Genomic DNA, 44,753 nt, shown 5'->3' with positions numbered 1-44,753 from the left:
ACCAGACAGACAATCCAAAAACCCCCGGGCCAAAAGGTCCGGGGGTTTTTGCGTTCCAATGCCACGAAAATGGTCAGACCACGTCGCGTCGTGCTGATGGCAGCCACAGGCCGAGAGACCGGTGTCCGCAAGACCGTCTCCCGATCCGGGGGAGGGGGCGCGCGCCGTGTCCTCCCGATGCCTCAGGTGTCTACGGCGTCTCGTTGCTCCCGCCCCCAAGCAGACGCGCCGGGTCGAGCAAGGGCGTGATCAGCGGATTGGGAAAGCGCCGCTTGACCGTCACGGCGTAAAAGGATTCGATCATGCCCGGCAGGGCGTCAAAGGCCACAAGGCTTCCCATCTCCAGCTCGCCCTTCACCACGATCGGCGGCAAAACCGCCAGCCCAACCCCCTCCCGCGCCAAAAGACGCATCATCGCCATGTCGTCAACCTCCGCTGCAATCTGGGGCCGCACGCCGAGCCGGTCGACCAGCGCCTCGAACTGCGAACGGACGCTGCTTTCCGCCGTCGGCAGGATCACCGGATGCCGCCCGAGCAGCTCGACCAGCGAGGCGGTCTTCGTTCCGAAGGCGGGCCTTCCCACGAGGCTGACGCGCTGCTGATAGACATGCTGCGCCACGAAGGGCGTGATGGCATCGGCCATCGGAGCCTGGTTGAGAAGCACGATATCGAGATTGAGAGCCTCGAGCGCGCCGAGAAGCGCGCTGGTGCTGCCCGAGCGCAGGATCATGTCGACATCCGTGCGTCCGAGGAGCGGACGAAGGAATTCGAGCTGGAAGTTGCGCGACAGCGTCGCCAGGGCACCGATGCGGATTGCGCGGCGCGCCGTGCCGGCATCCTTGAGCGTTTCCAGCAGTTCCTCGCCGGTCGCAAAGATCGTATCGGCATGGTCGAGCGCGATGCGCCCTGCCTCCGTGAGAAACAGCTGTCGGCCACGGCGCTCGAAGAGGACATGGCCGATGCGGTGTTCGAGCTGCCTGATCTGCACCGACAGCGCGGATTGGGACAGGTTGAGCCCTTCTGCCGCGCGCGTCAGGTTGCCGGCATGCGCGACCGCACGAAAGTAGAGCAGGTGGTGATAGTTGAGATCCGCCATCGTTCCATTTTATCGAACGTTTTTCCCCAAACAATGAATTTTATTTCCGCTTCCGTGCCTGCTACCCCGAGGTCGCAGCCCGCGCGCCTTCTTGCCGCGGATCGTTTCGGAGACATTCCCGTGATCCATGCCTTGCCGCTTCTTGCGCCGCTCCTTCTTGCCGGAGCGTCGCTGTTTGCCTTCCTGTCACCCGGCGTCCGGCCCCGTCGTGCGGTCCTCGTGGCGGAACTCTGCGCCCTCGGCGCGATCGTCGTCGCTGTGCTCTACGGGGTCCTGCTCGTTCTCCACGGCCCGGGAACGAGCCCCGCATTCGGTTTCGGACCCTTTGCTCTTGGTTCGCGTCTCGACATGGTCAGCCTTGTCATGCTGCTGGTGGTCGCGTTCATCGGCTGGATCGTCCTGCGCTATGCCGGCACCTTTCTCGACGGGGAAGCCCGGCAAGGGGTCTTTATCGGCTGGATGACGGCGACGCTGGCCGCCGTCCTCCTGTTCGTGCAGTCCGCCACGCTCCTGCAACTGACCGCCGGCTGGATTGCGACGAGCCTGCTGCTGCACCAGCTTCTCCTGTTCTACCCCGATCGTCCGGCGGCCCGTCGCGCGGCCCGCAAGGCCTTCCTTGTCGCCCGGCTGAGCGACATCATGCTCATCGGCGCCATGGTCCTCCTTGCGGTCTCGTCGGGCACCGGCGACATCGCGACGATCCTGGAACAGGCGCGGGCCGGGCATGCGGGTGGCGAGCCCGTGGCGTGGACGGTGGCCGCCGCAGGGCTTCTGGCGGCTGCGGCCCTTCTCAAGTCGGCCCAGTTTCCGACGCATGGCTGGCTGACCGAGGTCATGGAAACCCCCACGCCGGTTTCCGCCCTGCTGCATGCCGGCGTCGTCAACGCCGGCGGCTTCCTGCTCATCCGCTTCGCCGATGTCATGGTGCAGGCCCCGACGGTGCTCGCCGGGCTGGTGATGGTCGGCGGCTTCACCGCACTGTTCGGAAGTCTGGTGATGCTGACCCAGTCGGCCGTCAAGACGTCCCTTGCCTGGTCGACGGTCGCGCAGATGGGGTTCATGATCCTGCAATGCGGCCTTGCCCTGTTTCCGATCGCTCTGCTGCACATCGTCGCGCACTCGCTCTACAAGGCCCATGCCTTCCTCGCCTCGGGGTCGACCGTCGAGACGGTCGCGACGATCCGTCGTCCCGGGCCCATCGCCATTCCCGACAGCAAGGCTGTCGGTCGCGCCTTCCTTCTGGCGCTGGCGATCTATGCGGCGATCGGGGCACTGTTCGGTCTGGCCGACAAGCCGCCGCAGACCCTCGCGCTCGGCGCCATCCTGATTTTCGGCGTCGCCTATCTCATCGCCCAGGGGCTGGCGGATGCGGCCCCGTTCGCACTGACCTGGCGAACGTCGCTCTCGGCCATCGCGGCGGCGACAGCCTATTTCGCGCTGCAGCGGCTTGCGGACACGCTGATGCAGGGCGCGCTTCCGCCGCCGCTGCCACCCGGTCCGTTGGAATGGACGCTGATGGTGCTCGGAGTTGTCACCTTCGGCGTGGCGGCGGTCGCCCAGTCGCTGTTCCCGCTCTGGGCGTATCATCCGGCGGCTGCCGGCCTGCGGGTCCACCTTGCAAACGGGCTCTACGTCAATGCGTTGCTCGACCGATATCTGGGAAGCTGGACCGTGTCCCGCGTTCCCGCCGCGGCAAAGCCCGCCTTCGTTTCCTCCCGCATCGAGGCATCATCATGAACGAGATCACATCCCTTGGCAGGCGGCAGGATCGTCTGTCGGACAGCATGGGCGCATCGGTGCTCGCGGCAGCGGAAGCCGCCGTCCAGGCGATCCCCCCGGCCTGGCCCCTGGCCGCGACGGTTGCGGTCAACCCGTTTCTCGGGCAGGCCACGCAGACGATGGACCAGACGGCCGCCCGGCTTGGCAGGATCGCCGGCCTTCGCCTTGCCCTGCCGCGCCGGCACGTCGCCGACAAGATCGCCGAGGGCGTCGTCGTCGACGCGGACCTGATCGCGGCCCTGCGGACAAGCCCGCTTCTCGGCCGCATGAGCCTTTCCGACGTGAAAGCGGCGATCGCCGTGGAGCCGCAGGCGGTTGCCGCCCTGCCGACCGTGGCGGATCTTGCCGCCCGCGCGACGGGGCAGGACTGGCCCGGGCTGATTGCGGACCGGATCGGCGCTTTCGCCGCCGGCTACTTCGACGAGGGGCAGGCGCTCTGGGCGGCGTCCCGGCGCAACGGTCTCTATGCCGCCTGGCGCGCCTTCGCCACCCATGACCTGACCCCGGACATTCTCGGTCTGAACGGATTCGGCAGCCATGTCGCGGATACGCCGGAGACGGCGCAGGCGGCAATCGAGCGGGCCGCCGCCACCCTGCGCCTGCAGGGAGAGCATGGCACCTATTTCCACCAGCTCCTGCTGACCCTTGGCGGCTGGGCCCAGTGCGCGCGCCATCTCCAGTTCAAGGCGGACCTCGAGGGCGACACGGAGACGACGGCGCTGGAATTCCTGGCGATCCGGCTCGTGTTCGAAGAGGTGCTCTATCTGCGCACCGCATCGGCCATCGACGGCGACTGGCAGGCCGTCCGCACCGCCCATGCCGCGCCCGTTTCCGTCGATCGCGATCATCTGATCGACGATCTGCTGCTGACGGCGACCGAGCGCGCGGCCCAGCGCAGGCTCGCGGGCCTGCTCGCCACGCCGCGGCCGGCCGAGGCTGCAGGCGAGCGGCCGCGCCTTCAGGCCGCCTTCTGCATCGACGTGCGGTCGGAAGTGTTCCGGCGATCGCTGGAAAGCGTCGATCCCGGGATCCGCACGCTCGGCTTTGCCGGCTTCTTCGGCCTCGGCGTCAGCCACCGGGGATTTGCCTCCGACGTGCCGGAGCTGCGCCTGCCGGTCCTCCTCAAGCCTTCCGCCTTCAGCTGCACCGAGGCAGGAGACACGGCCGATGCGGACAGGAATGCCCGGTTCACGGCGCGTGCCGTCCGGGCATGGGGTCGGTTCAAGCTGGCGGCAGTGTCCTCGTTCGCGTTCGTCGAGGCCATGGGGCCGATCTATGCGGCAAAGCTGCTGCGCGACAGCCTCGGCTTTATCGGCGGGGGCCGTCCGCACAGGGTCACGCCGGACAAGGTCACGCTGGAGAAGGCCAAGCTGGACATGGCCAAGCTGGTTGGGGCCAAGCTGGGTGGGGCCAAGCCCTGCTTCAGCCCGAGCCTCGACCTCGACAGGCGGGCCGTGATCGCGGAGACGGTGCTGAGGGCGATGTCGCTAACCGAGGGGTTTGCGCGTCACGTGCTGATCGCCGGCCATGGGGCGAACGTGGTCAACAATCCCTTTGCCAGCAGCCTGCAGTGCGGAGCCTGCGGTGGCCATGCGGGCGACGTCAACGCGCGTCTGCTGGCCGATCTCCTGAACGACGATGCCGTGCGCGACAGACTGGCGGAGAACGGCATCCACATTCCCGACGACACGGTCGTTCTGGCGGGTCTGCACGACACCACCACGGACCGGGTCACCGTGTTTGCCAACGATCCCGTGCGGCAAGTAAGGCCGGAGGATCTGGCGGTCCTCGACGAGTGGCTCTGGCAGGCCGGGCAGAGAACGCGCGCCGAGCGCGCCGCGCGGCTGCCGTCCGGCGCGAGCGGGGGTGTGCTGCGCCGCAGCCGCGACTGGGCGGAGGTCCGCCCCGAGCTGGGACTGGCCGGATGCAACGCCTTCATCGCCGCACCGCGCGCGCGCACGGCCGGACTTTCGCTGGACGGCAAGGCCTTTCTCCACGATTACCGCTGGGAGCAGGATGACGGCTTCAGGATCCTCGAGCTCATCCTCACGGCGCCGGTCGTGGTCGCAAGCTGGATCAGCCTGCAATATTTCGGGTCCGTGGTGGCGCCTTCGCACTTCGGGTCCGGAAACAAGCTTCTGCACAATGTCGTCGGTGGCATGGGCGTCGTCGAAGGCAACGGGGGAAATCTGCGCGCGGGCCTGCCCTGGCAGTCGGTTCACGATGGCGCGGCCTATGTCCACGAGCCTCTGCGCCTCACCGTCCTTATCGAAGCGCCGCGGCAGGCGGTCGCCGACATCCTGCAGCGCCATCCCGAGGTGCAGGCGCTGTTCGACAATGGCTGGCTGCATCTCCTGTTGCTCGACGAACACGGACACGTCGCATGGCGCTACGCGCGAAACGTCATCTGGACCGAGGAGAACATGGCGGCCGAGACTGTCGCGCCCGGAGCACACTGACGAGCGGAAGCTCTTCTGGGACGAAAACAGACAGGCAGCGCGGCGGCTGTCGTCGCCGGGCCGCTTGGACTTGCGATCGGTGCGCTTGTTCCGGCGTTTGCGGCCACCCGGCTGCCGCTAACGGCGGCGCTTGGCGCGCGGGGGTGAGGCGTCGTTGCGTCAGGTCTTTCGGCGGAGGGTGATCACGGTCAGTTCCGAGGGGCGGCCGAGGCGGAGCGCGAAGCCGGGCCAGAGGCCTGTGCCGTTGTTGACGTAGAGCTGCAGGCCACCGACCGTATAGAGGCCGGAGACGAAGCCGTTGTTGGGGCGGGACACGAGACGGTCGAGCCCGAGGACCATGCCGCCATGGGTGTGGCCCGACAGCTGCAGGGCGACGCCGGCATCGGCCGCCTTCCGCGCCTCGCGCGGCTGGTGGTCGAGGAGGATGACGGGTGCGCCGGGCCGCGTGCCCTTCAGGGCCTGCGCGAGGTCGGGACCCGGCAGGCCGTGCGCCTGCGCGGAAAGATCGGTGACGCCTGCAACCGTGATCGCGCCGTCGCTCCGGGCGATCGAGACATGCGCGTTTTCCAGCACGGTCATGCCGAGCGCGGCGAAATGGGCCATCCATCCGGTATAGCCGAAGAAATACTCGTGATTCCCGGGGATGGCGATCACGCCGTCGCGGGCGCGCAGGCCGGCAAGGGGCGCGACGTCGGCGCGGCGATCGTCGAGGCGACCGTCGATGAGATCGCCGGTGATGAGGATCACGTCGGGCGCGAGCGCGTTCGACCGCGCGACGACGGCTTCCGCCCAGGTGCGGGGAAACAGCCGGCTGATGTGCATGTCGGTCAATTGCAGCATCCGATAGCCGTCGAAGGACGGCGGCAGGCCGGGAATGGCGATCTCGATCGACGTCAACGGGGGGACGCGGATGGCGTTCGCGACCCCGATGCTCGCGGTGACCAGGGCCGCTGCACCCAGACCATACCGGACGAGCGGGGGAACGGCGATCCAACGGCCCTTTGCAAGGGCCAGCACCACCGAAACGAGATCGAGCGCGATCTGGAGAACCGCCAGGAGAACGATGGCGCCGAAGAGCACGTTGAAGCCGATCACCAGCCAGCGCGGAAACTCCGGCGAGAACACGGACCCCGAGGAGATGCGACTGAACAGGTGATACTGGGAGGCCAGGAGAAGAAGGACGGCAAGCACCGCCTTTGCCGACCAGAGCCAGGGGAGAGGCTGGATGAAGCGGACAAGGACGACCAGCCAGGGAAGCCCGAAGATGAGATGAAACATGCGGCGCCGGCTGTGAGAATGATGATCGAGTTCACTGTAGCATACGGCGGCGGCGAGCAACCGGACTATGTCTTCCTGATATTTCGGCTGAGAAAGGAAGGTTCGCGAGGTCGATCTCCGCCCAGAATGCCCGCCCGGAGCCCGACAGCATGGCCGGATCTGTGCGATCCGGCCATCCGCGTGCCCGGCTGACGGCGACGTTTCCCTTGGGGTCCCCGTGCTGCGGTCGGCGCCGAGGGCTGCTGCCCCTCAGTCGCGCGCGGGGTCGCCTGCGTATTGCGCGTCGGTCACCTTGTCGAGCCAGGTCACGACGCTGCCGTCGAGCGCTTCGGCCACGGCGAAATGGACCATGGGCGTATCGGCGGCAGCACCGTGCCAGTGCTTGACCAGCGGCGGGATCCAGACGACGTCACCGGCGCCGAAGGCCTCGCGTCGTCCGCCTTCCTTCTGTACCCAGCCCTTGCCGGAGACGATATAGAGCGTCTGCCCGAGCGGGTGCGTGTGCCACGCGGTGCGCGCGCCGGCTGGAAACGAGACGGTTGCGCCGCTGATGCGCGCCGGGGGCGTGCCCTTGTAGGGTGCGGAAATCTGGACGTCACCGGTGAAGTAGGCTTCGGGGCCGGCCTTCGGATCGGTACCGGCACGGGTGAGGGCGATTTCGGTGTCGAGGGTCTCAGGGGTGTTTGAGGTGGCTTCGGACATGGCTTCAGCTTTCTTCTGGTGGCGGGAGGCAAGAACCTTTTCGAGCACGGGAACGGCCGACATGGCCCGGGGCCAGCCGGCATAGAAGCCGAGATGGGTCACCACCTCTGCAGCCTCCGTCTCCGTCAAGCCATTGTCCATGGCCCGCTCGGCGTGAAATGGCAACTGTTCGGGCTGGCCGATGGCAATGAGCGCCGCCATGGTGACGAGACTGCGGTCGCGCGGGGCGAGATCCGGGCGCGTCCAGAGATCGCCGAAGAGCACGTCGTTCGTCAGAGCGGCAAGCACCGGCGCGGTCGGCGCGACCGTTGCATCGACCGCGCGACGCCGTCGAACTTCCGCCGCTTCATCCGGCACGACCCGCTCGGCGTCGCGTTCACCGATGGCGGCGATCCCGCGCGCCGCAAACACGTTCCCTGTCTCGGCCACGGCGGACAGGGCATTCGGCCAGCCTGTGTAGAAGGCGAGATGGGTGATGAGTTCGCCGATCTCGTGCGGCTCCACGCCATTGTCGAGCGCGCGATCGACATGGCCAGCGAGTTGCGCGGTGCTGCCGGTGGCGACGAGAGCGGCCACGGTGACGAGGCTGCGGTCCCGGGCCGCAAGGTGCGGGCGCAGCCAGACATTGCCGAAGAGAACGTCGTCTGTGAAGCGCGCAAGGCCCGGCGCGACGTCGGCAACGGGGGCCATGCGCATGCGCTGTTGCTCTTCGGCTGTGCCGTTCGCAGGCGCGCCCGTGGCGGCGAACGCCGAAAGGGCGATGGTGGTGGCGATGGTCTTCATGAGAACCTCCTGTCGATAGGCCGCACCGGTCGAGAGGCGGGGCGGCGATCGGCAGGTAGGCGTCCGACGCGCACGGCATTAGGCCCTGAAAACCGCATGGACCTATCGGTTTTCGCCATGAATGCGCATGCCGGCCCCTGCTGCTTTGCCCTGTCTGTCGTCGTTGCGCCGCAAACCTCCCGGAAACCCGTCCGTCTAAGCGGCGAAGACCTTGCACAAGCACGGCAATCGGTTCTATCGCGTTCGTCCGCGGAACCGAACCGCCCGATACGGGGTTCGGCACCGTGAAGAAGCCGAATGCCCGCCTGCAACGACAGGACAGACCACACGGCATCATCGGTGCATAGAGGAAACGATGCGATGACGAGGTACGGGTTGTGAGCGAGGAAGCGGATATTTTCGACAAGGTCTTCCTCGTCGTCGAAGACGAATATCTGGTGGCGGCGGATATTCTGGACGTTCTCGGCCGGGCCGGAGCGGACGTGATCGGGCCCGTCTCGTCGCTGGAAGGCGCCTTGAAGCTGGTGGACGAGGCCGAGCAGATCGATGCGGCCGTTCTCGACATTCATCTGCGGGGCGCCGAAGTCTATCCGGTGGCGGATGCGCTGTCCCTGCGCAACGTGCCCTTCGCCTTTCTGACCGCCTATGATCGGCGCGATCTGCCCGAGCGATTTCGAGAGGCGCCGTTCCTCCAGAAGCCGGCCGATCCCGACGAACTGCTGCAGCTTCTGAGCCGCCTGTAGTGGCGTTGGTTGGCCGACGGACGAAGGATACTCGACATGACCTCGCCTGATACGCCTCGCGCGCCGCTGCTTGCCCCGGAAAGCGACGATCTCCTGCGCGTGGTGTTCGAGAGCGCCGTCGACTTCGCGATCTTCTCGCTCGACACACAGGGACATGTGACGAGCTGGAACAGTGGCGGCGAGCGTGTTCTCGGCTTCACGGAGGGCGATATTCTCGGACAGACCGGCGACATCATCTTCACCCCCGACGACAGGGCGGCCGGCGTACCGGCGTCGGAGCGGGCGGATGCCATTGCCCTTGGCCGGGCCGAAGACGAGCGCTGGCACATGCGCAAGGACGGCACCCGTTTCTGGGCATCGGGGCTGATCATGCCGCTCCGCGACGGGTCCGGCTTCGTCAAGATCCTGCGCGACCGCACGGAAGCGCATCTTGCGAGCGAGAGGCTGAGCGAGAACGAGGCGCGGTTTCGCCTGCTCGCCACGAACATCCCCCAGCTCGTGTTCCGCTGCGTGGCCGATGGATCCCGCACCTGGGGCAGCCCGCAATGGGTCGAGTATTCTGGCCTCGACCAGCCGCAGAGCCTCGGGCTCGGCTGGCTGAACGCGGTGCACCCGGAGGACAGGGCCTCGACGCTGTCGGCCTGGCAGGCCGCGACCAATACGGGCGAGTGTTATGTCGAGCACCGCGTTCGTCGCGCGGCCGACGGCGCCTATCGCTGGCATCAGACGCGCGCACTGCCCGTCATCGGGGCGTCCGGCCAGCCAACCGGCGACTGGATCGGCACCATGACCGATATTCACGAACTGCGGGAGCTGAAGAACCGGCAGGATGTGCTGGTCGCAGAGCTCCAGCACCGGACGCGCAACCTTCTTGCAGTCGTCCAGTCGGTTGCGAGCCAGACGGTGCGCAGCACTTCGTCCCTGGACAGTTTCGGGGCCGAATTTTCGAGCCGCCTGCGGGCGCTGAGCCGGGTCCAGGGCCTCGTGGCGCGGGCGACCGAGTCCATTGCCCTGCGCGACCTGATCGAAGGCGAATTGGGTGCGCACGGCACTGCGTCCCGCATGGGGGCCGTTCAAGCGGATGGGCCGCCGGTGGCCGTGCCGACGCTCGGGGCGCAGGCACTTGGCCTTGCCCTGCACGAGCTTGCAACAAATGCCATAAAATTCGGTGCACTGAGCCAGGATGGCGGCGTTCTCCGCATTTCCTGGAGCGTCGAGGAGATCGATGGAGGGACCGTCGTCTTGCTCGTGTGGCGGGAGGAGGGCGTCCGCATGCCGGACGACGACCGGCCTCGCCGCAAGGGCTACGGCCGCGAACTGATCGAACGCGCGCTGCCCTACCAGCTGAATACGAAGACGGACCTGCAATTTCTCGACGACGGCATTCTCTGCCTGATCCGGATTCCGCTTCCCTGATCAAGCCATGATCCGTGCGGCCATGATCCGTACGACAAGAAGGTTGCCCGCGCTGCGAGGAGGCCGCGCGCAGGCGGCCTCCAGGATCGTGGGGAGGAAAGGCTTACATCTGTTCGCGCTGGGCGCCGCCACCGGGCTTTGCCGGGCCGAGAACGGGTTTCTGGCCGAGCGGCGTCATGGGCGCGGCAGAGAAGGTGCCCTTGCCGTCGATCGAGGGACCTTCGGACCAGCGTCCGGCGACCGGCGGGGAACCATCGGCCTGGAAGCCGAGGAAAGCGTAGCTGAAATCGCGGTTTTCCTGCTCCTGCGGGAAGCTGTTGGGAATGGGGAAGGCCCCCTTGGCGCCGCCCAGCTCTTCGAGAGCCGCCATCCACTGGTTCTGGTGCATGCTGTCGCGTGCGATGAGGAAGGACAGCATGTCCTTCATGCCCGGGTCGCTGGTCATGTTGTAGAGGCGCACCGCAAGCACGCGTCCCGTGGATTCGGCCGCGACGTTGGCCGTCATGTCGGCCGCGATATTGCCGCTCGCATAGATGTGCGACATGTCGAACGGAACGCCGTCGGAATCCACCGGCATGGCGGACAGGCCCGCGGACAGCAGGTTCTTCATGTTGAGACCGCCGAGCACGGCGCCGCCGATCGGATCGGCCGCCACGGCTTCCTTTTCGGACAGCGGTGCACCTTCGAGGTTCATCGCGACGGCTGTCGCCAGCATTTCGATATGCCCCAGTTCCTCGGCTGCCGTGTTCATCAGGAGATCGCGGAACTTCGGGTTGCCGCGGGCGCCGCAGGCCTGGAAGAAATACTGCATGGCGACGCGAATTTCGCCTTCGACACCGCCGATGGCCTGCTGGAGGGCACGTGCGAACTGCGGGTCGGCTTTCTCCACGCGTACCGGATATTGCAAGCGTCCATCTGTATAGAACATGGAAGTCTCCTTGTTGTCGGGAGGCCTGCTAACAGGACAGACCGGCGAGAGTTCCTGACGCATCCATTTCTTTTCAACGTCCGGTCGTGCGTAAGAGAGGCCATCGCCTGGAGGTCGCTCCGTACTGCGCAGCATCGGACCACCGCGATCGAGCTTTTCTGGAACCTTTGGCGATAGGGCCGGTTCCCGAAGTCCGGCAACGCTGGCAGGCACGTGTCCTGTCGGCCCTGTTCTGCGTCCAGCCGGATCCATCTTTTAACAACGGAGGCCTTAATGCGCGCGCTCGTCTGGCATGGCAAAGAAGATATCCGGTGCGACACCGTCACCGATCCCGAGATCGAGGATCCCCGCGATGCGATCATCAAGGTGACCAGTTGCGCGATCTGCGGATCGGATCTGCATCTGTTTCATAATTTCATTCCGGCCATGATGCCGGGCGACATCATGGGCCACGAGATGATGGGCGAGGTCGTCGAGACCGGATCCGGCATGAACGGCAAGTTGAAGAAGGGCGACCGGATCGTCGTGCCCTTCACCATTCAATGCGGCGAATGCGATCAATGCCGGCGCGGCAACTTTTCGGTCTGTGAACGCTCGAACCGCAACAAGGCGCTTGCCGACAAGGCCTTCGGCCATGCGACGGCCGGCCTGTTCGGCTATACGCACCTGACGGGCGGCTATCCCGGCGGTCAGGCGGAATATCTGCGCGTTCCCTTTGCGGATTCCACCCATATCAAGGTGCCCGACAGCCTGAGCGACGAGCAGGCGCTTTTCCTCGGCGACATCTTTCCAACCGGCTGGCAGGCCGCCGTCCATTGCGACATCGAGCCCACGGATACCGTGGTGATCTGGGGCTGCGGACCTGTCGGTCAGATGGCCATCCGAAGTGCGGTGCTGCTCGGTGCCAAGCTGGTCGTGGCGATCGACTGCGTGCCCGAGCGCCTGAGCATGGCGCAGGCCGGTGGCGCCCTGACGATCGATTTCAGTGCCGAAAGCGTCGTCGAGCGCCTGAACGATCTGACGGACGGCAAGGGGCCGGAAAAGTGCATCGATGCGGTGGGGCTCGAAAGCCATGTTTCGATGGGCCAGCCGGACACGGTGCTCGATCGCGCAAAGCAGATGATGATGATGGAAAATGACCGGCCGCACGTGCTGCGCGAGATGATCTATGTCTGCCGTCCAGGCGGCATCATCTCGATTCCCGGCGTTTACTCGGGTCTCGTCGACAAGATCCCCATGGGTCAGGCGATGAACAAGGGTCTGACGTTCCGCATGGGGCAGACGCATGTCAATCGCTGGACACCCGATCTCGTGCGCAGGATCGAGGAGGGGCAGATCGATCCGTCCTTCGTCATCACCCATACGGCGACACTCGAAGAGGGCCCCGAAATGTACAACGTGTTCCGCAACAAGCAGGACAGCTGCATCAAGGTCGTTCTCAAACCCTGACAGGAGGCAATCATGTCCATTTTTTCCCGATTGACGCGCAATGAGGGCGACCCGAAAATCCTGTCGTCCGGCCCACGTTCCCGCGATACGACCGACGAGCTGACGCGCGGGCTCGGATGGTTCAGCCTCGGGCTCGGCCTGTTCCAGCTGGTGGCGCCACACCGCATCACCCGGGCGCTCGGCGTGCGCGGCAGCGAGCACGTGGTCCGGGCCTATGGCGCGCGTGAGATAGCCAGCGGTATGCTCACGCTCTCGACCGACAAGCGGGCAGGGCTGGCCAGCCGCGTCGCCGGCGACGGTCTCGATATCGTAACGCTGCTTGCGCTGCTCTCGCACGGCAATCCGCGGCGCCAGACGGCCAAGGCGGCGCTCGCCATGGTCGTGGGGATCGCAGCGCTCGATCTGCTGGCGGCGAGTGCGGTGAGCGCGAAGCGCGCGCGACCGAAGACGGTCAAGGACTACAGCGATCGATCCGGTTTCCCGCGCGGCGTGGTCGGGGCGCGTGGCATTGCCCGGCAGAAGGCGCTGCAGGACCAGAGAGCCAGCCCGGAAACGACGCATTGATCGCGCGCCGTTGACGCTCGACAAACGAGGCGGCGGACACGGGACGGGCTGATGAAGCCCGCACCGTGTCCGCCGCCTTATTCCAGCCTGCAGCCCGTCAGACGATGAGGATGTCGCCGAGGTGAAGGTCGGAAACCCTCGTCTCCGCGAGAACCACGCTGCCGCCGGCCCAGGACAGGACGGCATCCGCGCCGATCTGGACGAAATGCGAGAGGGCCGCGTCGGCTGTCTTGAACAGGGTAGCGCTGAAGACAAGCGTATCGTGCCCCTCCACGCCGTTGTTGAAGTCGGTCACGACGTCGCGACCGGAGGCGCTGTTCGAAAAGTCGAAGACATCGCTGCCGATCCCTCCGGACAGGCGATCGTTGCCCGCGCCGCCATCCAGCACATCATTGCCGATGCCGCCATAGAGATCGTCATCGCCGGCATCGCCGAAAAGCCTATCATTGCCGACGCCGCCATGCAGGAGATCGTTGCCGGCCCCGCCATGAATGGTGTCGTTGCCGGCGAGACCGAAGATGCGGTCGATGCCCGCCGTGCCGGCGAGGATGTTGTCGCCTGCCGTGCCTTCGACATGGGCGGCATAGGTCTTGTCCGCAAACAGGAAAGTGTCGAGCTTGGTCGCCGTCACGGCGTAGCTCGTCGGAATGAGCCAGCCGAATTCGATCCGCTCGACCGACGTCATCTCCTTCAGTCCCAGCTGCCCCGACAGATCTCGCATCACCAGCGTTCCGTCCTGAAGGCGGATGGCCTCGTACGTGTCGATCGACCCCGCCATCTGCACCGTATCCGTCCCGCTCCCCCCGATGACGGTGTCGTTTCCCGTCGAAAGGCTGAAGCGGTCGTTTCCGCCAAAGCCCTCCAGGAAGTCGCTTGCCTTGCCGTCGCGCAGCAGATCCGCCTTGTCCGAGCCGAGGATGAAGGCCGGTTGACCGTAATGACTGGACGTGCTTCGCGCCGCGTCTTCGACCCAGACGAAGGGGCGCAGCAGATCGCTCAACTGCGCGACGACGATGGTGCTGTCCTTCTCCATGATCGATGCGAAGCTCGACCGCGCCATGGTCGCGAAGGCGTCGGAGAAAAGATTGGTGATATGGGCATTCACGCCGCCGATGACGTTGAAGACGGTTTTCGGTCCGAACGGCGACAGCGGATTGGCGTAGAAATCGTTGAAGATGACGGTGTTGTCGTTGCTGCTGCCGAAGGGGCGATCCTTGTGCAGGAACGCCTCGTTGAATCCCTCGGCGACACTGTCGGTCGATGTGCCGAGCGAGCGGAAGACGAGATCGTTTTCGGCCCCGAGATTGAGGATCTTGTCACTGTTGTCATAGATATTCGGCGAGGCGAACCCGAAGTAGTTCGAGGCGCTGTAAAAGCCGTCGGCGATGTCGGGCGACCGTTCCGCCATGATGTTGGTGGCGCCGCCGCCGAGACTGTAGCCCGTGACGACGACATCGTTGCCGGTCAGTCCGTGCGCCTTGGCAAAGCGCGCCGTGGCCTCGAGGATATACAGGAACGCATTCAGATACTCGCCCTTGGCCAGCTTCAGGTAATCGGGCAGATCGCCGAGATCGCTGGTTCCGGCAAAGCTGATGCCGAGCCGCTCGATCGCGCCGCCCGCATCCCTGTAGGCGAGAACCTTCACCTGCGGGCTTTGCGACGTCAGGGCGTGGAAAAAGCCCAGCTGATCGACGCTTGTCCCCGGCAATGACAGATCGGCCGCCGTGAGATCCGTCCATCCGGACGGCGGTGCGAAGTTGCCGCTTGTTCCGGTCAGTTGCGTCGCGAGCGCTCCCACAGCCCCGAACGCCCGCAGTTGTCCATAGCGCGCGAGGGCGTATGCCTCCGTTACCTCCGCGCGCGCGTCATGTCCCTTATAGTCGAAGATGGCCATCGGTTCCTCCCGTTGACGTATACGTTAACGGAATTAAACCTACACCTAATTGATGAACTCCGAAAGGACATTTGACCGGACGGTTTGTGGCCGAGATCGACGGGATGTGCTTTGGACAGGGGAGGGGTTCCTTGCTCGATCACGGGTCCTTGGTCGACCAAACATCTTCGGCAGTTTCCTCCAGCAATACCAAAAAAAACCAATTCATTGTGAGGCGGCCGAAAACGCAGGCCGGGACACATATTTATAATTCCATTGATTTCAACGATGTAAGATGATCGTTAAAAAACACCTTCATCAAGACTGGACGATTGGCCTGTTTTTGGTATGGTCAGCGGCAGGGCTTAGACAGGTCGATAGGGTTCCTCCTGTGTGTGGCTTTAGAAGTGTTGGGCGCGCCGTCGCGCAGGGTTCGTATGCGGCTGGCCACGCCATGCAGGCCGCGCAAAGTGTCTGCGCATGAAAATGAATTTCATAACCGTTCACAATAACGGTTTCCGAGTTGACGAAATCGCCAGTCTGACACAGGCTGCGAAAATGAATTACGAGAACATGGGGAGCAGGCCGATATGAAGGTCGCTGTGATCGGACTTGGGTTTCGGCTGGGATATCTCGGCCGCATTTTCCGGGATGTGGATCCTGCTTTCGAGATCGTCGGCCATGTCGATCCGGCGCCCGCAGGCCTGCCGGGGCTGGACGAAGCCGGTATTTCTGCCGGGAAGGCCTATGCGACGCCGGAGGAGATGATTGCCGCAGGCGGTTTCGACCTCCTGATGGTCGGTTCCCCCAATCACCTGCATCTCGAGCATATCCGGATCGGACTCGAGGCCGGACTGACGGTCTTCACCGAGAAGCCGATCGTCGTGACGATCGAGGAAAGCCTGGAACTCGCGCGTCTCCTCCATCGTCATGGTCATGACCGGTTGCTGGTCGGCCTCGTGCTGCGCTACTCCCCGCTCTACCGCGACCTGCGGCAGGCGCAGGCCGAAGGCCGTCTCGGCGAGATCGTCTCGATCGAGGCTTCCGAGCATATCGAGCCCTATCATGGCGCCTTCTTCATGCGCGACTGGCGCCGCTATGGCCGCTATGCCGGCGGCTTCATGCTGGAGAAATGCTGCCACGATCTCGACCTCTACAATGGCGTCGTGGGTGCGCGTCCGCGCTACGTGTCGTCCTTCGGCGGGCGCAAGAGCTTCGTTCCGGCCAACGATCCGCGCAACGAAGGCACAAACGACATGGACGTCTACCATCGCAAGCCGAGCGGCTGGCAGGGCTCCGACAAGGTCTTCGACAGCGATGGGGATCTGATCGACTATCAGACGGCGATCGTCGAATACGAGAACGGCGCCGCGATGACGTTCCATACCAATCTGAACGTGCCCGACCAGTTCCGCCGATTCTGCGTCATCGGTTCCAAGGGCATGGCGGAGGGCGACTTCGTGCGCGGCTATCTCGATGTGCACAATGCGCGCAACAACGAGAAGGTCGTTGCCAAGACCTATCAGGCGCCGTCCGAGACCTCCCATCACTATGGCGCCGACGAGCAGATGGCCGAGGATGTCTTCAAGTTCATGACCGAAGGGCAGGCCCTGCCGGTGTCGGCGCTGAATGCCATCGAAGCCGGCATCCTGGCGCTGGCGATGGACGAGGCCCGGTTTGCGCGCAAGGTGGTCGATCTCGCGCCCGTCTGGGCGGAGTACGACGCCTGCCTGCACGGCACGTCTGCGGCATCGGCCGCACCGCAGACCAAGTCTGCTTGAGAGGGCCCGCCATGGAAGCCAAACGAAGCACCGTCCTCTTCGCCTGGCTCCTCATGGCGCCGGCCATTCTCTATGTCACCGTCATCGTCGCCTATCCCCTGGTCGACACGTTCATCCTGTCCTTCACGGATGCATCCCTGAAGAAGACGACGAACTGGGTCGGCTGGGCGAATTACAGCAAGATCTTCAACGCGACCTTTGCCGAGGTCATCATCCGGACCTTCATCTGGACGTTCTTCTCGGTGTCGCTGAAGATGATCATCGGTACATTCGGCGCCTCCATGCTGAACGCCGCCGTGCCGGGGCGGGCGTTGTTCCGCGTGCTGACCATGCCGCCCTGGATCGTGCCCATGGCCATCGGCATCTTCATGTGGGGCTGGATGTATAACGGCCAGTTCGGCATGATTTCGGGACTGCTGCAGCGCTTCGGTCTGACGGACAGCCCCATCGCCTTCCTGGCGCAGGGCTCGACCGCGTTCTGGGCCACCGTGATCACCGACGTCTGGATCGGCGTTCCCATGGTCACGCTCTATATGCTCGCCGCCATGCAATCGATCCCGCAGGATCTCTACGAGGCGGCCTGGACGGATGGCGCCGGCCGGTTCTACCGCTTCCGCCGCATCACGCTGCCGCTGCTCGTGCCGTCGATGATCACGATGTCGATGATCTCGCTGATTTCGACCTTCAACTCCTTCGACATCATCTGGATCCTGACGCGCGGCGGGCCGACCGGTGAAACGACGACCATGATCATCGATACCTACCGGACGGCCATCGGCTCCAACAAGTACGGCGAGGGTGCGGCGCGCGCCGTTCTGATCTGCATCTTCCTGTCCATTTTCTGCGTCTTCTACTTCCGCATGACCAGCCGCCTTTCCGCCGGAGACAAGCGATGAGAGAGCCGTCCGTCCTGATCAACCGCTATGCCTGGTACGAAATCGTCGGCATCTATGCAGGCATCCTCGTCTTTCTGACCTTCCTGCTGGCGCCTTTCGTCGAGGGGTTCCTGGTGTCGCTGAAGCCGCTCAGCCAGCTCTTCTCCTCGCCCTACCGCTTCATTCCCGAGAACGGATCGTTCGAGGCCTACCGGACCATGTGGGTCAGCGTGCCGGGCTTTGCGCGCTACATCTTCAACTCGCTGTTCATCTCCAGCGTCGTGACCATCGTGGTGCTGATCCTCGTCGTGCCGGCGGCCTATGCCTTTGCCCGGTTTGAGTTCAAGGGCTCGGGCCAGCTGCTGGGCGCTTTCCTCGCGGTCAACATGTTCTCGGGCGCGGTTCTCCTTATCCCGCTTTTCCGGCTGATGCGCTCGCTCGGCGTGCTCAACACCTATTTCGCGATGATCGTGCCGGGCGTGGCGTTCCTGATCCCCACCGCCATCTGGCTCCTGCGTACCTACATGATGCGGATCCCCAAGGAGTTGGACGAAGCGGCCTACATGGACGGTGCCAGTCATTTCTACACGCTGCGCCGCGTCATCCTCCCGATCGCCATGCCGGGCATCGTGGTCGTGGCCATCACGACCTTCATCGGGTCCTATGCGCAGCAGTTCATCTATGCGCTCACCTTTAATTCGAAGTCTGAATATGCGCCTCTCCCGGTCGGGTTGTTCGCCTATTTCGGACGTCAGGAAGTCGTCTGGAACGAGCTCATGGCGGCGAGCTTCGTCGGCATTGCCCCGGCTATGATCGTCATCTTCTTCCTGCAACGCTATCTCGTCAGCGGCCTGACCGCGGGCGCGGTGAAACAATAAGACCAACCACCAGAGAACAAACGGGAGCTTAAACGTGACACTCCAATTCGAGACCGGCCTCATGGCCCTTGCATTGCTCGGCTCGACCGCACTCGGCACGATGACTGCCACAGTCGCGCAGGCCGCCGATCAAGAAATCAGCTGGATCTATTGCGGCGACAAGATCGACCCGATCCATGAAAAGTACATCAAGGAATGGGAAGGCAAGAACGCGGGCTGGACCGTGAAACCGGAACTCGTCGGCTGGGAACAGTGCCAGGACAAGGCAACGACCTTGGCCGCCGCCGGCAATCCGGTCGGCATGGCCTATGTCGGCTCGCGCACGCTGAAGGAATTCGCCGAGAACGACCTGATCGTTCCCGTGCCGATGACCGACGAGGAAAAGAAGAGCTACTACCCCAACATCGTCGACACCGTGACGTTCGACGACAACCAGTGGGGCGTGCCGATCGCCTTCTCGACCAAGGCGCTGTACTGGAACAAGGCTCTCTTCGAAAAGGCCGGTCTGGATCCCGAGAAGCCGCCGAAGACCTGGGCCGAAGAGATCGCTTTCGCCAAGCAGATCAAGGAAAAGACCGGCATTGCCGGCTATGGCCTTCCGGCTAAGACCTTCGACAACACCATGCACCAGTTCATGCACTGGGTTTACACCAACAACGGCAAGGTCATCGATGGCGACAAGATCGTCATGGACAGCCCGGAAGTGCTGGCAGCCCTGCAGGCCGTGAAGGACATCACGCCTTACTCGGTCGAGGGTGCGACCGCCTATGAACAGAACGAAATCCGCGCCATCTTCCTCGACGGCAAGGCCGGCATGATCCAGTCCGCGTCCGGCGCCGCAGCGCTCCTGAAGAAGACCGACATGAAGTGGGGCGTTGCGCCGCTTCCGCTCGGTCCCTCGGCCAAGGGTGAGGGCACACTGCTGATCACCGACAGCCTCGCGATCTTCAAGGGCACGGGCGTCGAGGACAAGGCGATCGAATTCGCCAAGTTCATCACCTCGCCGGGCCCGCAGGGCGAATACGAACTGCAGGGCGGCGCCGGCCTGACCCCGCTGCGTCCTTCGGCCAAGGTCGATGAATTCGTCAAGGCCGATCCGTCGTGGAAGCCGTTCATCGACGGTATCGCCTTCGGTGGTCCGGAACCCCTGTTCAAGGACTATAAGGGCTTCCAGAACGCCATCATCGAAATGGTCCAGTCGGTCGTAACCGGCAAGGCCGAACCGGCAGATGCTCTGAAGAAGGCTTCGGCCGCGATCGAAGAGTACAAGTAAGCCTGTTTAGCCTGCTGTCGCGGCGGTCTCTGCCGCTGCGACAGTCCCTTCCCGGGAGCCGGGCCGGCAGGTGCGCCGATCCGTCCCTTTTCGTCAAGACCAACGCCGCCCGCTTCGGCGACCGGAGATCGATGTGATACAGCTTTTCCTCAACAAGGTGCAGAAGTTCTACGGCGACTTCGAAGTGCTGAAGGGCGTCCAGCTCGAGGTGATGAACGGCGAATTCGTCGTCTTCGTCGGACCGTCCGGCTGCGGCAAGTCCACGCTCTTGCGCATGATCGCCGGTCTGGACTCGACCACGAGCGGCGACATCGTTATCGACGGCGTGCGCGTCAACGACCTGCCGCCGGTCAAGCGCGGCATTGCCATGGTGTTCCAGTCCTACGCGCTCTATCCGCACATGACGGTGTTCGAGAACATCGCCTTTCCCCTGCGGGTGGAAAAGATGGAGGAGAGCAAGCTCAAGGCCAAGGTCGAGAACGCGGCGCGCATCCTGCATCTCGATCAGCGCCTGCAGCAGAAGCCTGGCATGCTTTCGGGCGGCCAGCGCCAGCGCGTCGCCATCGGTCGCGCCATCGTCCGCGAGCCCAAGATCTTCCTGTTCGACGAGCCGCTGTCGAACCTCGACGCGGCCCTGCGCGCCGACATGCGCATCGAGCTTGCCAAGCTCCATCGCGAACTGAAGGCCACGATGATCTACGTCACGCATGACCAGGTGGAAGCCATGACCATGGCCGACCGTATCGTCGTGCTGAATGCCGGCGGCATATCCCAGGTCGGCGCTCCCCTGGAGCTGTACCACAAGCCGCAAAACCTGTTCGTTGCCGGCTTCATCGGCAATCCGAAAATGAACTTCGTGCCAGTGACCTGCACGGCCGTCGGTCCTGCAGGCGTGACAGTTGACTACGCGGGCCAGACGGTCACGATCCCGGTCGTCGGACGCGGCGATCTCGTCGGGCAGACGCTGACGCTCGGCATCCGCCCCGAACACACGATGCTGACCCCCGGCGATCTTAACATCGCCATCATCCCCTCGGTGATCGAGCGCCTCGGGATCAATACGGTCGCCTATTCCAGCCTGCCGGACGGCAAGCCCTATTGCGTGCTGCTTCCCGGGTCCGCGCCGCTTGCCGTGGAGCAGCCGGTTTCCACCGGCATCATGGCAGCCGATTGCCATCTGTTTGAAGCCAACGGCGAGGCGCTGGAGCGCACCGTGGACTGGCGGTCGCTCGAGATGCCGGCGGCGATGACCGCCGCCTGAAGATGCGCGGACGAACTTGAGGATGCGAGGACGCACCTGGGGATGCGAGGAGTCCTCGCGTCAGACGTTCACCAGACCAGGCCGCGCGCGGCCACGTCCTCGACACGCGTCACGACGCCGTCCCGATGAAACGTCATGATATCGAACAGGTTCGACACGACGCAGGTGTGGTTCGGGATGATCAGCACCTTGTCGCCGATTGCGGGCCGTGGGCCGGTTACCCGCGACAGGTCCACCACACCGTGCTCTTCGGACAGGCCGGAGATAACGGCATCGGGATAGGCCGGGATCATCCCGTAATCCGAGAAACCGAGGAGGTCCGAGGTCAAAGCCTTGGAGCCCGCGTCGAGCACGGCACGATCGGGCGTGGGACGGGCGACGACGGTCGCCAGGACCTGCATCGCGCAATCGTCGAGCGAGCAGTGGCCGGAGCGGGCCATCGCCCTGTCATTGTAGACATAGGTGCCGGCCCGGTGCTCGGTGGCCGAGGGCACCTGATGGGCGGAGAACAGGCTCGGCGTCCCCCCGTTGCTGACGATCGGGCAGGAAATGCCGAGGGCGGCGAGGCGCGCAATCGTCTCGGAAAAGAAGATGTCCACGGACCCTTCGTCATGCGCTTTCGGATAGGTCATCAAGCCGCCGAAGACGAGGCCGTCGGATGCGGCGATCGTCTGGGCCAAGGCCGCCGCTGCCTGCGGGTCCTGGACGCCGCAGCGCCCGGCACCGGTGTCGCATTCGACCAGGACCGTCAGCGGCTTGCCCCCGGCAAACCGGCCGGAGAGTCCGTTCACCGTGGACGCACTGTCGGCGACGACCTTCAGGCTTGCGATACGGTCGTTGAGGGCTTTCAGCCGGTCGAGCTTCTCAGGGCCGAGAATGTTGAAGGTGATGAGGATATCCTCGAAACCTGCCTCGGCGAAGACTTCCGCCTCCGTGATCTTCTGGCAATTGATCCCGCGCGCGCCGGCCGCTTCCTGCGCCTTGGCGATGGCAGGGATCTTGTGGGTCTTGATATGCGGCCGGAAAGCCAGTCCGTGGCCATCGAGATAGGTCTGGACACGACCGATATTGGCAGCCAGCCTGTCCTCGTCGATGAGGGGCAGGGGCGTCGATAGCGACAGGATGGACTGGCCGACCTGCGGCCGCGGCGGGGTTGTCATCGGCGTCTCTCCCGAGCGTGTCTGATAGCGTTCATGTTCTGCCAGCGGCCGAAAGGTTCGGCAATGCCGACATGGCTGAAAGGTTCGGCCATGTGGTATGGCCGGGAAAACCGCCTTGTTTTCCCTGTTCAGGGGCGGAAAGGCTCCGCGTGGTCTTGCTCCGGCGGTGTTACCGCAAGGGTGCCGAGACCATGGGGATCGGCCGTCATGGGCCAGATCGCGCGCGATGCCCGACGGTAGGCCGTCTCGGCCGGCTTGTTCGGATACGGCGAACCGGCGGCGCAATAGACGATCTCGGACGCGATCTTCGAAAAGGCGGCATAGAAGTGGTTGGTGGATTTTATCACCAGCAGATGCTTCGACGTCGGGTCGATGCCGAGCGCGGTGAAGAGCGACGGATCGTAGCTCTGGACGCGGACCGAACTCAAGATGATGTCGATGCCGTCGAGGTGGATATGCGCGGCGTCGCCAAAAGGCGCGACGCTCTCGCCGAAGCGCATTTCGGCATTGCGAACGACGCGCCTGACCGTCACCCGTCCGTCGATGGGGTTGCCGGTGCCGGGCGCGGATTTCGCGCCGAAACGGAGCGGGATTTCTGCCCCTTCGCCGGCCGCCATGCAGATCTGCACGGCGATCGGATCCCAGATCATGCCCACCGCCACGTTTTCCATGCCGCGGGCAAGGAGCGCCGCGAGGACGACCGTCGCATCGCCCGCCGTGCCCCCGCCGGGATTGTCCCACATGTCAGCGATGACAACGGGCCCGTGCGGGTTTGACAGCGCCCGCTCGATGGCCTCGGCCTCGTCCACCTGCGGCATCATAAAGGTTCCGCGCTTGGAGAAGAGCTCCAGACCCAGCGCGCGCGCTAGCCGCTCGCCCTTGTCCGGCTGAGCGTCCGTGACCACGATCGTCTTCGTGCCCATCTCCGGCACGTCGCCCGCCATGAAGCCGTGAATGACGGACAAAGACAGGATCTCGTGATCCTCGGCTTCCATGCGCATCAATCGATCGACGAAGGATCGCATGGGATCGCGCGAGGTCGGAAAGACGTCGATCATGCGGCAATCGAACACGGACATGACCGGCCTCACCCGACCTTCCAGCGTATCCACCGCGATCCGCCACAGATCCTCGGCGCGATCGACGAAGTCGGTATGGGGGAATTCCTTGAACGCGACGAAGAAATCGACGGCTGCGACGCGTTTGGCGGTGAGGTGGCTGTGCGGATCGATTTCGGCGCAGACCAGGATATCGGGCCCGACGATCGCGCGGATGGCTGCCAGGAGGTCTCCCTCGGGATCGAGATAGCCATCCGCAACCATGGCGCCGTGAAGACCGAGGACGACGCCGTCCACCGGCAGGGCCGCCGTCAACTGGTCGAGGATTTCGTCGCGCAGGCTCTCATAGGCCTGACGGTTGATCAGGCCCGCCGGATCCGCCCAGGCGGCCGTACCTTCGATCAGCGTCCAGCCTTTTCGCGCGCAGACTTTTCGCCCCACGGTTAGGGGGGCGGTGCAGAGCGTCGGCGTGGCGGGATGCTGCCCCGGTGCCGCGTAAAGGGATTCCTCGAAGGCCCGCCGGTCAATGCAGATCGGTGCGAACGTGTTGGTTTCCGTGGCAAGGGCGGCGGTAAAGAGGCGCACAGATTCAGCCTTCCGCAAATTGGCAGGGCAGGGTGCCGGACACGCGCCGGCCGGAAACGTTGCCGCTCACCGGACGGGGTTCGGCAGGTAGCCGATGAAGCCGCAGATCTTCCAGCGGCCTTCATGCAGGCGGCAGGTGTAGAGCGTTTGCCACTGCATCACGTCGAGGTTTCCATCGGTTTTGCGGATGCCGCCCTGAAACTTCTTGCGCGCGAGCGCCGTGTCGCCCTTCACGTCGATCTCCTCGAGCGTCGTCGTCGTGAAGATCGCCTTGCGCGGATCTTCGCCATAGGTCTGGCCCTGAAAGTCGCGAGCCTGCTTCAGCCATTCGTCGCGGTAGGCGTCCAGCGAGGGAAAGGCGAGGCTCCAGTCGTCCGGGTCCGGCTTGTGGTTGCCGCTGACGGCGAGAAAGCCTTCTTCCACGAAGTCGCCCGAGACCATCGACCAGTCCGCGGCCAGAAAGGCGTCGATGTCGCGCGGAACCAGCATCTCCCAGATGGCATGACGGGCCGTATCGCTTGCCGGAAACGGATTGGCATGGGGATCGCGCATGAGACGCCCTTTGGTCTAAATTATTTTCATGAAGCTTCGAAAACTCTGGTCAAGTTCGGTTTTCTATGGTCCATTGTCAACAATCGACGAAAATAATTTGCAAGAGGGCCGTGATGACCATCAAGCGATATGGTGCCGAGAAAGCCGGTGCCGGTGGCCAGAGGCTGCCTTTCGCCCGCGCCGTGGAGGCTGCCGGCTGGCTGCATGTGTCCGGCCAGGTGGCGATGGAAGACGGCGAAATCATTCCGGGCGGCATCGTCGAGCAGACGCACAAGACCATCGCCAATCTTCTGGCCATCCTCGACGAGGCCGGCTACGGCGTCGAGCATGTCGTTCGTTGCGGCGTCTGGCTGGACGATCCGCGCGACTTCTGGACCTTCAACAAGATCTACCAGACGTATTTCGGCGAACATCCGCCGGCGCGCGCCTGCGTCCAGGCCTCCATGATGGTGGATTGCAAGGTCGAGATCGACTGCGTCGCCTACAAGGCGCCGGCGTAAGGGCTTGCGGCTGAGGCCGGGCAGAAACGCTTCGGGGAGGCGGGATGGATATCTTCACGACGCTCCAGGAGGGCCGGGCACAGTTTTCTCCGTCCGAGCAGCGAATCGCGGATATTCTGCTCGGCGACTTCGAGTTCGCGGTCAACGCCTCCATCATCGAGCTTGCCGAGCGGGCCGAGGTTTCCCCGCCCACGGTCACCCGCTTCTGCCGCAATGTCGGCTGCCAGAGCTTCTCCGACTTCAAGGTGAAGCTCGCCAAGACGGCCTTCGTCGGCGTGCGCTACCTCAACCCGGAGGCCAAGAGCACCGAGCCGGCAGATGTGGCGGAAGATGTTATCACCAAGGCGCAGAATGCGCTCTTCATGATGCATCGGGCGCTCGATCCGGTGGTTCTCGATAAGGTCGCAGACCGTCTCTCGCGTGCCGAAATGGTCTACACGTTCGGCTCGGGCGGCAATTCCTCGATGATCGCGACGGAGATGCAGAACCGGCTGTTTCGTCTCGGCTCCCGCGTCACGGCCAGCAACGATCACAACATGCAGCTGATGCTGACGGCCGCTGCCCGCACCAATGACGTGATCGTCGGCTCGTCCTTTTCGGGACGCAACCAGGATCTCGCCCGCTGCTTCGGACTGGCCCGCGAAAGCGGCATCACTACCATCGCGCTGACACAGACCGACAGTCCGGTGGCGCAGGCGGCCGAGCTCGTCATCGGCATCGATCTGCCGGAGGGGGCCAACATCTTCCGCCCGACGTCCACCCGCTTCGCGTTCCTGGCGGTGGTGGACGTGATCGCAAGCCTCGTCGCCTACCGCAATCGCAAGCTCTCCACCGTGACGCTGCGCCATATCAAGCAACAACTGGTCGAACACCGCGACGGCGACGACCGCCAGATTCTGGGAGACTGATCATGCCTCGTACGCTTGTGTCATGGAGCCCAGCATGCCGATGACCCGCTCGGTTGCCGTCGTAACGGGAGCAGCCGGCGATATCGGCCGCGCAATTGCCGCCCGGCTGTCCGCGAGCCATGACGTGGTCGCGTTGGTTGACATCGATGCGGCGGCGCTGGAGACCGCTGCGCAGGATCTGGGCGACGCTTCCCGTTTCGCGACGATCGTGTGCGACGTCACCGACGAGACGAGCATCCGTTCGATGGCAGAGGCGACGGCCGGTCTCGGGCAGGTGCAAACGCTGGTCAACAACGCCGGTGCCGCCCGGGCAGTGAGCCTGCACGAAACGGACGGCGCCATCTGGCGGGCCGATGCGGCGCTCAATCTGGAAGCGCCCTTCCTGGTGTTTCGCGCGCTGGAGGCCGCCCTGAAGGCATCCGAGGGCTCGGTCGTCAACATTGCCTCCGTCAATGGCCTCGCGGTCTTCGGCCATCCGGCCTACAGCGCCGCGAAGGCCGGGCTGATCCATCTCACGCAATCGATCGCGGTCGAATACGGCAAGTTCGGCATCCGCGCCAACGCGGTTGCGCCGGGCACGGTGCGCACCCAGGCCTGGGAGGCCCGCGCAAGCGCCAATCCGCAGGTGTTCGAGGACGTCAAACGCTGGTACGCGCTGCGCCGCATCGCAACGGCCGACGATGTCGCCAATGCGGTCTTCTTCCTGGCAAGCGAGCAGGCGCGCGCCATCACCGGCGTCTGCCTTGCGGTCGATTGCGGTCTGACGGCGGGCCAAGCCGAGCTGGCGCGGACATTTTCACAATCCGAACATTACTGACATCGCGATCGTCCAGAAGGGGTAACCACCATGGCAAAGGCACAGGATTTCCGGCTTGAGAACAGCTGGCACCCGATTGCGGGAGAGGCATGCGGCGGCTTCGTCTTTACGCTGTTCAACCTGTCGGATGCGCCGATCTCGGGCTTCAGGCTTGCCTATACTTCGCTGACGCGCGTGATGGACGACCCGGCCTGCGACAACGCCACCTTTCTCCTGCGCAACGCGAATTTTCACCAGTTCGCCCCGCCGGAAGGGTTCGTGTTGGCGCCGGGCGGCAGCTGGCGCTTCACCGTGTCCGGTCTGTGGCGCCCGGCCAAGCATCGGACGGATGGCGCAAAATCCGCTTATGTGACACTGGCCGACGGCAGCCATGTGCCGGTCGACGTGGACGATCTCCTTCTCGGCGGACGCCCGGCCGAGCCGGCTCCGGACCTGATGCCGGAGGGCCGGGTAACGGAACCCTTTTACCTTCTTCCCTGGCCGAAGGCCGCCAGCCTGACGCCCGGAGAGACGGTGCCGGTGGCTCTCTATCCGGCCGAGGGAACCGGCGTCGCAGACCTGAAAGCGGTCAGCACCGTCGTCGCCCTCTACCGTCGGCTCTTCAGCGTCGGACATGTGCCTTTGTCGCTCGCACCGGTGCATGAGGGCAAGGCACTCGTCTTTCGACAGGCAGACGATCTCGGCTCCGAAGCCTTTCGACTGGACATCGGCGATCGCGTGACGCTGGCTTATGGCGGCGCGGCCGGGCGGCAATACGGGCTGACCGCACTTGCGCAGATGCTGCACGGCGCACGGACCGAAAAAGCCCTGCTCCGGTTTCCTGCAACCGGCGAGATCGCCGACGCGCCGCGCTATGTCTGGCGCGGCTGCCATCTCGACGTCTCGCGGCAGTTTTACCCGGTTGCCGACATTACCCGGCTGATCGACATCCTCGCTTGGTACCGCATGAACGTGTTCCACTGGCATCTCTCCGATGACGAGGCCTGGCGGTTGGAGATCAAGGCCTATCCGACGCTGACGACACTCGGCGTCGTGCGCGGACCCGACGCGCCGATGTTGCCCCAGCTCGGCAACGGCGCCGAGCCGGTGGGCGGCTTCTATACGCAGGACGACGTCAGGGCGATCGTCGCGCATGCGCTGGCCTTGCATGTCGAGGTCGTGCCGGAGATCGATATCCCCGGCCACAGCACGGCGACCCTCGTTGCCCTGCCGGACCTTGCCGACGGGCAGGAAGCGCCCGACAGCTACCGCTCCGTCCAGGGCTTTCCCAACAATGCGCTGAATCCCGCCGTCGAGGAGACCTATGTGTTTCTCGGCAAGGTCTTCGACGAGATGGTCACGCTTTTCCCGTCGAAACTTCTGCATATCGGCGGGGACGAGGTCGCGTCCAACACCTGGATGGCGTCGCCGCTCGCCCGCAAGCTGATGGCGGACGAGGGCATCGATGGAACGTTCGGGCTGCAGAGCTACTTCATGAAGCGCATCCAACAGATGCTGTCGGAGCGCGGGCGCAGGCTTGCGGGCTGGGACGAGGTTTCCCACGGCGGCGGCGTCGATCCCGAGGGGACACTGCTGATGGCGTGGCAGAAGCCGGAGGTCGGTGTCGAGCTCGCAACGCAGGGCTATGATGTCGTGATGACGCCCGGACAGGCCTATTATCTCGACATGGTGCAGGACGAGGCCTTCCAGGAGCCGGGCGCGAGCTGGGCCGGTACCGTGCCGCCGCAGCATACCTACACCTATGAGGCGGTCGGCGACTTTCCCGAAGCGCTGCAGGCACGCATGCGCGGCGTCCAGGCGTGCATCTGGTCGGAGCATTTTCTCAACCGCGATTACTTCAACCATCTTGTCTTTCCCCGGCTTGCCGCAATCGCCGAGGCGGCCTGGACACCGCGCGCGCGCAAAGACTGGCAGCGTTTCGCCGCCCTGGCGCCCTTGAGCCCGAAGCTCTAGGGCCAAGGGGCGCCGTCTGCCGTCTTTCCGCAAGCGTCTTCCTCTTCGTCTTCCGAACCTCCAAAGGCCCGACATCATGACCTTCCGCATCGCCGTCGGCGGCATCCACACCGAATGCAGCACCTCGTCCCCGGTCCTGATGAAACCGGAGGACTTCCGCGTGCTTCGCGGCGGCGAGCTGCTGTCGGCCGACTATTTCTCGTTCCTGGGAAATGCCGACATCAGGCCGCTGCTCCATGCGCGCGCCGTGCCCGGCGGACCGCTCGCGCGGGAGACCTATGAAGGGTTCAAGGCGGAGTTTCTCGCGCTTCTGGAAGCGGCGTTGCCGATCGACGGCCTTTACCTCGCCATGCACGGCGCCATGAACGTCGAGGGCATGGACGATGCGGAGGGCGACTGGATCTCGGCGGCGCGCGCCGTGGTGGGGCCGGATATCCTCGTTGCCGCAAGTTACGATCTGCATGGCAACGTGACGCAGCGCATCATCGACCAGCTCGATATCTTCGCGGCCTACCGCACAGCCCCGCATATCGACGTGCGGGAAACCATGGTCCGGGCCTGGTCCATGCTGGGCAAGGCGCTGCAGACGGGGACCAGACCCGGGGTCGCCTGGGCGCCGGTGCCGGTGCTGCTGCCGGGCGAGCGGACCTCCACCGAGGACGAGCCCGCAAAGAGCCTCTACGATGCCCTTTCCCGCCACGACGCGGCGCCCGGGATCTGGGACGCCAATCTCATGGTCGGCTATGTCTGGGCCGACGAGCCGCGCGGAACGGCCTGCGCCGTCGTGACCGGAACGGACAAGGCGGCGGCCGAGGCTGCCGCAGCGGAGATCGCGATGTCCTACTGGAACGCCCGCGAGGCTTTCCGCTTCGGTCCCGTCACCGGGCCGCTGGCCGACATGCTGGAGATCGCCGAACAGGCGACGACGCGGCCGGTCGTTCTGGCGGATTCCGGGGACAACCCGACGGGCGGCGGCGTCGGCGACCGCGCCGATGTGCTGAACGCGCTGGTCGAACGTGATGTCCAGGGGGCCGTCATCGGTGGCATCACCGACCGGCCGGCCGTGGAGGCCTGCTTTGCCGCCGGCGAGGGGGCGACCCTGTCGCTGACGATCGGCGGAGCGCTCGACCCCGCCAGTCCGTCGGCCACGGTTTCTGCCACCGTTGTCCGGCTCGACGACCCCGCGGGTCCGGAGGAACGGCAGGCGGTCGTTGCCGTCAGCGGCATCACGGTCATCCTTGCGGCGCGCCGGCGGCCCTACCACCGGATCGCGGATTTCACGCGTCACGGCATCGATCCGAAGGACGTCCGTCTGCTCGTCGTCAAGTCCGGCTATCTTTCCCCCGAACTTGCGCCGATCGCACGGCCGAACCTCATGGCGCTGACCGACGGCGTCATCAACCAGGATATCGAGCGCCTGCCCAATATGCGGCGCCAGCGTCCGTCCTTTCCCTTCGTTCGGGATTTCGACTTCGTCGCGGCGCCGCGATCGTCGGCGCGCTGGGCCTGATCGTCGGCGTGCGAGCCGTCTTTCAGGGGAACGGACCGTCGCTCTTGAACGTTGCGCTCGGCCTGTGCCCGCACTCGACACGCTGCACTCTCACACCCTGGCGATCTGCCGTCTCTCAAGCTGGGCTGTTCTGCGCCCTGGTGTTTCCATGAGCCTCTCGATCGCGACCGCCCTGCGGGACCCGTCACTCCGCGTCAGCGCGCTGGCCATCTTCTTCTTCGGGTTTTCCGGCGCGGCGACACAGCCGTATCAGTCGATCATCGGCATTCGCGAGCTCGGGCTGACCGATAGCGGCTATGCCAGCCTGATGTTTGCCGCGGCCGCCGTCAGCGTCACGGCGAGCGTGCTGATGGGCATCTTCGCCGATCGGCTCGGCGATTACCGGACGTCCATTCTCTATGTCGCACTGTTCGGCATCACCGGTTTCGGGCTCGTCTATCTCTCGGCGACGATCACCGCCTTCGTCATTGCCAAGCTCGTCCTCCTGCCTGTTTTCGGAGCGTTGAACTCGCTGATCTTCGCCAATGTGCGGGCGGCCTCCGGCGGGCTCGCACAGTCGCAGCTGGTCGCGGTGAACGCGACGATGCGCGCCACGATCTCGCTCTCCTGGGTGCTGGTGCCCGGCCTCGTCGGCATTGCGCTGGCCGGATCGACGTCGATGCTGCCGGCCTATCTGATCGCGGCGCTGGCTGCGGGCGTCTGCTTCATCCTCGCCGCCTTCTATCTTCCACGGCCGCGTCCGCTTGAAAACCGGGACGATGCCGCGCGCTACCGGATTCTTGCCTCGCTCGGCGAGGTCGCAACGCCGCGCGTCGCGCTCCGGCTTCTTGCGATCGCGCTCATCTGCTCCATGCTGTTCGTCAACGATGCGGTCCGCTCGCTGATCATCACCGGCAAGGCCGGAGGCACGGTGCGCGACATCGGCATCGTCGTCGGCGTGGTCGCGCTGCTCGAAATCGTCTTCATCCTGTTCTGGAGCGCGGCCGAACGGCGGATCACGTCGCTGCGCTCGCTGGTCATCGGCGCCACGCTCTATGCCGTCTATCTGGGGCTGCAGGGCATGGCGACGCAGACATGGCACATCTATGCCCAGACGCTGATCAGCGGCATGGCGGCCGCGGCCATCATCAGCCTGCCCATCACCTACCTTCAGGATCTGATCGCCGACCGTCCCGGTCTCGGCAGCTCGCTGATCGCGGTGAACATGTTCCTGAGCGCCGGCATCAGTGCCGTCGTGTTTGCCGTCGGCACGCGGATCGGGGATTACGGCTTCACGTCAATCCTCGGCGGCTTCATCGGCCTTCTGGGCGTCATCCTGCTGGTCGTGCTGGACGGGCGCAAAAGGCGGGCAGGGACCGTTCCGGGAGCCTGAGGCATCCACAACGAAAAACACCGGAGCGCGCCGCGCCCCGGTGTTGTCTGGTCAACGTGTAACGGCTGGTTCAGGACGCCTTGGCGCCGGCCAGCACTTCCTCGCACCAGCTCGGGCCGCCGGGCTGGCGGCGGTCGCCGACGAGGCGCACCGAGCGGATGACATAATCGGAGGACACGGTGAGCTGCACCGAGCAGCTGAGATATTCGGTGCGGGCCGCGGATGTCTGCTTGCCGCGCGAGCCGTCTGCCTTCTTGGCATAGGTCGCGGGAACCTTGCGGTTGCGGTAGCCGCCCTTCCACGAATAGATCGTGTTGCCGCCGCTCTGCACATCGGCGGTGGGCGGGCCGAACTGGGCGAAAAACACGCCGGCCGGCTGTCCGGCCCAGCGGGCCTCGACCGCATTCTGCTGCTGTGGCGCGATGGTGGTGCATCCGGCAAGCGCCAGCGCGAGGCCGGCAGCGGCGAAAACCCGCAAGGTCATGTATCGTCCCCTTCGAAAGATCCTGAAACAGGACGAGCCGGCGCCTTCCGCCAGCCCATTCCGGCACCGAGGCGCACCGCCCGTTCGTCCACGCCTCTAGCGCCAATCGCGTCGAATGAACATCGGTTGCAACCGGTCGATACGCAATAATTTCCGAGCGTTGCCGAAAATCTCTATTGCCGCCACTGGAAACCGGCCGCCGCCATCATCCTGTCAAAAACTCTGTCGAACCGTCGATTTGCCGCTTGTGGAATGAAAGCCCCTGTTCTATAGAAGCGCCGCTGGTCACGGAGTGTAGCGCAGTCTGGTAGCGCACCACGTTCGGGACGTGGGGGTCGCAAGTTCGAATCTTGCCACTCCGACCAGCTCGAAAGCCCGCGAAAGCGGGCTTTTTCGTTTCGATTGCCTTCCAGACGTGATGGCTTGCGGAATGCCCTTCTCCAGGGGGGCTGGAACGAGAACCCGGCGACAGCGGGTGCGGGGGTCGGTGTCAGCGGGCACGACGAGCGGCTGCGTTCTTCGCATCTACCTTTCCATCCTGCATCACAGCGTCTCGCAGTATGACGGTTGCGATCCCTCACACGCGCTTCATGACCATTTCACCATCGGGCACGCCTCCGCCTGCCGGAAAACGGTGCGCGCAACGCGCTTTACGTTCGTGTTTTGATGCATGTCGTTTCCCGAAGCCGCTGCACACGTTCGGGCGACAGGCATGAGCCGATCTTGCGGTCGCGGATGGCGTTAACGCGGCGTTAACAACCTGCCCCCAGATATGGAACGCTTAATTAATAGTTTTCTACTAACGTAAGCGCGTGCTGTTTAAAAGACGCGACGATGCATTCAGGGAACACACTCACACGATCGGCCCGGATCCCGCGAGCGCGCCGAACGCCGGCGTTCCGGCCGGCCCGTTGCGACGATGTGCGTGGCGGTTGCGATGCGCGCGGGGGTCCGCAGAGCCGTCGCCGTGATGTCGGCCGGGGGCTGCCTTTCCCTGTTCTTGTCCGCGTCCTTGTCCGTCCTCGTCCATCCGGCGGGCCTTGCGCCGCGGGCCGTCTTCCCACGCCGGCACGTCGTTCGTCTCCTATCGCCAAAGTTTCAGCAGATATGTGGTATTCCCCATGAAGAACCTTACGATTTCCCGCCTCACCCTTGCATTCGGAACCGTTGTCTCGATCGGCATGCTCGCTGCCCTTGGCCTCCAGAACATGGCCTTGCAAAAGCTCAAGATTGGAGGCCCCGTCTATGCCGAGATCGAGGCCCACAAGGATCTCGTTGCCGACGTGCTGCCGCCGCCGCTCTACGTCGTGGAGGCCTACGGGCTGGCGAGCGAGGCCTTCATTCACACGGACGTACGGCAGAGAGATCTCGACAAGATCAAGGTCCTGAAGAACGCCTTCGACGAGCGCCGCGCCTATTGGGACCGCTCGGGCATTTCCGATGAGCTGAAACGACTGGTGAGGACGGATCTGGAGACCGCCGACGCCTTCTGGAGCGTCGTGCTGGGGCCGTATACCGAGGCAGCGGCAGCAGGCGATACCGACCGGATGCGCGCCGTCCTCGACGATCTCGAGGAACGCTTTCATATCCACCGCGAGGCGGTCGACCGCCTGACCGAGGCCGCGAACCAATCGATGACGAACATCGAGAGTTTTGCGGACAGGCAGGACTCCGTCTACAGCATCAGCGCCCTGACGGGCGGTGCGGCCTCTCTCTCGCTGTTTCTTGCCGGTCTCTGGGTCATTCGACGCTGCGCCGTCACGCCTCTCTCGGCCTTTGCGACCTATATGGGCAGGCTGGCCGAGGGCGACTATTCCAAGGACGTTCCCTACAAGGCGCGGCAGGACGAGATCGGCGGCATGGCGCGCGCGGTCGAGGTGTTCCGGCGGGCGGCGCTCGACCGCATCCGCATGCGGGAGGAGATGGAGACCGCACGGCGCGCTTCCGAGGAGGAGCGCGCGAACCGCGCACTTTTCCAGGCGGAGCAGGCCGCAAACCTCGAGGTCGTCGTGAACACGCTCGGAGCGGGTCTCGGAAGACTTGCGGAGTGCAATATCCGGATGACCATCGATCAACCCTTCTCTCCCGAATTCGAAGCGCTCCGGCATGACTTTAACAATTCGATCGCGACATTCCAGGCGACGCTCGAGCAGGTGCTCGACAAAACCGGACACATCAGCGCGAATTCCGAGGCGATGCGGGAGGCGGCGGACAATCTCTCCAAGCGGACCGAGCAGCAGGCCGCCGCGCTCGAAGAGACGGCGGCAGCCCTCGAGCAGGTCACGTCGACGGTCCGGGCATCGACCGAGCGGACGGCCGAAACGCGTGACCTCGTTCGCGACGCCCGCGCCTGCACGTCGGGCTCGACAGCCGTTGTCGGCGAAGCCATCAAGGCGATGTCGCGGATCGAAACCTCGTCGGATGCGATCGGGCGGATCATCGAGGTGATCGACCAGATCGCCTTCCAGACGAACCTGCTGGCCCTGAATGCCGGCGTCGAGGCCGCCCGGGCGGGAGAATCCGGACGAGGCTTTGCCGTCGTGGCCCAGGAGGTGCGGGAACTGGCACAGCGCTCCGCCACCGCCGCCAAGGAGATAACGGCCCTCGTCCAGATGTCGCGCGGCGACGTGGCGAACGGCGTCAAGCTGGTCGGAGACACGGTGAGCGCCTTGTCGAAGATCGACAGCTACGTCAGCGAGATCAATACCAAGGTCGAGGCAATCACGATGGCGGCGCAGGAACAGTCCGTGGGCCTCGGGGAAATCAGCTCGGCCGTCAATTCGATCGACCAGATGACGCAGCAGAATGCGTCCATGGTCGAGGAGACCACGGCGATCAGCCATGCGCTCGCCTCGGACTCCGGCGAGCTTACGGGGCTTGTCGGGCGCTTCCAGCTGAACCGGCGAAAGGCAATCCGCGAGCCTGGAACGCCGGCGGCCCTGTTCGCAAGGCCGGATTTCAGGAAAGCCTCGTAAGCGCGCCTGTCGGGACGCCGCGGAGACACCGCCGCGCATTTCCTGCGGGCAGGCGGGTGGCGTCCGCCCTTTGCCGTCCGAGCGCCAAGCAGCGCTCATCCGGCCAAAACAGGACGCTGGAAGGTTGATCTCGATCAACGCCGGTTTCCCCGGGAACGGTAGAGATCATCATGCCGCCAGCCGCCGTTGTGAAGGGTCCGACCGCGTGAGAGATGAAGAGATTGCTCCGATGTCGCAGATCCCGGCCCCATGCCGTGCCTGCGACGCCCGCCTCCATGGCATCTGCGGCGCGCTCGACGCCACCCAGCAGACCGTCCTTGCACGGTCGTCGACGCGGCGCAGCTTGTCGCCGGGCAGCGCACTCATCAACGAGGCTCAGCCTGTTGATCGCTATGCCGTCATTCTGTCGGGTGCGGTAAAGCTCACAAAAAGTCTCAGCGATGGTCGCGAACAGATCGTCGGACTGCAGTTCTCACCCGACTTTCTCGGCAGGCCCTTCCAGGAGGAGAGCATCGTCACCGCCCAGACGGCAACAGCCGTCGTCCTCTGCTCGTTTCCGCGCAAAACCTTCGAGAGCCTGATCATGCAGTCGCTGCTGCTGGAGAACCGGCTTCTTCGGCAGACCTTGAGCGAACTCGATGCTTCGAGAAGCTGGATGCTGACGCTCGGGCGCAAGACGGCGCAGGAAAAGGTGGCGAGCTATCTTCTCCTGATTGCCGAGCGATGCTGCGTCGACGGCGTTCAAGGTTCCGAGCCGCTGAGCTTCGACCTGCCGATGTCCCGCCTCGAAATCGCGGACTATCTCGGGCTGACGATCGAAACGGTGAGCCGGCAGCTGTCGAAGCTGCGTGCGGAGGGGATCATCGCCCTCCGTCAGAGCCGTCATCTGCAGTTGATCGACCCGGTCCGCCTGAAGGTCAGGTCAGGGACCTGACGGTCCTGTCGGCGATCACGGCGGCCACATGCTCGACCTCGAACGCCACATGGCGTCGCAGACCCTCGAAAAAGCCGCGGAGCATGAAGCCGAAGGTTTCGGGGTCGCGGAGACGGCCGGCATGTCCAAGCTCGAAGAGCATGGCGGTAATGTCGTCTGCGAAGAAGGCATCCGCGACATGTTCGGTGCGAAGACGGTCGGTCGAAAGGGAGGCGCGGTCGTATGACGCGATCTGATCGTAGAGCGGAAAGAGCACGCTCTCTTCATAGGCGTGCGCATGCCTCAGGCCCGGAAGCAGGCGTTCCGCGAGCGATAGACAGGCGAGTTCGTCGACATTGGCCGGCAACCTGTCGGCGATGTCCTCGAGTTCGGCGCAAAGTGCCATCTTGCCAGCATGGATCAGGCGCACGGCCTGCATGACAGGGCGCTCCTGAAGGTTGAGGTGCGAAAGGCACTCTGCCGGCGCCGATGAGATTCGTGCGCCGATCGCGTTCTTCACCGCTGCCATGGTCCGCTCTCCGTTGTTGCGCCCCCAGACTAGCGATGCGGAACACGAGATCTTTGACATAGATCAAGGCCGCTGCGCGCGGGATGCGGGAAGGGTGTTGCGACAACAGAGCCGGGGACCGCTTCATGAGGTATGCAACATCCATCGTCAGCTTGGGAATAGCCTGCTTTCTTGCGGTTCTCGCTGCCGCTTTCGCGCACGACGCGGCCTTCGCAAAGCACATGTGGGTGCTGGCGATCGTTCTCGTCGTCGGCGTCATCGCGCTTTTGCGCCAGGTCGACTTCCAGCCTGCGCCCGCGGTCGATCCATCCGCCTATATGGATGGTCCGATCCGCTACGGGCTGATCGCAACGGTGTTCTGGGCCGTCGTCGGCTTGCTGGTCGGGGTGGTCATCGCCCTGCAGCTCGCCTATCCGCTCCTCAACATCGAGCCGTGGTTCAATTTCGGCCGGCTCCGCCCCCTGCACACGTCGGGCGTCATTTTCGCGTTCTGCGGAAACGCCCTCATCTGCACGTCGTTCTATGTCGTCCAGCGAACATCGCGCGCCCGTCTCTTCGGCGGCGATCTCGCCTGGTTCGTCTTCTGGGGCTACCAGCTCTTCATCGTCATGGCCGCGACCGGCTATCTCCTCGGCATCACCGAAAGCCGCGAATATGCCGAACCCGAGTGGTATGTCGATATCTGGCTGACGGTCGTCTGGGTCGCGTATCTCGTCGTCTTCCTGGGAACGGTGATCAAGCGGCGTGAGCCCCACATTTACGTGGCGAACTGGTTCTATCTCGCCTTCATCGTGACGATCGCAATGCTGCACATCGTCAACAATCTCAGCATGCCGGTGTCTTTCCTCGGCTCGAAGAGCTACTCCGCCTTCTCCGGCGTCCAGGATGCCCTGACGGAATGGTGGTACGGCCACAACGCGGTCGGCTTCTTCCTGACCGCCGGCTTTCTCGGCATGCTCTATTATTTCGTGCCGAAGCAGGCGAACCGCCCGGTCTATTCCTACCGGCTCTCCATCATCCATTTCTGGGCGCTGATCTTCCTCTACATCTGGGCAGGCCCGCATCACCTGCATTTCACGGCCCTGCCGGATTGGGCGCAGACGCTCGGAATGGTGTTCTCCGTCATGCTCTGGATGCCCTCATGGGGCGGCATGATCAACGGCCTGATGACCCTGTCGGGGGCCTGGGACAAGCTGCGCACGGACCCGATCATCCGCATGATGGTCGCCGCCATCGCCTTCTACGGCATGTCGACCTTCGAAGGCCCGATGATGGCGGTGAAGACGGTCAACTCGCTGTCGCACTATACGGACTGGACGATCGGCCATGTGCACTCCGGCGCGCTCGGCTGGAACGGCCTCATGGCCTTCAGCGCGGTCTACTACATGACGCCGAAGCTCTGGAACCGCCCGGCGCTCTACTCGATGCGCATGGTGAGCTGGCACTTCTGGCTCGCGACGCTCGGCATCGTCGTCTACGCCGCGGTCATGTGGGTCTCGGGCATCCAGCAGGGCCTCATGTGGCGCGAGCACGATGAACAGGGCTTCCTGGTCTATTCCTTCGTCGAAAGCGTGGCCGCCCTTCATCCCTACTATCTGATCCGCGCCTTGGGTGGGCTGCTCTATCTTTCGGGAGCGCTCGTCATGGCCTGGAACATCACGATGACAATCCTTGGGCATCAGCGCGACGAAGCTCCGATCGGCGGCCTGCTCCCTTCGCTTCAGCCCGCCGAGTAGGAACCCGCCATGGCTCTGATGGACAAACACGCGATTATCGAGCGCAACGCGACGCTCCTGCTGATCGGCTCGCTCCTCGTCGTCACGATCGGCGGCATCGTGGAAATCGCACCGCTCTTCTACCTCGAGAACACGATCGAAAAGGTCGAGGGCATGCGGCCCTACACGCCTCTGGAGCTTGCCGGCCGGAACATCTACGTGCGCGAAGGCTGCTATGTCTGCCATAGCCAGATGATCCGGCCCTTCCGGGACGAGGTCGAGCGCTACGGGCATTACAGCCTCGCGGCGGAGTCGATGTACGATCATCCGTTTCAATGGGGATCCAAGCGGACGGGCCCCGATCTCGCCCGCGTCGGCGATCGCTACTCCAATGCCTGGCATGTCCAGCACCTGGAAGATCCGCGGTCGGTGGTGCCGGAATCGATCATGCCGAGCTACGCCTTCCTGAAGACGACGCCGCTCACGGACGGCGACCTGTCGGCGCACCTCACCGCCAATGCCGATGTCGGCGTGCCCTACACGGCCGACATGATCGAAAACGCGACGGCAGACGCAAGGACGCAGGCGAGCGCCGACGCGGATACGACCGCGCTGGAGGCCCGCTACCCGAAGACCAAGACCGGCGACTTCGACGGCGACCCCCAGGCCGTGACCGAGATGGATGCGCTCGTCGCCTATCTCCAGATGCTCGGCACGCTGGTCGACTACAAGACCTACGACGAAACCGGCGGCGATCGCTAGGAGAGGCAGACGATGGACTATCATTTCATGCGCACGTTTGCAGACAGCTGGGGGCTTCTGGCCATGCTGGCCTTCTTCGTTCTGGCCTCTGCCTTCGCCTTCCGCCCGGGAAGCAAGATCTTGTCCGAAAACGCCGCCCGCATCCCGCTGAAGGACGATTGAGATGACCGAGAAACACATCGACGACGTGTCGGGCGTTCGCACGACGGGGCATGAATGGGATGGTATCCGCGAGCTGGACAATCCCATGCCGCGCTGGTGGGTCTGGACCTTCTACGCCACGATCATCTGGTCGCTGGGCTATGTCATCGCCTTTCCGGCATGGCCGCTCCTGAAAACCTCCACCCAGGGCGTGCTCGGCTATTCGAGCCGCGCCGAGGTCGACCGGGATCTGCAGGCAGCCAGCGCGGAGATGGACGTCTACCAGACCGCGATCCGCGAGAGGACGATGGACGACATCCTTGCGGACGAAGCGCTCCGGCCCATCGCCATTGCCGCTGGCGCCGCGGCGTTCAAGATGAACTGCGTCCAGTGTCACGGCTCCGGCGCCGAAGGATCGAAAGGCTTTCCCAACCTCAACGACGACGACTGGATGTGGGGCGGAAACCCCGACCAGATCCGCCAGACGATCGCGCACGGGATCCGCTTCACCAAGGACGGCGAGACGCGGGACAGTCTCATGCCTCCCTTTGCCGACGTTCTCGAGCCGGCCCAGATCGCTCAGGTCAGCGCCTTCGTCGCCAGCCTGTCGGGCCCCGTCCGGGATCCGTCTCTCATCGCTGCGGGCAAGACGGTCTTTGCCGAGAACTGCGCCGCCTGCCACGGCGACAACGCCAAGGGTAACAGGGAGATGGGCGCTCCGAACCTGACGGACGCCATCTGGCTCTACGGGTCGGGCGAGGCGTCGATCGCCGCGCAGGTACGCGCGCCCCGCGCGGGTGTCATGCCGGCGTGGAACGACCGCCTGGGAGAGACGACGGTCAAGGAACTGGCCACGTTCGTCCATGAGCTCGGCGGTGGCGAAAAGTAGGTCGGCTTGATCTGGATCAACAGGCGCAGCGGGGTTGTGCGGCATAAGCATTCCGACGAACGCCTGGCCGGACCGACCGGCTCGATGTCGCCAGAAGAGAGGCAGCCACGCTCATGCAGACCGACGACGCGCCGAAGGCTCAGATCCTCACCCGTCCGACGCCTGCCAAAGGCCCGGCCCTTTATGCGCGCCGCCGGAAGATCTTCCCGAAGCGCGCCACGGGCACGTTCCGGCAGTTCAAGTGGATCGTGATGGCGATCACCCTCGGCATCTACTACGTGGTGCCCTGGATACGGTGGGATCGCGGGCCCTATGCGCCCGACCAGGCGGTCCTGATCGATCTGGCGACCCGCCGCTTCTATTTCTTCTCCATCGAGATCTGGCCGCAGGAGTTCATCTATGTCGCGGGTCTGCTTGTCATGGCCGGCATCGGCCTGTTCCTCGTCACGTCGACCATCGGGCGCGCCTGGTGCGGCTATGCCTGTCCCCAGACGGTCTGGGTGGACCTGTTTCTGGTCATCGAGCGCTTTTTCGAAGGAGACCGGAACGCCCGCATGAAGCTCGACGCGGGGCCGTGGACCTTGCGCAAGCTGCGGATCCGGACCCTCAAGCATGCCAGCTGGCTCCTGGTGTCGGTCCTGACCGGCGGCGCGTGGATCTTCTACTTCGCGGACGCGCCGACCTTGGTGCCCGACCTCCTCAGCGGCAACGCCATCTCGACGGCCTACATCACCGTCGCCATTCTCACGGCAACGACCTACACGTTCGGCGGCCTCATGCGGGAACAGGTCTGCACCTACATGTGCCCCTGGCCCCGGATCCAGGCGGCGATGCTGGACGAAACCTCGCTCACCGTCACCTATAACGACTGGCGCGGCGAGCCGCGCTCGCGTCACACGAAGAAGGCGGCAGCGGCAGGCGAGAGCACCGGGGATTGCGTGGATTGCAATGCCTGCGTGGCCGTTTGTCCCATGGGCATCGACATCCGCAACGGGCAGCAACTCGAATGCATCACCTGTGCCCTCTGCATCGACGCCTGCGACGACATCATGGGCAGGCTCGGACGGGAGCGCGGCCTCATCGGGTACTCGACGCTGAACGACTACGACAGCAACATGGCGCTCGCGACCCGCTCGGGAACGGCCCTGATCACGCCGGAGCTGGTGCGCACGCCCGAGGGCGGCTTCAACGCAGCGGTTTCGCACTTCCACTGGCGGAAGATCCTCCGGCCTCGGACCTTCCTCTACTTCACGGCCTGGAGCGCGGTCGGCCTGTCCATGGCGCTCGCCGTGGCAACGCGGGATCGACTCGAACTGAACGTGCTTCACGACCGGAACCCGCAATTCGTGCGACTGTCCGATGGCGCGGTGCGCAACGGCTACACGGTCAAGATCCTCAACATGATCCCGCAGCCGCGCACCGTGACCCTGCAACTCGATCCGGGCTTCGACGGGGCGACGATGACGATCGCCGGGGCGGCTCTCGAAAACGTCAAAACGGCGGAGATCGCGCTGGAGCCGGATCGGCTGAAGACGCTGAAGGTCTTCGTCCGCGCTGAGCCGGGCCATGTGGCTTCCGGCCCGCAACCCTTCCTCCTGAAAGTCAGCGATCCCGCCTCGGGCGAAACCGCAGGCTACATGGCGACATTCAACGCTCCGGAGACCGCACGATGAACACGCCTTCCCGAAATGCCGGCTTTACGGGCCGGCACATGCTGGCCGTCATGGTCGCATTCTTCGGCATCATCATCGCCGTCAACATCACCATGGCCCGGCTGGCGGGCTCGTCCTTCGGGGGGCTCGTCGTGGAAAACAGCTATGTCGCCAGCCAGGAGTTCAACAACCGTCTGAAGCGGAGCCACGACCAGCTCGATCTCGGCTGGAAGCCGGCGCTGGAGATCCAGGGCGGCACCATCCGGTTTCACCTGACCGACCGGAGCGGAAAACCGGTGGCGGTCTCGTCGGTCGTCGCCGAGTTCCGTCATCCCTCCTACCAGGCCAAGGACTGGGCGGTTCGTCTTCAGCCGACCGCGGATGGCGGCTTCGAGGCGCGGGGGGCGGCCCGGGACGGCGTCTGGACGGTGCAGCTGGACAGCGATGTCGGCCGCCAGACGCCGTATCGCGTGATCCGCCGCATGACGATCACGATGGGAACAGGCCAATGAGCTGCTGCGCTGCCTTTGCGATGCATACGGAACTGGCAAAGCCGACCGGCCTGTCGTCGGACGAGCTTCGGGTCGCGTCGAGCGCGCTGGGGGAGGGACTGTACCAGTCCGAGATCGCCGTCCCCCTTATGCATTGCGCCGCCTGCATGCAGGTCATCGAGCAGGGGCTTCTCACCCTTCCCGGCGTCGTGTCGGCAAGGGCGAACCTGTCAACGAGGCGCGTGACCGTCCGGTGGGCGGAACCGGACGTTCCGCCTCTTGTCGCCTTTATCGAGTCGCTCGGCTACGCGGCGCACATGACGGAGGAGCCCGCGTCCGCCAGGAACAAGACATTGTCGGACCTGCTGCTCGCCGTCGGCGTCGCCGGCTTTGCCACCGGCAACATCATGCTCCTGTCCGTGTCCATCTGGTCCGGCGCGGAGGGTGCGACGCGCGACCTGTTCCACTGGGTGTCGGCGCTGGTGGCGATCCCCGTCATCGCCTATTCCGGCCGGATCTTCTTCCGCTCGGCCTGGAACGCGCTCCGGCACGGGCGCATGAACATGGATGTGCCGATTGTCATCGGCGTGTCCCTGGCCTATGCGACCAGCCTCTACGAGACGATCACCCATGGCGAGCACGCCTATTTCGACGCCTCGGTTTCGCTGCTCTTCTTCCTGTTGATCGGGCGCACGCTGGATCATGTCATGCGGGACAGGGCCAGGGCGGCGGTGAGCGGGCTGGTGCGTCTGTCGCCGCGCGGCGCTGTCCGCCTGCGCGCCGATGGCGGCCGCGACTATATCGCTCTATCGCAGATCGAACCCGGCATGGACCTCGTCGTTCGGCCGGGCGACCGGATCCCGGTCAATGCGACGGTCGTCGAAGGGATCTCCGAGCTCGACTGTTCCCTTGCGACCGGCGAGAGCGCCCCGCGCAGTATCAGGGCAGGCTCGCAGCTCCTCGCCGGCACGCACAATCTGTCGGGCGCCCTCGTCATCCGCGCGACCGCCGCCGCGAAGGACTCGTTTCTGGCCGAAATGGTCGGACTGATGGAGGCAGCCGAGCAGGGCCGGGGCATCTACAGGCGGCTGGCCGACCGGGCGTCGGCCCTTTATTCGCCGGTCGTGCACCTCACGGCGCTTCTGACCTTCATCGGCTGGATGGCCGCGACGGGGGACTGGCATCACGCCATCACCGTGGCGACGGCCGTTCTCATCATCACCTGTCCCTGCGCGCTCGGACTGGCCGTGCCTATCGTCCAGGTCATGGCGGCCCGCAGACTTTTCGAAAGAGGGATCATGATGAAGGACGGGGGTGCGCTGGAGCGTCTGGCGGAGATCCACCATGTTGTCTTCGACAAGACGGGCACCCTGACGATGGGCATCCCTGAACTCGAATCGTCCGCCTTCGCCGACCCGCAGGCCGCCGAGATCGCCGTGGCGCTCGCGCGGGCCTCGAGCCATCCCTATTCGAAGGCGATTGTGGCCGGCATGCCTTTGGCGTCCGCAGGCCCGCGGCTCGAAAGCCTGAGCGAGCAGCCGGGCTTCGGGGTCGAGGCCGTCGTGAACGGTGCGCTCTGGAGGTTGGGCAAAGCGTCCTGGGTATCACCGGAGGGGCACTCCGAGGCTTCGGGAACCGTGCTCGGCCGGGACGGGGTCGTTGCCGCGCGGTTTGCTTTCTCCGACAAGCTGAGAAGCGGGGCGTCGCGCGCGGTTCAGGGTCTGCGGGAGCAGGGCGTCACCCCGGAAATCCTGTCCGGCGACACGTCCGCGTCCGTCGGAATGGTCGCTTCGTCCCTGCGGATCGAAAGGGCGGCGTCCGATCTCTTGCCTGCAGAGAAGGTCCGCCGGCTGCAGCAGCTCGCGGGTTCCGGCACCAAGACGCTGATGGTCGGTGACGGCATCAACGACGCGCCGGCCATGATGGCCGCCCATGTGTCCATGGCGCCGGCCACGGCCGCCGACATCGGCCGGAACGCTGCCGATTTCGTCTTCCTGCACGAAAGCCTCGATGCGGTGCCACATGCGCTCGATGTCGCGGGACAGGCCGAGCGGCTCGTGAAGCAGAATTTCGCACTGGCGGTCGGCTACAACGTGCTCGCGGTGCCGCTCGCCATCATGGGGCATGTCACACCGTTGCTCGCCGCTCTCGCCATGTCGGGCTCCTCCATCCTGGTCATCGCCAATGCCATGCGGCTCGGCGTCGGCAGGATCGGGCCCCGGTGGTCGCGCCGTTCGGTCGGCACGCCGGTTCTGCAAACGAGCGAGGCACGCGGCTGATGGCGACGCTTCTCTATCTGGTGCCGATCGCGCTGCTTCTCGGTGGATTGGGACTGACGGCCTTCGTCTGGGCGCTCAAATCCGGCCAATATGAAGACATGGACGGCGCTGCAGAGCGCGTGCTCCTCGACGACTGAGCCATCCTGCGCCTGTCCACCGCGGCCCGCGGATCCTCGTCCGGCAAGAGCCCCGCTGCCATGCCGCGCAGGACCTCGCGCTCTCGAAGGGCGTCGGTGCGCTTGACCCGATCGATTGATCTGGATCAACGGGCGCTGTCTGCGATCCTGTTATCTTACCAACGAGACAACAGGATTCAGGTGCGCCCATGAACTTCGAGCACTTCTTCAGATCGGAACTGGACGGTCTTCAC

The 44,753-nt window shown here is 64.7% G+C and carries 37 protein-coding genes and 1 tRNA gene; 28 read left to right on the top strand and 10 right to left on the bottom strand.

Going from position 1 to position 44,753, the window contains the following annotated elements:
* Positions 1-190: 190 nt before the first annotated feature.
* Entirely contained in the window at positions 191-1,096 is a 906-nt protein-coding gene (locus tag ASG03_RS19410; protein ID WP_062695198.1) for a LysR family transcriptional regulator, read from the bottom strand.
* Between the two features lie 114 nt (positions 1,097-1,210).
* Here ASG03_RS19410 and ASG03_RS19405 point away from each other — a divergent pair, with 114 nt between their 5' ends.
* Both ASG03_RS19405 and ASG03_RS19400 read left to right on the top strand, forming a co-directional pair.
* On the top strand, positions 1,211-2,833 hold the full coding sequence (locus ASG03_RS19405; RefSeq protein ID WP_443216643.1) for a proton-conducting transporter transmembrane domain-containing protein: 1,623 nt from the start codon (positions 1,211-1,213) through the stop codon (positions 2,831-2,833).
* Between the two features lie 47 nt (positions 2,834-2,880).
* Positions 2,881-5,334 (top strand): YbcC family protein, encoded by a 2,454-nt coding sequence (locus ASG03_RS19400; protein WP_062695360.1) that lies wholly within the window; start codon positions 2,881-2,883, stop codon positions 5,332-5,334.
* A 159-nt stretch (positions 5,335-5,493) separates the two neighbouring features.
* Here the strand turns inward: ASG03_RS19400 and ASG03_RS19395 are convergent, their stop codons facing one another.
* Both ASG03_RS19395 and ASG03_RS19390 read right to left on the bottom strand, forming a co-directional pair.
* On the bottom strand, positions 5,494-6,612 hold the full coding sequence (locus ASG03_RS19395; protein WP_062695194.1) for a metallophosphoesterase: 1,119 nt from the start codon (positions 6,610-6,612) through the stop codon (positions 5,494-5,496).
* A 249-nt stretch (positions 6,613-6,861) separates the two neighbouring features.
* A complete protein-coding gene (locus ASG03_RS19390; protein WP_062695192.1) occupies positions 6,862-8,097 on the bottom strand; it encodes a (R)-mandelonitrile lyase in 1,236 nt (411 codons plus the stop codon).
* A 377-nt stretch (positions 8,098-8,474) separates the two neighbouring features.
* Between ASG03_RS19390 and ASG03_RS19385 the strand changes: the two genes are divergently transcribed.
* Together ASG03_RS19385 and ASG03_RS19380 are read left to right on the top strand one after the other, a co-directional pair.
* Positions 8,475-8,840, top strand: coding sequence for a response regulator (locus ASG03_RS19385; protein WP_062695190.1), 366 nt, complete (start codon positions 8,475-8,477; stop codon positions 8,838-8,840).
* Positions 8,841-8,876: 36 nt separating this feature from the next.
* A complete protein-coding gene (locus ASG03_RS19380; RefSeq protein WP_062695187.1) occupies positions 8,877-10,256 on the top strand; it encodes a sensor histidine kinase in 1,380 nt (459 codons plus the stop codon).
* A gap of 103 nt (positions 10,257-10,359) precedes the next feature.
* On the opposite strand, the gene ASG03_RS19375 is transcribed toward ASG03_RS19380, so the two are convergent.
* Positions 10,360-11,184, bottom strand: a complete 825-nt coding sequence (locus ASG03_RS19375; RefSeq protein WP_062479564.1) for a manganese catalase family protein — start codon at positions 11,182-11,184, stop codon at positions 10,360-10,362.
* Positions 11,185-11,457: 273 nt separating this feature from the next.
* Between ASG03_RS19375 and ASG03_RS19370 the strand changes: the two genes are divergently transcribed.
* The gene (locus ASG03_RS19370; RefSeq protein WP_062695185.1) at positions 11,458-12,633 is read left to right on the top strand and encodes a zinc-dependent alcohol dehydrogenase; all 1,176 of its coding nucleotides are present in this window, start codon (positions 11,458-11,460) and stop codon (positions 12,631-12,633) included.
* A 12-nt stretch (positions 12,634-12,645) separates the two neighbouring features.
* Positions 12,646-13,197: a hypothetical protein gene (locus tag ASG03_RS19365; RefSeq protein ID WP_062695183.1), complete on the top strand. Its 552-nt coding sequence runs from the start codon at positions 12,646-12,648 to the stop codon at positions 13,195-13,197.
* Between the two features lie 97 nt (positions 13,198-13,294).
* On the opposite strand, the gene ASG03_RS19360 is transcribed toward ASG03_RS19365, so the two are convergent.
* The gene (locus ASG03_RS19360) at positions 13,295-15,091 is read right to left on the bottom strand and encodes a calcium-binding protein (RefSeq protein ID WP_062695182.1); all 1,797 of its coding nucleotides are present in this window, start codon (positions 15,089-15,091) and stop codon (positions 13,295-13,297) included.
* Positions 15,092-15,660: 569 nt separating this feature from the next.
* Here ASG03_RS19360 and ASG03_RS19355 point away from each other — a divergent pair.
* The 5 genes from ASG03_RS19355 (at position 15,661) to ASG03_RS19335 (ending at position 21,138) form a co-directional block, all read left to right on the top strand.
* On the top strand, positions 15,661-16,851 hold the full coding sequence (locus ASG03_RS19355; RefSeq protein WP_062695180.1) for a Gfo/Idh/MocA family protein: 1,191 nt from the start codon (positions 15,661-15,663) through the stop codon (positions 16,849-16,851).
* Between the two features lie 11 nt (positions 16,852-16,862).
* Positions 16,863-17,747, top strand: a complete 885-nt coding sequence (locus ASG03_RS19350; protein WP_062479559.1) for a carbohydrate ABC transporter permease — start codon at positions 16,863-16,865, stop codon at positions 17,745-17,747.
* The gene (locus ASG03_RS19345) at positions 17,744-18,604 is read left to right on the top strand and encodes a carbohydrate ABC transporter permease (RefSeq protein WP_062479558.1); all 861 of its coding nucleotides are present in this window, start codon (positions 17,744-17,746) and stop codon (positions 18,602-18,604) included. The genes ASG03_RS19350 and ASG03_RS19345 overlap by 4 nt, the downstream gene beginning before the upstream one ends.
* Before the next feature lie 61 nt (positions 18,605-18,665).
* Positions 18,666-19,877: an extracellular solute-binding protein gene (locus ASG03_RS19340; protein WP_443216642.1), complete on the top strand. Its 1,212-nt coding sequence runs from the start codon at positions 18,666-18,668 to the stop codon at positions 19,875-19,877.
* Positions 19,878-20,010: 133 nt separating this feature from the next.
* Complete coding sequence (locus tag ASG03_RS19335) at positions 20,011-21,138, top strand: ABC transporter ATP-binding protein (RefSeq protein ID WP_062479553.1); 1,128 nt, start codon at positions 20,011-20,013, stop codon at positions 21,136-21,138.
* Positions 21,139-21,206: 68 nt separating this feature from the next.
* Here the strand turns inward: ASG03_RS19335 and ASG03_RS19330 are convergent, their stop codons facing one another.
* The 3 genes from ASG03_RS19330 to ASG03_RS19320 form a co-directional block, all read right to left on the bottom strand.
* Positions 21,207-22,298, bottom strand: coding sequence for a D-TA family PLP-dependent enzyme (locus tag ASG03_RS19330; RefSeq protein ID WP_062695175.1), 1,092 nt, complete (start codon positions 22,296-22,298; stop codon positions 21,207-21,209).
* A gap of 128 nt (positions 22,299-22,426) precedes the next feature.
* Entirely contained in the window at positions 22,427-23,941 is a 1,515-nt protein-coding gene (locus ASG03_RS19325) for a M81 family metallopeptidase (protein WP_062695173.1), read from the bottom strand.
* A gap of 66 nt (positions 23,942-24,007) precedes the next feature.
* Positions 24,008-24,493 (bottom strand): hypothetical protein, encoded by a 486-nt coding sequence (locus tag ASG03_RS19320; protein ID WP_062695171.1) that lies wholly within the window; start codon positions 24,491-24,493, stop codon positions 24,008-24,010.
* Between the two features lie 113 nt (positions 24,494-24,606).
* Here ASG03_RS19320 and ASG03_RS19315 point away from each other — a divergent pair, with 113 nt between their 5' ends.
* From ASG03_RS19315 to ASG03_RS19290, 6 genes are all read left to right on the top strand, one after another.
* Positions 24,607-24,993 carry a RidA family protein gene (locus ASG03_RS19315; protein WP_062479542.1) on the top strand — a complete coding sequence of 129 codons (387 nt, stop codon included), beginning with the start codon at positions 24,607-24,609 and terminating at the stop codon, positions 24,991-24,993.
* Between the two features lie 44 nt (positions 24,994-25,037).
* Entirely contained in the window at positions 25,038-25,901 is an 864-nt protein-coding gene (locus ASG03_RS19310) for a MurR/RpiR family transcriptional regulator (protein WP_062479539.1), read from the top strand.
* 40 nt (positions 25,902-25,941) lie between these two features.
* Positions 25,942-26,718 (top strand): SDR family oxidoreductase, encoded by a 777-nt coding sequence (locus ASG03_RS19305; protein WP_062695358.1) that lies wholly within the window; start codon positions 25,942-25,944, stop codon positions 26,716-26,718.
* 30 nt (positions 26,719-26,748) lie between these two features.
* Positions 26,749-28,671 (top strand): beta-N-acetylhexosaminidase, encoded by a 1,923-nt coding sequence (locus tag ASG03_RS19300; RefSeq protein ID WP_062695169.1) that lies wholly within the window; start codon positions 26,749-26,751, stop codon positions 28,669-28,671.
* A 76-nt stretch (positions 28,672-28,747) separates the two neighbouring features.
* On the top strand, positions 28,748-30,181 hold the full coding sequence (locus tag ASG03_RS19295; RefSeq protein ID WP_062695167.1) for a M81 family metallopeptidase: 1,434 nt from the start codon (positions 28,748-28,750) through the stop codon (positions 30,179-30,181).
* A 148-nt stretch (positions 30,182-30,329) separates the two neighbouring features.
* Positions 30,330-31,553 (top strand): MFS transporter, encoded by a 1,224-nt coding sequence (locus ASG03_RS19290; protein ID WP_062479531.1) that lies wholly within the window; start codon positions 30,330-30,332, stop codon positions 31,551-31,553.
* A gap of 70 nt (positions 31,554-31,623) precedes the next feature.
* On the opposite strand, the gene ASG03_RS19285 is transcribed toward ASG03_RS19290, so the two are convergent.
* Positions 31,624-32,037: a hypothetical protein gene (locus tag ASG03_RS19285; protein ID WP_062695165.1), complete on the bottom strand. Its 414-nt coding sequence runs from the start codon at positions 32,035-32,037 to the stop codon at positions 31,624-31,626.
* A gap of 288 nt (positions 32,038-32,325) precedes the next feature.
* On the opposite strand from ASG03_RS19285, the gene ASG03_RS19280 reads away from it, so the two are divergent.
* From ASG03_RS19280 to ASG03_RS19260, 3 genes are all read left to right on the top strand, one after another.
* A tRNA-Pro gene (locus tag ASG03_RS19280) sits at positions 32,326-32,402 on the top strand.
* 756 nt (positions 32,403-33,158) lie between these two features.
* Complete coding sequence (locus tag ASG03_RS19265) at positions 33,159-35,012, top strand: methyl-accepting chemotaxis protein (protein WP_062695163.1); 1,854 nt, start codon at positions 33,159-33,161, stop codon at positions 35,010-35,012.
* A 229-nt stretch (positions 35,013-35,241) separates the two neighbouring features.
* On the top strand, positions 35,242-35,946 hold the full coding sequence (locus ASG03_RS19260; RefSeq protein WP_062695161.1) for a Crp/Fnr family transcriptional regulator: 705 nt from the start codon (positions 35,242-35,244) through the stop codon (positions 35,944-35,946).
* Here ASG03_RS19260 and ASG03_RS19255 read toward each other — a convergent pair.
* Positions 35,930-36,454, bottom strand: a complete 525-nt coding sequence (locus tag ASG03_RS19255) for a hemerythrin domain-containing protein (protein ID WP_244475310.1) — start codon at positions 36,452-36,454, stop codon at positions 35,930-35,932. The genes ASG03_RS19260 and ASG03_RS19255 overlap by 17 nt on opposite strands.
* A 125-nt stretch (positions 36,455-36,579) precedes the next feature.
* Between ASG03_RS19255 and ccoN the strand changes: the two genes are divergently transcribed.
* The 8 genes from ccoN (at position 36,580) to ccoS (ending at position 44,520) form a co-directional block, all read left to right on the top strand.
* Complete coding sequence (gene ccoN, locus ASG03_RS19250) at positions 36,580-38,190, top strand: cytochrome-c oxidase, cbb3-type subunit I (RefSeq protein WP_062476956.1); 1,611 nt, start codon at positions 36,580-36,582, stop codon at positions 38,188-38,190.
* Positions 38,191-38,199: 9 nt separating this feature from the next.
* On the top strand, positions 38,200-38,931 hold the full coding sequence (gene ccoO / locus ASG03_RS19245; RefSeq protein WP_062476953.1) for a cytochrome-c oxidase, cbb3-type subunit II: 732 nt from the start codon (positions 38,200-38,202) through the stop codon (positions 38,929-38,931).
* 12 nt (positions 38,932-38,943) lie between these two features.
* Complete coding sequence (locus tag ASG03_RS19240; protein WP_062476949.1) at positions 38,944-39,093, top strand: cbb3-type cytochrome c oxidase subunit 3; 150 nt, start codon at positions 38,944-38,946, stop codon at positions 39,091-39,093.
* Between the two features lies 1 nt (position 39,094).
* The gene (gene ccoP, locus ASG03_RS19235; RefSeq protein WP_062476945.1) at positions 39,095-39,961 is read left to right on the top strand and encodes a cytochrome-c oxidase, cbb3-type subunit III; all 867 of its coding nucleotides are present in this window, start codon (positions 39,095-39,097) and stop codon (positions 39,959-39,961) included.
* A gap of 113 nt (positions 39,962-40,074) precedes the next feature.
* Positions 40,075-41,634, top strand: coding sequence for a cytochrome c oxidase accessory protein CcoG (gene ccoG / locus ASG03_RS19230; RefSeq protein ID WP_082475852.1), 1,560 nt, complete (start codon positions 40,075-40,077; stop codon positions 41,632-41,634).
* On the top strand, positions 41,631-42,125 hold the full coding sequence (locus ASG03_RS19225; RefSeq protein ID WP_062695159.1) for a FixH family protein: 495 nt from the start codon (positions 41,631-41,633) through the stop codon (positions 42,123-42,125). The genes ccoG and ASG03_RS19225 overlap by 4 nt, the downstream gene beginning before the upstream one ends.
* Positions 42,122-44,383 carry a cation-translocating P-type ATPase gene (locus ASG03_RS19220; protein ID WP_062695157.1) on the top strand — a complete coding sequence of 754 codons (2,262 nt, stop codon included), beginning with the start codon at positions 42,122-42,124 and terminating at the stop codon, positions 44,381-44,383. The genes ASG03_RS19225 and ASG03_RS19220 overlap by 4 nt, the downstream gene beginning before the upstream one ends.
* Complete coding sequence (ccoS, locus tag ASG03_RS19215) at positions 44,383-44,520, top strand: cbb3-type cytochrome oxidase assembly protein CcoS (protein ID WP_062476936.1); 138 nt, start codon at positions 44,383-44,385, stop codon at positions 44,518-44,520. Before ASG03_RS19220 ends, ccoS begins: the two co-directional genes overlap by 1 nt.
* Positions 44,521-44,753 lie beyond the last annotated feature (233 nt).

This window comes from Rhizobium sp. Leaf341 (genome assembly GCF_001424325.1).
Taxonomy (GTDB): Bacteria; Pseudomonadota; Alphaproteobacteria; order Rhizobiales; family Rhizobiaceae; genus Ferranicluibacter.
This window is presented reverse-complemented; position numbering and strand designations above follow the sequence as displayed.

Coding starts and splice junctions, on each gene's coding strand:
- ccoN (WP_062476956.1), top strand. CDS start 36,580: ATGAGGTATGCAACATCCATCGTCAGCTTGGGAATAGCCTGCTTTCTT.
- ASG03_RS19370 (WP_062695185.1), top strand. CDS start 11,458: ATGCGCGCGCTCGTCTGGCATGGCAAAGAAGATATCCGGTGCGACACC.
- ASG03_RS19255 (WP_244475310.1), bottom strand. CDS start 36,454: ATGGCAGCGGTGAAGAACGCGATCGGCGCACGAATCTCATCGGCGCCG.
- ASG03_RS19380 (WP_062695187.1), top strand. CDS start 8,877: ATGACCTCGCCTGATACGCCTCGCGCGCCGCTGCTTGCCCCGGAAAGC.
- ASG03_RS19260 (WP_062695161.1), top strand. CDS start 35,242: ATGTCGCAGATCCCGGCCCCATGCCGTGCCTGCGACGCCCGCCTCCAT.
- ASG03_RS19345 (WP_062479558.1), top strand. CDS start 17,744: ATGAGAGAGCCGTCCGTCCTGATCAACCGCTATGCCTGGTACGAAATC.
- ASG03_RS19400 (WP_062695360.1), top strand. CDS start 2,881: ATGGGCGCATCGGTGCTCGCGGCAGCGGAAGCCGCCGTCCAGGCGATC.
- ASG03_RS19330 (WP_062695175.1), bottom strand. CDS start 22,298: ATGACAACCCCGCCGCGGCCGCAGGTCGGCCAGTCCATCCTGTCGCTA.
- ASG03_RS19395 (WP_062695194.1), bottom strand. CDS start 6,612: ATGTTTCATCTCATCTTCGGGCTTCCCTGGCTGGTCGTCCTTGTCCGC.
- ASG03_RS19315 (WP_062479542.1), top strand. CDS start 24,607: ATGACCATCAAGCGATATGGTGCCGAGAAAGCCGGTGCCGGTGGCCAG.
- ASG03_RS19265 (WP_062695163.1), top strand. CDS start 33,159: ATGAAGAACCTTACGATTTCCCGCCTCACCCTTGCATTCGGAACCGTT.
- ASG03_RS19410 (WP_062695198.1), bottom strand. CDS start 1,096: ATGGCGGATCTCAACTATCACCACCTGCTCTACTTTCGTGCGGTCGCG.
- ASG03_RS19225 (WP_062695159.1), top strand. CDS start 41,631: ATGAACACGCCTTCCCGAAATGCCGGCTTTACGGGCCGGCACATGCTG.
- ASG03_RS19320 (WP_062695171.1), bottom strand. CDS start 24,493: ATGCGCGATCCCCATGCCAATCCGTTTCCGGCAAGCGATACGGCCCGT.
- ASG03_RS19365 (WP_062695183.1), top strand. CDS start 12,646: ATGTCCATTTTTTCCCGATTGACGCGCAATGAGGGCGACCCGAAAATC.
- ASG03_RS19295 (WP_062695167.1), top strand. CDS start 28,748: ATGACCTTCCGCATCGCCGTCGGCGGCATCCACACCGAATGCAGCACC.
- ASG03_RS19300 (WP_062695169.1), top strand. CDS start 26,749: ATGGCAAAGGCACAGGATTTCCGGCTTGAGAACAGCTGGCACCCGATT.
- ccoS (WP_062476936.1), top strand. CDS start 44,383: ATGGCGACGCTTCTCTATCTGGTGCCGATCGCGCTGCTTCTCGGTGGA.
- ASG03_RS19360 (WP_062695182.1), bottom strand. CDS start 15,091: ATGGCCATCTTCGACTATAAGGGACATGACGCGCGCGCGGAGGTAACG.
- ASG03_RS19390 (WP_062695192.1), bottom strand. CDS start 8,097: ATGAAGACCATCGCCACCACCATCGCCCTTTCGGCGTTCGCCGCCACG.
- ccoO (WP_062476953.1), top strand. CDS start 38,200: ATGGCTCTGATGGACAAACACGCGATTATCGAGCGCAACGCGACGCTC.
- ASG03_RS19290 (WP_062479531.1), top strand. CDS start 30,330: ATGAGCCTCTCGATCGCGACCGCCCTGCGGGACCCGTCACTCCGCGTC.
- ASG03_RS19375 (WP_062479564.1), bottom strand. CDS start 11,184: ATGTTCTATACAGATGGACGCTTGCAATATCCGGTACGCGTGGAGAAA.
- ASG03_RS19340 (WP_443216642.1), top strand. CDS start 18,666: ATGGCCCTTGCATTGCTCGGCTCGACCGCACTCGGCACGATGACTGCC.
- ASG03_RS19240 (WP_062476949.1), top strand. CDS start 38,944: ATGGACTATCATTTCATGCGCACGTTTGCAGACAGCTGGGGGCTTCTG.
- ccoG (WP_082475852.1), top strand. CDS start 40,075: ATGCAGACCGACGACGCGCCGAAGGCTCAGATCCTCACCCGTCCGACG.
- ccoP (WP_062476945.1), top strand. CDS start 39,095: ATGACCGAGAAACACATCGACGACGTGTCGGGCGTTCGCACGACGGGG.
- ASG03_RS19220 (WP_062695157.1), top strand. CDS start 42,122: ATGAGCTGCTGCGCTGCCTTTGCGATGCATACGGAACTGGCAAAGCCG.
- ASG03_RS19305 (WP_062695358.1), top strand. CDS start 25,942: ATGACCCGCTCGGTTGCCGTCGTAACGGGAGCAGCCGGCGATATCGGC.
- ASG03_RS19350 (WP_062479559.1), top strand. CDS start 16,863: ATGGAAGCCAAACGAAGCACCGTCCTCTTCGCCTGGCTCCTCATGGCG.
- ASG03_RS19310 (WP_062479539.1), top strand. CDS start 25,038: ATGGATATCTTCACGACGCTCCAGGAGGGCCGGGCACAGTTTTCTCCG.
- ASG03_RS19355 (WP_062695180.1), top strand. CDS start 15,661: ATGAAGGTCGCTGTGATCGGACTTGGGTTTCGGCTGGGATATCTCGGC.
- ASG03_RS19285 (WP_062695165.1), bottom strand. CDS start 32,037: ATGACCTTGCGGGTTTTCGCCGCTGCCGGCCTCGCGCTGGCGCTTGCC.